Below are 55532 nucleotides of genomic sequence, written 5' to 3'. Positions count from 1 at the left end.
TGCAGACCGACCATGTCGACATTTATTTCATGCATCGCGACAATCCGGACGTGCCGGTCGGCGAGTTCGTCGATGCCATGGACCGCGAGGTCAAGGCCGGCCGCATCCGCGGCCTGTTCGGCGGCTCCAACTGGACGATGGAGCGTATGGACGCGGCGATCGCCTATGCCGAACGCACCGGCAAGCAGAAGCCGGGCGCGCTTTCCAACAATTTTTCGCTGGCCGAGATGCTGGAGCCGATCTGGGCCGGCTGCATCACCTCTTCCACCGACGATTGGAAAGCTTGGCTGACGGCGCGGCAGATGCCCAACTTCGCCTGGTCGAGCCAGGGCCGTGGCTTCTTCACCGACCGCGCCGGCCGCGACCGCACCGACAATGAAGAGCTGGTGCGGGTCTGGTATTCGGAAAAGAACTTCGGCCGCCGCGACCGCGCCATCGAACTTGCAAGCAGGCTCGGCAAAAGCCCGATCCATGTCGCGCTCGCCTATGTCCTGGCGCAGCCCTTCCCGTCCGTTCCCCTGATCGGCCCGCGCACGCTGGACGAGCTGGAGGACAGCCTCAAGGCGCTGGATATTGCGCTGTCGCCGGACGATCTGGAGTGGCTGGACAACGGGCCGGAGAGACGGAGGGCGTAGCGCCAATCTCCCCCCTCGAGGGGGAGATGGCCGCAAAGCGGCCAGAGGGGGTCGGTCCGACTGGGCTCGGCCTGCTGCGGCAGATGGAGTTGGCGCTCCACGCGAGGCGACCTCCTCTGGCCTGCCGGCCATCTCCCTCACTTGGGGGGAGATTGGCAGTTTCGCTGCCCTCACCGATCAACCCGCGTCGACAAGATGATCGACGACGACGTCCGCTCTACTCCCTCCATTGTCCCGATCTGATCGAGCAGCGCGTCGAGATCGCGGATCGACGGCGCGTCGACGATGACGATCATGTCGAAATTGCCGCTCACCGAATGCACCGTCCGGACCGGCGGCATCGCCTCCAGGCTACGCACCACCTTGTCGGCGAGTTTCGGCGTGACGGTGAGCAGCACATGCGCCTTGACCAGACCCTGCTCATAGTCGGGCGACAGCCTGACGCCGTAGCCGGCGATGATGCCGCGCTGCTCCAGCCGCTCGATCCGGCTCTGCACCGTGGTGCGCGACACGCCGAGCTTTCTCGCCAGCTCGGCGGTGGAGGCGCGCGCGTTGGCGCGCAGCAGCGTCAGCAGGGCCTGTTCAGCTTCACTGATCATTTCGACGAAACCCTTCGGCAAATTGCGCTATGTTCATCTTCACTTTGCCAGATTCCGAGCTTCCTTTCGACAGGCAAGCTGCGATGATTCCTTCGACCTGACAGGGGTATCGTCATGAAAAACATTGTTGTCGTCGGCGCCGGCAAGATCGGCTCGACCATCGCTGAAATGCTTACTACCACGGGAGACTACCGCGTCACGGTGGTCGACCGCTCGGCGGCCCAGCTCGCCGCAGCCGAATTGCCGGCCGGCGTCGAGAGCAAGGAGCTCGACATCGCCGTGCCCGGCGCGCTTGAGGCAGCGCTTGCCGGCAAATTCGCCGTGCTGAGCGCCGCGCCCTTCCACCTCACCACCCGCATCGCCGAGGCTGCGGCGAAGGCGGGCGTGCATTATCTCGACCTCACCGAGGACGTCGCCAGCACCCGTCGGGTCAAGGAGCTGGCGCGCGAGGGCAAGAGCGCCTTCATCCCGCAATGCGGCCTGGCGCCGGGCTTCATCTCGATCGTCGCCAACGATCTGGCCAGCCGCTTCGACACGCTGGAAAGCGTGCGCATGCGCGTCGGCGCGCTGCCGCAATATCCGTCGAATGCGTTGAACTACAATCTCACCTGGAGCACCGACGGCGTCATCAACGAATATTGCGAGCCATGCGAGGCGATCGTCGAGGGCGAGCTGGTCGAGGTGCCGCCGCTGGAGGAGCGCGAGGAATTCTCGCTCGACGGCGTCACCTATGAGGCTTTCAATACCTCCGGCGGTCTCGGCACTCTGGCCGAGACGCTGAAGGGTAAGGTGCGGACCCTGAACTACCGCACCATCCGCTATCCCGGCCATGCCGCGATCATGAAGGCGCTGCTCAACGACCTCGGGCTGCGCCACCGCCGCGACGTGCTGAAGGACATTTTCGAGAGCGCCCTGCCGGCGACGCTGCAGGATGTCGTCATCGTCTTCGTCACCGTCTCGGGCCGCCGCAACGGTCGCCTGCTGCAGGAGACCTACGCCAACAAGATCTATTCGCACCGCGTCGGCAACCTCGTTCGCAGCGCCATCCAGATCACCACCGCCTCCGGCATCTGCGCCGTGCTCGACATGCTGGCCGACGGCACGCTGCCGGCGAAAGGTTTCGTCCGGCAGGAAGACATCGCGCTCGACGCATTTCTGGCCAACCGCTTCGGCCGAGCCTACGCCCAGCACGAGACGGCGAGCCGCCTGGCGGGCTGAGCTGTGTGATCTCCCCCCTTGAGGGGGAGATGTCGCCGAAGGCGACAGAGGGGGGTCCTCTCAGCCAGTGCAGCGCATGTGAAAGCCAAAGAGGAAGTCAGCGCTTCACGCGCGGCGACCCCCTCTGGCCTGCCGGCCATCTCCCCCTCAAGGGGGGAGATCACGCTCCCTCTAAACATGCAGCGCGTGCCCGAGCGCCTTCAGCGCCGCTTCCTGGAAGCCCTCGCCCTGGGTCGGATGCGCATGAATGGTGCCTGCTATATCCTCCAGCCGCGCGCCCATTTCGAGCGCCAGGCCAAAGGCCGCGGCCAGTTCCGAAACGCCCTGCCCGACCGCCTGGATGCCCAGCACCAGATGGTTGTCCGCGCGGGCGACGATGCGCACGAACCCGTCCTCGCCTTGCCTGGTCATGGCGCGGCCGTTGGCGGCGAACGGAAAATGTCCGATCTTGATCTCGCCGGCGAGCGCCTTCGCCTCGTCCGGCGACAGGCCGGCGGTGACCAGCTCGGGATCGGTGAAGCAGATCGCCGGGATCGCGCGCTTGTCCCAGCCTCGCTTGTGGCCGGCGACGATCTCGGCCACCATCTCGCCCTGCGCCATCGCCCGGTGCGCCAGCATCGGCTCTCCGGTGACATCGCCGATAGCGTAGATGCCCCGCATCGAGGTGCGGCACTGGTCGTCGATGCGGATGAATCTTCCGACCATGTCGAGGTCGATCTGCTCCAGCCCCCAGCCCTCGGTGAGCGGCTTGCGCCCCACCGTCACCAGGACCCTGTCGGCGGCGAGCTTGGCGTTCTTGCCATCTGCCATCTCGACCAGCAGCGCATCGCCCTTGGTCGACAGCCCCTTGGCCTTGGCACCCAGCATCACCTCGATGCCGAGCTCGCCGAGCCGCTTCAGCACCGGCCGCGTCAGCTCGGCATCATATTGCGCAAGCACGCGCGGCAGGGCTTCGACCACGGCGACCTTGGCGCCCATCTTGGCGAAGGCCATGCCGAGCTCGAGCCCGATATAGCCGCCGCCGACGACGGCGAGCTTGTCCGGCACCTCGCTCAGCGCCAGCGCTTCGGTCGACGAGATGACCGGGCCGCCGAAGGGCAGGAACGGCAGTTCGGCCGGCACCGAGCCGCTGGCGATCACCACCGCCTCGGCGCGGATCACCTGGCTTCCCGTCTCGGTCTCGACCTCGACGGTCTTGCCGTCGCGGAACGTCGCCCAGCCCTGCACGGTCTTGACCTTGGCCTTCTTCAGCAGCCCAGCGACGCCGCTGTTCAGCCGGCTAACGATGCCGTCCTTCCATGCGACCGTCTTGGTCAGGTCGAGCGTCGGCGGGGCGACCGCGATGCCGAGCGGCCCCTTGCCGCCGGCGATGTGCGCGATCTTCTCGAACTCTTCCGCCGCGTGAATGAGCGCCTTGGACGGGATGCAGCCGACATTGAGGCAGGTGCCGCCCGGCTTGCCGAACTCGACGATCACCGTGTCGACGCCGAGTTGCCCGGCGCGGATGGCGCAGACATAGCCGCCCGGACCGGCGCCGATGACGAGCAGCTTGCAGGAGATCTCTTTCATGGGCTTCTCGTTGCTGAGCACGGGGATTTTGGCAGAGGGTTAGGGCCTGGCGAACGCAGACCGTGGCGATTGGCCGATATCCGTGGAATCTCGTCATCCTGGGGCGGAGCAAGGAGCGTAGCGACGCGCGTAGACCCCAGGATCCATGCCGTGACGTGAAGGCGTTGCAACGGTCCAGAATTCTGGTCCGCCGCGCCCTTCGGGCGAGGTCGCGGCATGGATCCTCGGGTCAAGCCCGAGGATGACGAGGGGGCAACGTCGTCCGTATCCATACGACTATTCCACGAAGATCAGCGCCGGCGTCTCAAGCAACGCCTTGATCCGCTGCACGAAAACCGCGGCGTCCCAGCCGTCGATGACGCGATGGTCGAAGCTGGACGACAGATTCATAATCTTGCGCGGAAGGAACTGCGCGCCGTCCCATACCGGCCGCACCATGATCTTGTTGACGCCGACGATCGCCACTTCCGGATAATTGATGACCGGCGTGGTCGCCACGCCGCCCATCGCCCCGAGCGAGGTGATGGTGATGGTCGAGCCGGAAAGCTCATCGCGCGTCGCCGTGCCGGACTTGGCCGCGTCGGCAAGCCGGTTGATCTCGGCGGCGCTTTCCCAGAGGTCGCGCGCCTCGGCATGCTTGACCACCGGCACGACGAGCCCGGTCGGCGTCTGGGCGGCGATGCCGACATGGATGCCCGCGTGTTGGTGAATAACGCCGGCCTCGTCGTCGAACAGCGCGTTGAGGTTCGGCTGATCGGCGATCGCCTTGACCATTGCCCGCATCAGGAACGGCAGCAGCGTCAGCTTCGGCCGGTCTTGCCGCTTCTCTTTGTTGAGCGCCGCGCGCAGTTCTTCCAGCGCCGTGACGTCGATCTCCTCGACATAGGTGATATGGGGAATGTGCGACTTTGCGAGCGCCATCTTCTCGGCGATCTTGCGCCGCAGCCCGACGACCTTGATGTCCTCGATGCCCTCCTTGCGGGCAAGGCCGGTGGCGCGGGCAAGCCGCGGGCCGCGCGCCAGGAAGGCCTCGATGTCCTCATGGCTGATGCGCCCGGCCGGACCGCTGCCTGCAACCTGGCGCAGATCGATGCCGGCTTCCTTGGCGCGCAGTCGGACGGCAGGAGAAGCCAGCGGCTTTTCGCCTTCCGCGCGCGGCGCGCCGATGACGGACGCCGGGCGCCCAGCCTTCGGTGCCGCGACGGAAGGCTGTGCCGGTTTCGGCGCCGCTTTCGAGGCGTCCGACAGCGGTTGGGACTTTGCCTCCACGGGCTCGGCCGGCGCTTCTGCCTTCGGCGCGGCCTTGGCACCGCTGCCTGCTTTCACGTTGCCTTCGCCGGCGATTTTGAGCCGCACGATCGGCGAGCCGATCGCCACCGTGTCGCCGATCTCGGCGCCGAGCCAGAGGATCTCGCCATCGACCGGCGAGGGGATCTCGACGGTCGCCTTGTCGGTCATGACGGCCGCCAGCACCGCATCCTCGCGCACCAGGTCGCCGATCTTGACATGCCATTCGACAAGCTCGGCCTCGGCGACGCCTTCGCCGACATCGGGAAGCTTGATGACATATTCGCCCATCGTCCGGCCCCCCTCAGGCTTCCATGGTCTCGACGAGCGCGCGCCCGACCCGCGCGGGGCCGGGGAAATACTCCCACTCCTGCGCATGCGGATAGGGCGTGTCCCAGCCGGCGACCCGCGCCACTGGCGCCTCCAGATGGTAGAAGCAGTTCTCCTGCACCAGCGCCGCGAGCTCGGCGCCGAAGCCGGAGGTCAGCGTCGCCTCATGCACGACGACGCAGCGCCCGGTCTTCTTCACCGAGGTGACGATCGTGTCGAGGTCGAGCGGCAGGAGCGTCCTGAGGTCGATGATTTCGGCATCGATGCCGGTTTCCGCGGCCGCGGCCTGCGCGACATAGACCATGGTGCCGTAGGCGAGCACGGTGACCGCCGAGCCTTGCCGGCGGATCGCCGCCTTGCCGAGCGGTACGGTGTAATGGCCATCCGCCACCTCGCCGAGCTCGTGCTTCGACCAAGGCGTCACCGGGTTGTCGTGATGGCCGTCGAAGGGGCCGTTGTAGAGCCGCTTCGGTTCCAGGAAGATGACCGGGTCCGGATCCTCGATCGCGGCGATCAATAGCCCCTTGGCGTCATGCGGATTGGACGGCACCACTGTCTTGAGGCCGGAGACATGCGTGAACAGCGCTTCCGGGCTCTGGCTGTGCGTCTGGCCGCCGAAGATGCCACCGCCGGTCGGCATCCTGACGACGATCGGGCAGGTGAAATCGTTGTTGGAGCGATAGCGCAGCCGCGCCGCCTCCGAGACGATCTGGTCGTAAGCCGGATAGACATAGTCGGCGAACTGCACCTCGACGCAGGGCCTCAGCCCATAGGCGGCCATGCCGATCGCCGAGCCGACAATGCCGGATTCGCTGATCGGCGCATCGAAGCAGCGGTTCTTGCCGTATTTGGCCTGCAGGCCCTGCGTGCAGCGGAACACGCCGCCGAAAAAGCCGACATCCTCGCCATAGACGATGACGCGCTCGTCGCGCGCCATCGAGACATCCATGGCGTCGCGGATCGCCTCGATCATGGTGCGTCTGGGCATCGATCAGACCCCCGCCTGCTGGCGTTGACGCCTGAGATGCGGCGGTGTTTCGGCATAGACGCCCTCGAACATGTCGCGCGTCGACGGCTTGCCGCCGGCATGCAGCGTGCCGTGGCTTTCGGCTTCCTTCTGCGCCGCGATCACGGTTTCGAGGATCTCGGCTTCCGCCTGGATGTGGCGCTGTTCCGTCCAGACTTGCTTGTGGATGAGATGGTTCTTCAGCCGGATGATCGGGTCGCCGAGCGGCCAGGCGTCCGATTCCGCCTTCGGCCGGTAGGCCGACGGATCGTCCGAGCTCGAATGCGCGCCGACGCGATAGGTGACATATTCGACCAGGGTCGGCCCGAGATTGCGACGCGCCCGCTCGATCGCCCATTTGGCTACCGCATGGACGGCGAGATAGTCGTTGCCGTCGACCCGCAGCGACGGGATGCCGAAGCCTAGACCGCGCGCGGCGAAAGTGCCCGAGCCGCCGCGGGCAATGCCCTGGAAGGTGGAGATGGCCCACTGGTTGTTGACGACATTGAGCACGACCGGGGCCTTGTAGGTCGAGGCGAAGACCAGCGCCGCATGGAAATCGGACTCCGCGGTCGAGCCGTCGCCGATCCAGGCCGCGGCGATGCAGGAATCGTTGGAGATCGCCGAGGCCATCGCCCAGCCGACCGCCTGGATGTACTGCGTCGCCAGATTGCCGGAGATCGAGAAGAAGCCGTGCTCCTTCGAGGAGTACATGATCGGCAGCTGCCGGCCCTTCAGCGGATCGGCCTCGTTGGAATAGATCTGGTTCATCATCGCAACCATCGGATAGCCGTCGGCGATGAGCAGGCCAGCCTGCCGATAGGTCGGGAAATTCATGTCGCCAGGCTTGAGTGCCTTGCGGAAGGCGCAGCTCACCGCCTCTTCGCCCAGATGCTGCATGTAGAAAGAGGTCTTGCCCTGGCGCTGCGCCATCTGCATGCGCGCATCGAAGGTCCTGAGCGCCATCATATGGCGCAGGCCTTCGAGCAGTTCCTCGTCGGTGAGCAGCCCGGCCCATGGCCCGACCGCTTCGCCGGCGCGGTTAAGCACGCGGATGATGGAGAAGGCCATGTCGCGGATGGTGCGCGGATCGACATCGACCTCCGGCCGCGGCACCGAACCGGCCTTGGGAATTGTCACATTCGAGAAGTCGGGCGTGCCGCCGGGCCGAACCTCGGGCTCGGGAACATGAAAGCGCAACATTCCAGCATCGGCCATGACCTTCGTCCTCCAATGTTGCCGGTGCGATACTTGCACATCCGCGCCGCCATTTCATCGGGCGAGATGGCGGCCGTCCTCCCGGTCATCAGCCTCGTCGAGCCGATGCGGCACATGGCCGATAAGATGCAGATATGGCGCCGAAATTTCTTGTCGATGTTTGCAAGCGTCGCGCAATTTGGCGGAAGTTTGCGGAGCGTTTGCCGCCACAAAAGACAATCAAGGCATGCGCGCCGGCCAACGCAGCTAATCTCTACCGTCGTGGGGGAGATGCTCGGCAGGGCAGAGGGGCGTGACAGACTCTGCTTCAGGATCGTCATTCCAGGGCGGAGCAAGGAGCGGAGCGACGCGCGCAGACCCTGGAATCTATGCCGCGACGTCAACGCGTTGCGGCGGTTAGAGAATATTCTGCACCCTGGCGCTCCCCGGCAAAAGTCACGGCATGGATCCTCGGGTCAAGCCCGAGGATGACGAAGAGAGGCCGGCCGCTTCTCCGTTCACTCCGTCTCCGCCTCATGCTAACTCACCCCGCATGGCACAGAAGAAGGGATACGAGGTCGATTCGTGGCTGGCGCGGCCGGACCCGTCCATGGCCATCGTCCTGCTTTACGGCCCCGATCGCGGCCTGGTCGCCGAGCGGGCCAAGACCTTCGCGTTGAAGACCGGGCTGCCGCTCGACGACCCTTTCTCAGTGGTCAAGCTGGATGGCGCGGAAGTCGACCGCGACGAAGGCCGTCTGCTCGACGAGGCGCGCACCGTGCCGATGTTTTCCGACCGGCGGCTGCTTTGGGTCCGCAACGCCAGCGACCAGAAGGCGCTGGCCGACGACATCAAGGCGCTGACGGCGGAGCCGGCGCCGGATGCTCTCATCCTCATCGAGGCGGGCGACCTGAAGAAGGGCACTGGCCTGCGGGCCATCGTCGAGGCAGCCGGCAACGCCATCGCCTTGCCCTGCTACGCCGACGAGGCCCGGGATCTCGACTCGGTGATCGACGACGAGCTGCGCAAGGCCGGCATGTCGATGACGCTCGACGCCCGCCAGGCGCTGCGCCGCAATCTCGGCGGCGACCGTCTGGCCTCGCGCGGCGAGATCGACAAGCTGGTGCTCTACGCCCATGGCAAGAAGGAGATCGACCTCGACGACGTCAACGCCTTGTCCGGCGATGTCTCCGGCGCCTCCTTCGACGGTGCGGTCGACGCCATGCTCGACGGCAAGGTCGGAGATTTCGACATTGCCTTCACCCGGCATTGTGCGTCCGGCGGCCATCCTTTCCTGGTGCTGTCCTCGGCGATGCGGCAATTGCAGGCGATCCAGGTCATGCGCGGCCAGATGGAATCCGGCGGCCGCAACGCCGCCTCGGTCGTAGCGGGAGCGCGTCCACCGGTCTTCTTCTCGCGCCGCAAGCTGGTGGAAAAGACGCTCGAGCGCTGGAACAGCGAAGCCCTCGGCCGCGCGCTGAACCGGCTGCAGGCAGCTGTGCTGCAAACGCGCAAGCGGCCCGACCTGTCGGAGGCGCTAGCCCGTCAGGCGCTGCTCGGCATCGCGGTGGAAAGCGCGAGATTGGCGCAGAGGTAGGCGATCAGCCCTCCCCCTGTAAGGCGATTGGCCGGCGCCTCGGCTTTCGCCTATCGCGGGCGCCGCAAAAAAGAAGAGGCCAACGCAGCGGCCGGCCCTTGTTGTGCCTATCACCAATATATCAGCCTAGATCTAATCCTAAGCCAGAACTTTATTAGTCGGCTAATTTCATGTAATTCAGCTACTTATCGGTCGTCCTTCAGCCGCCGGCACAACTCATCGAGCTGATCCAGCGACCGGTAGTCGACCCGCAGCGTGCCGCCCTTGGCCTTATGCTCGATCGAGACAATCATGCCGATCGTGTCGGTCATCAGCTTTTCCAAGGCCAGCGTGTCGGGATCCTTTCCCGGCGCGCTCGGCGCGGACCTTACTTTGGCGGGTGTCGGTCCCGCGGGCATTTGCGCCAGCGCCTCGGCCTGGCGCACCGAAAGCCCCTCCTCGACGATCCGCTTGGCGAGCCCCGCCGGATCTCCGGCCGTGACCAGCGTGCGGGCATGGCCGGCCGACAACGCGCCGTCGACCAGCATGTCGCGGATGACGTCAGGCAGCTTCAGGAGCCTCAGCGTGTTGGCGACATGACTGCGGCTCTTGCCGATCACCTGGCCGAGATCGGCCTGCGTGTAGCCATGCTCGTCGATCAGCTGCTGATAGCCCTGCGCTTCTTCGACCGGATTGAGATCGGCGCGCTGCACGTTCTCGATGATTGCCAGCTCCAGCGCGGTGCGGTCGTTGACGTCGCGCACGATGAGCGGGATTTCGGTCAGCCCCGCGCGCTGCGCGGCGCGCCAGCGCCGCTCGCCGGCGATGATCTCATAGCGGCCGGGCTGCGACGGCGAAGGCCGCGCCACCACCGGCTGCACCACGCCATGCTCTCGGATGGACTGGGCGAGGTCGGTGAGTTCGGCGTCGCCGAAATGCCGGCGCGGGTTCTTCGGGTTCGGGCTGACGAACTCGATCGGCACCTTGCCATCCGCCGCGACCGCGCTCGGCTTTTCGGCCGCTGCCGGACGATCGATCTCGCCGATCAGCGCCGCGAGGCCGCGGCCCAGTCTTTTTCTCGATTGGTCTTCGCTCATCATTCCGTCCAGATCGTTTCGGAGTCGAATCGGCTACTAATTAGTGAAATTCGGCCTGCGCTATTCAGGCGGCGCGCAGCTTGCGCTCGCGGCGGATCACTTCCGAGGCAAGCTGCAGATAGGCCTGGCTGCCGGAACATTTGAGATCGTAAAGGATTGCCGGCTTGCCGTAGGACGGCGCTTCGGAAACGCGCACGTTGCGCGGGATGATCGTCTCGTAGACCTTGTCGCCCATATGCGCGCGCACATCCTGCACCACCTGGTTGGCGAGGTTGTTGCGGCCATCGAACATGGTGAGCACGATGCCCTGGATGGTGAGGTCCGGATTGATCGTGCCGCGCACCTGCTCGACCGTTTCGAGCAATTGGCTAAGGCCTTCCAGCGCGAAGAACTCGCATTGCAGCGGCACCAGAACGGAATCGGCCGCCGCCATTGAATTCAAAGTCAAAAGATTGAGCGACGGCGGGCAGTCGATCAGCACATAGCCGAACGGCGCCGCGCGCGCGGCTGCCGCACGCAGCGCATTGCGCAGGCGCAGCACCCGGTCTGGCGCCGAGGCGATCTCCATTTCGATGCCGAGCAGATCGAGGGTTGAGGGCACGATGGACAAACCCGGCACCGCGGTCGGCACCGCGGCCGCCTCCAGCTCGAGCTCGCCGGTCAGCACGTCATAGGACGAGACGGTGCGATCCTTGCGTTCGATGCCGAGCCCGGTGCTGGCATTGCCCTGCGGATCGAGGTCGACGATCAGCACGCGCTCGCCGATCGCGGCCAGCGCCGTCGCCAGATTGATCGCCGTGGTCGTCTTGCCGACGCCACCCTTCTGGTTGGCAACGGTGATGATACGCAGTCCAGTTTTCATGGGTCGATGCCAGTGATTCATTGCGGGGTCGCCGGGTGCAGATCGGTGATTTCCAGAATGACGCCATGAGCGTCTGTCATGCTTGGATGTTCTACCAGATCGAAGCTCCAGCGGTGAGCGCTTTCTTCCACTTCGGCCCGGTAATCCCGGCCTTTGTGAAAAAGCGAACGCGCGCCCTTGGTCAGCCAGGGTGCGGCAAGATCGAGCAGGTCCGGAAGCGCCGCCAATGCCCGCGCCGTAACAACTTCCGGTGCAGAAACAAGTGGATAGCTGTCATCGATGCGTCGCGCCAGCACGCGCGCCGGTAGGCCGAATTGGCCGACGACCGATTGCAGGAACGAGGCCTTCTTGCGGTTGCTTTCAACCAGATCGATCGTGGCGCCCGGCCGCTCTGCAAGCAGAAAACCGAGTACCAATCCGGGAAAGCCGCCGCCCGAGCCGAGGTCGACCCAGCGCATTGCGGTCGGCGCGATTCGCGCAAGCTGGGCGCTGTCCAGGATGTGGCGGCGCCAGACGTCGTCTAGCGTCGATGGCGCCGCCAGATTGATGCTGCGGTTCCATTTTTGAAAATGCCGCTCGAAGGCCTGCAGCCGCTCGAATGTTTCACGTGAAACCGGACCCGCTGCCTTCTGCAGGTCCGCCCAGGCATCGCCACTCACGCGACCGACCTTCGTGCAGCCAGCTCGGCATTGCGAACATGCGCGACAATGATCGCCAGAGCCGCTGGCGTCATCCCTTCCATGCGCTGCGCGTCGGCAATCGAGCGCGGCCGGCGTGCCTTCATCTTCTGCTTCAGCTCATTGGAAAGGCCTGGCACGTCCGCGAAGTCGATGGTCTCCGGAATGAGCCGCGATTCCTCGTGCCTGATCTGCGCCACGTCAGCCTGTTGGCGCTCGAGATAGACGGAATATTTCGCCTCGGTCTCAAGCCGCTCTGCCGTGTTGGGGTCGAGTTCGCCAAACCGTGGCTCGATCCGCGTCAACCAGACCATATCGACGCCGGGATAGGCGAGAAGGTCGTAGGCGGAACGCCGAACGCCGTCCCGGTTGATCTCCAGTCCATGCCGCGCGGCTTCATTCGGCGTGAAGGCGATCGACTTTGCCAGCGCGCGGGCAGCGTCGAGCTTCACACTGATCGCGTCGAAACGTTGCATCCGCTCGGAGGAGACGATCCCCAAGCGGTCGGCCAGCGGCGTCAGCCGCTCGTCTGCATTGTCGGCGCGCAGCGAAAGCCGGAACTCCGCCCGCGAAGTGAACATGCGATAGGGCTCGGCAATGCCGCGGCTGGTGAGGTCGTCGATCATCACGCCGATATAGGCTTCGGTGCGGCTGAGCACGAACGGCTCGCCTGACGATGCCCTGCGCGCGGCGTTGATGCCGGCAACGAGGCCTTGCGCGCCGGCTTCCTCGTAGCCCGTGGTGCCGTTGATCTGCCCGGCCAAAAACAGCCCGGCGACGCGCTTCGTCTCCAGCGTCGGCTTGAGCTCGCGCGGGTCGACGTGGTCATATTCAATGGCGTATCCCGGCTGCAGCATCGTCGCCCGTTCCAGGCCGGGGATCGTCTTCAACATGTCGAGTTGCACCTCTTCCGGCAGCGAGGTCGAGATGCCGTTCGGATAGACGGTGTCGTCGTCGAGGCCCTCCGGCTCGAGGAAGATCTGGTGACCCTCGCGGTCGCCGAACTTGACGATCTTGTCCTCGATAGAGGGACAGTAGCGCGGCCCAACGCCTTCGATCGAGCCGGAATACATCGCCGAACGCTTCAAATTGAGGCGAATCAACTCATGTGTCGCCTGCGTAGTGCGTGTGATACCGCAGTTGATCTGCGGGTTCGCGATGCGGTCTGTCATCAGCGAGAACGGCACCGGCTGATCGTCTGCGGCCTGGCGTTCCAGCGAGGCCCAATCGATGGTGCGGCCGTCGAGGCGAGGGGGCGTCCCGGTCTTCAGCCGCCCGAGCTTGAAACCGGCCCGCGCCATCGTCGCCGAGAGCCCATGGCTCGCCTGCTCGTTCATCCGGCCGGCGACGATCTTCTTCTCTCCTATATGGATCAGCCCGCGCAGGAACGTGCCGGTCGTCAGCACCACGGCGCCGCAGGCGAACCGCCTGTCACCGGAGACCAGCACGGCCGCAACCCGACCGTCCTCGATCTCGAAGTCCAGGACTTCGCCCTCCACCACGTCGAGATTGGCCTGCTCGCGGATCGCCGCCTGCATGGCAAGACGATATAGCTTGCGGTCGGCCTGGGTCCGCGGCCCACGCACCGCTGGGCCCTTGCGGCGGTTCAGCAGGCGGAATTGGATTCCGGCAGCGTCCGCAATGCGGCCCATCAACCCGTCCATGGCGTCGATCTCGCGCACGAGATGACCCTTGCCGAGGCCGCCGATGGCCGGATTGCAGGACATGACGCCGATCGTCTCGAAGCGGAGCGTCACCAGCGCCGTCCGGGCGCCGGCGCGCGCAGCCGCGCTCGCCGCTTCGCATCCGGCATGGCCGCCGCCCACCACCACCACGTCATAGTGATTGGTCATTGCAAGAATCCGTTTCAGAGATGCTTTGACACATGTCCCCGCCAGCCTCCGCTGTCAAGGATGCAGTCCGTTGCGGAGGTGATCGCCGGGGATGGGGCTGCGTGCCAGTGGTCTGCCTGTCCGACCTCGTCCCGAAGGAAGGAAGGCGCTTATCCCACGGACGATTTTTCACTTCTCAAGCGCTGCGAATCAGCGCCGTTGCTTTAGTGGCCAGCCGTCCTCGCCTTCTACGAGGCAGGCAATGAGGGGCAGCGCCGTTTGGCTAGCACGCGACGCGTCTGGAGCCCGGACTCGTTTCACGTGAAACACCATCCGCCGCATCCTGCCGTTGTTTCACGTGAATCATCCGGAGCGCACAGCCGCCCCGCGTCCCAAGTGAATCACTTGCCGATGCAGAACTGCGAAAAGATGACGTCGAGCATATCCTCGACATCGACAGCGCCGATAATTCGCCCAAGCCGGTCCGTGGCCACCCGCAACTCTTCCGCGCGCAGCTCCAGGCTTTGCCCCGACAGCGCCGCCAAGAGAAAATCCTTCGCCTCCTCCAGCAGCTCGACATGGCGGAGCCTCGACGGCAAGATATCACCGGCCCCTCCGACTGCGGCAGCGGCGCGACCCGCAATCTCGTCCAGCAGTTCCGAAATTCCGATACCTTCCTTGGAAGAGATGGCCAAATCATAGGCCCCTCTACGCGCTCCCATGAGATCGGTTTTGGTCCCGATCCTCAGGAGCGGAACACCTGTCGGAACCGCGCCGACGGGCTGTGGATCGACCATATCCTCCAGCAGCAAAACCAGGTCCGCGCCACCGGCCTTGGCACGCGCTCGTTCGATGCCGATCGTCTCCACCTTGCCGGCGGCCTCGCGCAGGCCTGCCGTATCGACGACCCGAACTCTCATCCCGTGGAGGTCCAGCACCACCTCCAGCAGGTCGCGCGTGGTGCCCGGCTCGTCGGTGACGATTGCCGCCTCGCGTTGGGCCAGGGCGTTGAACAGACTGGACTTGCCGGCGTTCGGCGCGCCGAGGATGACGACCTCGAAGCCATCGCGAATGATCTCGGCCGCCTTGAACCCCTGAATATGGCGTTCGATCTCGTCGGCCATCGCCGCCACATCGGTCCAGACCGCCTTCGAGACCGAACCCGGCACATCCTCCTCCTCAGCGAAGTCGATTTCCGCCTCGATCATTGCCCGGGCATGGATCAACCGCCGGCGCCACCCCGAATAGAGCTCGCTCTGCGCGCCCTCGGCGTTACGCACGGCAAAGCGTCGCTGCGCCTCCGTCTCGGCATTGACGAGGTCCGCCAGCGCCTCGGTCTCGACCAGATCGAGCTTGCCGTTGAGAAAGGCGCGCCGCGTGAATTCGCCAGGCTGGGCATGTCTGACGCCGGCAAAGCCGGTGAGCGTTTCCAGCATTTTTGCCGCAACGGCGCGGCTGCCGTGTACATGGAACTCGCCAACGTCCTCGCCGGTGAAGCTGCTAGGTCCGGGAAAGAACACGACAAGCCCGTGATCGATGACCGAACCGTCCGGTCCCATCAGCTTGCGCAAAGTGGCAAAGCGATCCTTAATACCGCCGCCGGCAATCGTTTCGAGTACGAATCGAGTCTTCGGGCCGGAGATGCGGATCACGGCGATGCCGGCGGGCAGGCGACCGCTCGACAGCGCTACGATAGATTCCTTCGAGGTTGCCATTTGCCCGACCTGCCGAACCACCCTAGGTATCTTCTTTCAGGCGCCGTTCCGGACGTCAGCCGTAGCTTTCCCGGAATTGCCTGCTCATCAACCAAGCCGAGCCGCTCATTGTGACCTTGCCCGCGCGAAACCTGCTTGCCGAAGAGGCCAGCCCCTATCTGCAGCAGCACAGCGACAATCCCGTGCATTGGCGGGGCTGGTCTCCGGCCGCCCTTGCCGAGGCGAAGGAACTCGGACGGCCGATCCTGCTGTCCATCGGCTATGCCGCCTGCCACTGGTGCCATGTCATGGCCCATGAAAGCTTCGAGAACGATGCCGTCGCCGCCGTCATGAACCGCCTCTTCGTCAATATCAAGGTCGATCGCGAGGAGCGCCCGGATATCGACCAGATCTACATGGCGGCACTCCATGCCATGGGCGAGCAGGGCGGCTGGCCGCTGACCATGTTCCTCACGCCCGATGGCAAGCCTTTCTGGGGCGGCACCTATTTTCCGCGCGAGGCGCGCTATGGACGGCCGGGCTTTGTCCAGGTGCTGGAGGCGGTCGACAAGGCCTGGCGCGAGAAGCAGGAGAGCCTTGGCCAAAGCGCCGACGCGCTGACCACCCATGTCGAGCAGCGGCTGGCCGGCGCGAAGGGAAAGGCGGTGCTCGACCGCGGCACGCTTGCCGATCTTGCCGGCCGCATCGAGGGCATGATCGACCGCGATCTCGGCGGCTTGCGCGGCGCGCCGAAATTCCCCAACGCGCCCTTCATGCACAGTCTGTGGCTGTCCTGGCTGCGCGACGGCCAGACCGCCCATCGCGACGCCGTGCTCATCAGCCTGGAAAAAATGCTCGCCGGCGGCATCTACGACCATGTCGGCGGCGGTCTCAGCCGTTACTCGACCGATGCCGAATGGCTGGTCCCGCATTTCGAGAAGATGCTTTACGACAACGCCCAACTCATCCGCATGTGCAATTGGGCCTTCGCGGCAACAGGCAATGAGTTGTTTCGGAAGCGAATCGAGGAAACCGTGGGCTGGCTGCTGCGGGAAATGCGCGTCGAGGGCAGCGCTTTTGCGGCCAGCCTCGATGCCGACAGCGAAGGCGAGGAGGGGTTGTTCTACACCTGGAGCGGGGAAGAGGTTGAAGCCGCACTCGGTGCTGATTCCGCTCGCTTCTTCCAATATTTCGAGCTCGCCGCTCCGCATGGCTGGGAAGGCAAGCCCATCATCCGCCAGAGCGAGGCACAGCAGCGCCAGGGGATCAGCGATGACGCTCAGCTCGCAGCGCTGAAGGCGAAATTGCTAGCTGCCAGAGAAAATCGCGTCAGGCCCGGCCGCGACGCCAAGGCGCTTACCGATTGGAACGGATTGATGATTGCGGCCCTCGCGGAAGCGGGCCGCTCCGTCGGGCGAGCCGACTGGGTGGACGCCGCCGTCAAGGCCTTCGCCCACATCGTCGAAGCCAGCAAGGACCGCCGCCTGCCGCATTCGATGCTCGGCGACAAGAAGCTTTTCCCGGCGCTGTCGAGCGACTATGCCGCCATGACCAACGCGGCGATCGCGCTGTTCGAGGCAACCGGCAGTTCTGCCTATATGGACCATGCCCGGCAGTTCATCGATCGGCTCGACCGCTGGCATCAGGATCCTGAAAAGACCGGCTATTATCTGACGGCGTCCGACAGCGTCGATGTGCCGATCCGTATCCGCGGCGATGTCGATGAGGCAATCCCCTCCGCCACCGGCCAGATCGTCGAGGCGCTGGTCCGGCTCTCGTCCCTTACCGGCGATCACCATCTTTGGGCAAAGGCATGGACGACAGCCGAACACGCCATGGGTCGCGCCGCGCAGCAAGCCTACGGCCAGGCCGGCATCATCAACGCCTGCGCGCTGGCGCTCGAACCGCTGAAGCTCGTCATCATAGACAAGCTTGATTCCTCAAGCCTTGTTCCGGTGGCGAATCGAAGTTCCGATCCACGCCGGGTCGATGTCGTACTGCCCATCGGTACGGAAGCGAATCAACCGCTTTTGCCGGGCGGCGTGCTGCCGCCGACGGACAAGCCGGGAGCCTGGTTCTGCAGCGGACAGACATGCCTGCCGGCGGTTACGGATGCGGGCGAGTTGGAGAAGCTGTTGCGGCGGGAATAAACAGCTTCGTCTCCTCGGTTTGACCCAGGATCTATGTCGCGGCGCTTCCGATGAATGCGGCGGTGCGGAATTCTGCACCGCCGCAAAGCTCAAAAAACAACGGCATGGACTTAGGGTTCTGCGCAGCGTCGCCTCGCTCCTTGCTCCGCCTTGTATGCCGAAGAAAGGACCGGTCCCTCGGCGCCCGATCAGGTATTCATCGAATCGAAGAAATCCGCGTTGGTCTTGGTCTGCTTGAGCTTGTCGATGAGGAATTCGATCGCATCGGTCGTTCCCATCGGCGCAAGGATCCGGCGCAGCACGAAGATCTTCTGCAGATCCGAACGCGGCACCAGAAGGTCCTCCTTGCGGGTCCCGGACTTGAGGATGTCGATCGCCGGGTAGATGCGTTTGTCGGCCACCTTGCGGTCGAGCTGGATTTCACAGTTACCGGTGCCCTTGAACTCTTCGAAAATGACTTCGTCCATGCGGCTGCCGGTGTCGATCAGCGCGGTGGCGATGATGGTCAGCGACCCGCCTTCCTCAATGTTGCGCGCGGCGCCGAAGAAGCGCTTCGGACGCTGCAGCGCGTTGGCGTCAACACCGCCGGTCAACACCTTGCCGGATGACGGCACCACGGTGTTGTAGGCGCGGCCGAGGCGGGTGATGGAATCGAGCAGGATGACGACATCGCGCCCATGCTCGACCAGGCGCTTGGCCTTCTCGATCACCATTTCGGCGACCTGCACATGGCGCGCCGCCGGTTCGTCGAAGGTCGAGGAAATGACTTCGCCCTTGACCGAGCGCTGCATGTCGGTGACTTCCTCCGGACGCTCGTCGATCAGAAGAACGATCAGGTAGCATTCCGGATGGTTGGCGGTGATCGAGTGCGCGATGTTCTGCAACAGCACCGTCTTACCGGTGCGCGGCTGAGCGTTGATCAGCGCGCGCTGGCCCTTGCCGATCGGCGCCACCAGGTCGATCACACGCGGCGAGATGTCCTTGGTCGGGGGATTGTCCACCTCCATCTTCAGCCGCGAGGTCGGGTAGAGCGGCGTCAGGTTGTCGAAGTGTATCTTGTGCCGGATCTTCTCCGGATCATCGAAATTGATGGTGTTGACCTTGAGCAGCGCGAAATAACGCTCGCCCTCTTTCGGGCTGCGGATCGGCCCTTCGACCGTATCGCCGGTCTTCAGCGAAAAGCGCCTGATCTGCGACGGTGAAATATAGATATCGTCGGGACCCGGCAGGTAATTGGCGTTGGCCGAGCGCAGGAAGCCGAAACCGTCCTGCAGTACCTCGACCACGCCTTCGCCGATGATCTCGACGTCCTGGATGGCGAGCTTTTTCAGGATCGCGAACATCAGCTCCTGCTTACGCATGACGCTGGCGTTCTCCACCTCGAGCGATTCGGCGTAAGCGATCAGCTCCGGCGGCTTCTTATTCTTGAACTCTGCGAGTTTCATTTCTTGCATTAGATGGACTCTGGGTAGGCTTTGGGGAGAAAAAATCGGCTGGATGCGACAAATGCCGGGCGCGGCCGAAAGCGAGAAAGGGGCGGCGCATGACGGGAAGGAAGACCCGTCTTTTATCGTCGGTCGCCTGAAAGAGCAAGCCGCCTTTTGCCGGGTGTGGGGAAGCCTCAGAACGGCTTCACGATGACCAGGATGACGATGACGATCATCAGCAATGTGGGGAGTTCATTGACGATCCGCCAGTGCCTCGCCGGCTTTTCGTTCTTGTCCTCGGCAAATTTTCTCACCGCGCCGGCGAGATAGCCGTGCAGACCCGAAAGCAGCAGCACGGCGAGGATCTTGGCGTGCAGCCAGCCGCCCTGGAAACCGAAACCCCTCCAGGCGAGCCAAAGCCCGAACACCCAGGTCACGGTCATCGCCGGGTTGATGATGGCGCGCAGCAGCCGGCGCTCCATCACCTTGAAGGTCTCGGACTGCACGGAGCCTTTCTCGGCATCGACATGATAGACGAAGAGCCGAGGCAGATAGAGCATCCCCGCCATCCAGGCGATGACGGCAATCACATGGATTGCCTTCGCCCAGGGATAGAAGCTATCAGGCGCCACAAGGAAGAGCAGGGCGGTCAGGACGACTAGCAGGACGATGCCGATCAACATGCGCTTCATCGCCTGGCCGGCGCTGTTCTCGTTGGTCGTCTCGGTCATCGATGGCTCCGCACCATTTTCACCATGGCCTCGACATGCGCCACCGGCGTTTCCGGCGTGATGCCGTGGCCGAGATTGAAGATCAGCGGCCCGTTGCCCAGCGTGCTAAGGATGGCATCGACGCCGTCGGCCAGCGCCCTGCCGCCGGCAACCAGGCGAAGCGGATCGAGATTGCCCTGCACCGCGCCTTCGCGTTGCAATTCCTGCGCCATCGACAGCGGCACGGTCCAGTCGATCCCGAGACCGGTGATCCCGGTCTTCTTCCTGTAATCGCGATAGCGCTCGCCGGCGCCCTTGGGGAACCCGATCACCGGAACATCCGGACGCGCGGCCTTCACTTGCCGGACAATCTCCGCAACGGGCTCGATGCAAAACGCCTCAAAGGACGCTTCATCGAGAACACCCGACCAGGAGTCGAAAATCTGCACCACATCGGCGCCGGCCTCGATCTGGCGGATGAGATAGGCGGCCGAATGATCGGCCAGTATCTTCAGGAGCCGCGCAAGGGCCTCCGGCTCGCGATAGGCAAAAAGCCTGGCCGGTCCCTGATCCGGCGTGCCGTGGCCGGCAATCATATAGGTCGCCACCGTCCACGGCGCGCCGCAGAAGCCGATCAAGGTCGTTTCCACCGGAAGCTTCGCACGCAGACGGCGGACCGTTTCGTAGACCGGTTCGAGATTCACGTGAAACGTTTGGCCGTCCAGGGCCTCGATTTCGGCCGCCGCAATCGGCTTGAGGATCGGCCCGTGTCCCTCTTCGAAGCGGACATCTCGTCCCAGCGCATCGGGCACAACCAGGATATCGGAAAACAGGATAGAAGCATCGAAGCCGAAGCGCTCGATCGGCTGCAGCGTCACCTCGACGGCAAGATCCGGATCATAGCAGAGATCGAGGAAAGAACCGGCCCGCTTCCGGGTCTCGCGATACTCCGGCAGATAACGCCCTGCCTGACGCATCATCCAGAGCGGCGGCGGTGAAACCGTCTCGCCCTTGAGGACGTCCAGCATGATCCGTTTCCCAGCCATCCAGTGCTCGCCCTCTCCAGGTCTCTTAAATCAAATATCTATTTTAAAAGAGTCTTCTGATTCTAAGAGTCTGTTGGTTGTGGTGGTTGCGACCTGTCCCGCCTGCCGCTCGAAAAGGCCAGTCAGCATATTGTCGCGCAGCCGCTTTCTCAATTTGGAGCGATCTGGGGACGAACCGGATTCAGGCTTTCGAGTCAGCGCCTTGGCTCTTCTGCTGCGGACCTCGAGCTGTGGATGATATCGGCCAAGAAAAGTTGATCCCCGGTTTTGTCCCCAGCGCGCCGACAAAGCCTACAGCGGGGCGAATTGTGGACAAGGTGGCATCTGATACAGTCGCCTTCGACGTCACGACCTTTCTGTCCAACCTTGTCCACATCTGCCCACAGTCTGGAACCAACTCTTGTGAACAAACCCCAGAGCTTCTTCCATCTGCATCTGATTTCCGACGCCACCGGCGAGACGCTGCTGGCGGCAGGCCGCGCCGCCTCCGCCCAATATAAGGACGCACGCGCCATCGAGCATATTTATCCGCTGATCCGCACGGAAAAGCAGGTCGCCAAGGTGTTCGAGGATATCGAAGAGGAGCCCGGCATCATTCTCTACACCGTGGTCGACCAGAAGCTCGCGCGCAGCATCGACGAGCGCTGCGCCGCCATGGGCCTGCCTTGCGTTTCGGTGCTGGAGCCCGTGCTCAGCGTCTTCCAGTCCTATCTCGGCACGCCGGCCGGTCGGCGCGTCGGCGCCCAGCATGTGCTCGACGCCGAATATTTCCGCCGCATCGATGCGCTGAACTTCACCATGGAGCATGACGACGGCCAGTTGCCGGCCAACATGGACGATGCCGATGTCGTGCTGATCGGCATCTCGCGCACCTCCAAGACGCCGACGAGCATCTATCTCGCCAATCGCGGAATCAAGACCGCCAACATTCCGATCGTGCTCGGCGTGCCGCTGCCGGAAAGCCTGATCAACGCCAGGACGCCGCTGATCGTCGGCCTCGTCGCCACGGCCGAGCGCATCTCGCATGTTCGCCAGAACCGCATCCTCGGCAACAGCAACAACTACGTGCCGACCGACTATGTCGACCGCGCCGCCATCGCCGAGGAGCTCGCCTACGCGCGTCAGCTCTGCACCAGGCATGGCTGGCCGATGATTGACGTCAGCCGGCGCTCGATCGAGGAAACCGCGGCGGCGATCGTTGCCCTGCGGGGCAAGACGCGCTAGGGCAGGCGATATAAGTGAGCATTCCGTCCTGAGAGAAGGTGGCTCGGCGCATAGCGCCGAGACGGGTGACGGGCGCTGGACGGATCGCAACCGTTGGTGAACCAGTATGGCCGGCAAAATCGTCCTCGCTTCGGGCAGCCCGTTCCGCAAGGCAATGCTTATCAATGCCGGGCTCGACATCGAGGCGGTGCCGGCAGACGTCGACGAGCGCGCGCTCGAGGCGCCCTTGCAGGACAGCGGCGTGTCTCCCGAGGATGTCGCTTCGATCCTTGCCGAAGCCAAGGCGACCGAGGTCAGCGAGCGCCGGCCGGGCGCGCTGGTGCTCGGTTGCGACCAGACGCTGTCGCTTGGCGACGAAATCTTCCACAAGCCGGCCGATATGGAAGGGGCGCGGAGGCATCTCCTGGCCTTGTCGGGCAAGACCCATCAGCTGAACAGCGCCGCCGTGCTCTGCCGCGATGGCGAAGTGCTGTGGCGCCATGTCGGCATCGCCAGCCTCACCATGCGCAAGCTCGATCCCGCCTTCATCGGCCGCCACCTGGCGCGCGTCGGCGCCAAGGCGCTGGCGAGTGTCGGCGCCTACCAGATCGAGGGCGAGGGCATCCAGCTCTTCGAAAGGATCGAGGGCGACTATTTCACCATCGTCGGCCTGCCGCTGTTGCCGGTGCTGAAGGAGCTGCGCGCATTGGGAGCGATCGATGGTTGAGAAGCGGGCCTTCGTCACCGGCCACCCGATCGCGCATTCCCGCTCGCCCAAGATCCACCGCTACTGGCTGGAGCAATACGGCATCGACGGCAGCTACCAAGCGATCGACGTTCGGCCGGAGGATTTCGCAGCATTCCTGAAATCACTCGGCGAGAATGGCTATCGCGGCGGCAATGTCACCATCCCGCACAAGGAAGCAGCCTTCGCCTTGGTCGAACGCCGCGACGAGGCCGCCGAAGCCATCGGCGCGGTCAACACGCTGTGGCTGGAAGACGGCGTGCTGTGGGGCGGCAATACCGACGCTCTCGGCTTTGCCGGCAATCTCGATGAACATGCCCCCGGCTGGGCGGCGAATGGTCCGGCCGTGGTGTTGGGCGCGGGCGGTGCCTCCCGCGCCGTCATCTACGCCCTGAAGGACCGAGGTCTCAACGACATCCGCATCGTCAACCGTACGCTGGCAAGGGCTGAGGAACTCGCCGACCGGTTCGGCGCCGGGGTTTCGGCGCATGGCGCCGGCGCGGTCGGCGAATTGCTTTCCGACGCCGGCCTGCTCATCAACACCACCGCGCTCGGCATGCATGGCAACGAGACCCTCGCCGCCGATCCGGCCGGTCTGCCCGGCCACGCCATCGTCACCGACATCGTCTATGTGCCGCTGGACACGCCGCTGCTTGCTGCCGCCAGGGCGCGCGGTCTGAAGACGGTCGATGGCCTCGGCATGCTGCTGCACCAGGCCGTGCCCGGCTTCGAGCGCTGGTTCGGCAAGCGACCTGAGGTGACGCCGCAATTGCGGCGCATGATCGTCGCCGACATCGAAGCGCATTGACATGATCGTGCTCGGCCTCACCGGATCGATCGGCATGGGCAAGTCGACCACGGCAAAGATGTTCGCCGAGGCCGGCGTTCCGGTGCATGATTCCGACGAGACCGTGCATCGCCTCTATGCCGGCAAGGCAGCACCCCTGGTCGAACGAGCCTTCCCCGGCACGACAAAAGCAGGCGTGGTCGATCGCGCAAGGCTGGCCGAGACAGTGCTGGGTGATCCCGCCGCGCTGAAAAAGCTGGAGGCGATCATCCATCCGCTGGTGCGGGCCGACGCCGACGCCTTTTTGGTCCGGCATCGCGCTGCAGGGGCGCCGATTGCGGTGCTCGACATCCCGTTGCTGTTCGAGACCGGCGGCCGCAACCGGGTCGACAAGGTCGTGGTCGTCACCGCGCCGGCCGAGATCCAGCGCGCCCGCGTGCTCGCCAGACCCGGCATGAGCGACGATAAATTCGCTTCCATCCTCGCCAAGCAGGTGCCTGACGCCGAGAAACGCCGTCATGCAGATTTCATCGTCGACACCGGCCAGGGTTTTGATGCCGGACGTGCGGCGGTGGCAGCCATCGTCAGCGAATTGAGCGGGGATAAGTCCGGCAAAAACGCTTCCTGACGGCCGCTGTCAGCAGTCCCCATTGCCATTTTGTTCCGGTTGGTGATTCTGCTCTTTAGAGCGGATTGATTCGAATGCGTGAGATCATCTTCGATACCGAAACCACCGGCCTCGATTTGCGCGACGACCGCATCATCGAGCTCGGCGGCGTCGAGCTGGTCAACCGTTTCCCGACCGGCCGCACCTTCCACAAGTTCATCAATCCGCAAGGCCGCGCCATTCACGCCGAGGCGCAGGCCGTGCACGGCATCAGCGCGGCGGATCTGGCCGGCAAGCCGACCTTCGCCGAAATCGCCGAGGAATGGCTGGCCTTCACCGACGGCGCCAAGCTGATCGCCCACAACGCCACTTTCGACCTTGGCTTCCTCAACCTCGAATACAGCCGGCTCGGTCATCCGGCCATCGATCCCGGCCGCATCGTCGACACGCTGGCGATCGCGCGCCGCAAGCATCCGATGGGTCCGAACTCGCTGGACGCGCTTTGCCGCCGCTACGGCATCGACAACACCCGCCGCACCAAGCACGGCGCCCTTCTCGACTCCGAATTGCTGGCCGAGGTCTATATCGAGCTCATCGGCGGCAAACAGGCGGCGCTGGTCCTGGAAACCGTGGCCGTGCAGATGAACGGTAGCGGCGAAGTCGCCGATATCGACATCTCGATCGGCGCAAGGCCGATCGCGCTGCCGCCGCGCCTCACCGAGGCGGATCGGGCGGCGCATGCCGGGCTTGTCGGCACGCTCGGCGAAAAGGCGCTATGGCTGAAGGTGGCGTCTGCGGGTTGAGCCGGGGCGCTCCCGGCGGCAACCGACGCGATTAGCCGAACCGCCCATCCGTTCGCCAAACTCGGGCTTGACCCGAGTATCCATGCCGTGACCCTTGCGCAGAGTGCAACGGTGCAGAATTCCTTCACCGCAGCGACGCCTTAGCGTCACGGCATGCATTCTAACGTCGCTCCGCTCCTTGCTCCGCCCCAGAATGACGACCTAACGAATGCCGTCGCTAATTTCAGACGTCTCCAACAAAAAACCCGGCGCGAAGCCGGGCTCTCGATACGATGGGTGGCGAGCCTCCTCAGCTCACCTGGACCTTGCTGGCGGCCTGGTCCTCGGCGATGCGCTGCTGGAACATCTGCGCGAAATCGATCGGGTCGAGCATCAGCGGCGGGAAGCCGCCGTTGCGGGTGGCGTCCGCGATGATCTGGCGCGCGAAGGGAAAGAGCAGCCGCGGGCATTCGATGAACAGGATCGGCAGCATGTGCTCCTGCGGGAAGCCGCTGATGGCGAAGACGCCGCCATAGACCAGTTCGACGTTGAACAGCACTTCCTGGTCGAAGGAGGCCTTGGCGTTCAATGTCAGATTGACGTCGAACTGCTTGTCCGAAAGCGGGTTGGCGTTGACGTTGACATTGATGGCGATGCCCGGGGCCTTGTCGCGGCCGCGCAGCGAATTCGGCGCGCCGGGGCTTTCGAAGGACAGGTCCTTCACATATTGCGCAAGTACGTTGAGCGAGGGCTGTTCCTGTTTGCCGTTGCCATTGGCGGCGGCTGCCGCGGCATCATCATTGCTGGCCATTAGCCTTTGTCCTTTTGCCTGGGCAGCGTTGCTGACCGGATTGAAATCGGGGGTTCGCTATCATGCTCGGCAGGACAAGACAAGTTTTGCGCGCCGCCTGAAATTGCGCAGCCGTTTCGGGGCGACGGCGCGCATGAGACAGCTATTCGAGCGGACCCTGAAGAGAGCTAGTCGTCTTTCAGCCGCCGCCAAGGGGAATTGTGATCCGGCCCGCGCTTGTAGTCGTCCTGGCGCGAAAAGTCGCTGTCATCGAGATCGATGACCCTGTCGCGGCGGCGGGCCGAAAAGCCGCTGCTGAAGCTGGTCGCCATCACGATGCGGTTCTTGAGCAGGCGCCAGGCGAGATCGCGCACCGGCGGCAGGAGCAGCAGGATGGCGACAATGTCGGTGATGAAGCCCGGAATGATGAGCAGGAGTGCCGCCAGCACGATCATCGCGCCATGCGCGAGTTGGCGGCTTGGATCGCGCCCGGCATCCATTTCCGTCCGCACCCGCGCCATCACGCCGAATCCCTGGTGCCGAAGCAGGAGGCTGCCGGCAATGGTGGAGAGGATGACGAGCCCGATCGTCGCCAAAGCGCCGACTTCGCGGCCGACGATGACGAAGCCGGCGATCTCCAGAAGCGGCAGCAGGAGCAGGAACAGGGGAATGAACGAAATGCGCAAATTGAGACCGGTCGCTTTCTTCTTTTGCGGGCCTCGCGGGAAATCGCCGCTGGCACTGGGACCTTTAGATAGGTATGGCTGGCTTTGATTTGAATGATTACGCCCGCCGTTCTATATGCTTTGGGTAATGAACGCTATGCGACCGCCGCCATTCTAGGGGCTCTGGTGGTCCGGCCTGGACAGGGATCGAATTGGCGGAAGATATGGGTTTCTTCGACTTCGGCACGATTTTCTTTTTGATTGCGGCGGTTGTGATCTTCTTCCAGCTTCGCAACGTGCTGGGCCGTCGCACCGGAAACGAACGCCCGCCCTTCGATCCTTATTCGGCAAGCCGCACGCGCGAGCAGGATGCGGCGCAGAAGTCCGAGAATGTGGTGTCGCTGCCGCGCAAGCGCATGCCGGGGGAACCGGCGGCGGAGACCTATGCCGCGATCGACGCTTTCGCCAAGCCGGACAGCGATCTCAACAAGGGCCTGCGCGCGATCAAGGACAACGATCCGTCCTTCGATCCCAAGACCTTTATCGATGGCGCCAAGATGGCCTACGAGATGATCGTCATGGCCTTTGCCGACGGCGACCGCAAAACGCTGAAGAACCTGTTGTCGCGCGAGGTCTATGACAGCTTCGTCGCCGCGATCGGCGAGCGCGAGGCGAAAGCGGAAAAGATCCAGTCTTCCTTCGTCGGCATCGACAAGGTCGATGTCGTCGCCGCCGAGATGAAGGGCACCGAGGCGCATATCACGCTGCGCATCGTCAGCGAGCTGATCTCGGCGACCCGCGACAAGGTCGGCGCCGTCATCGACGGCGATCCGGAAAAAGTCGCCGAGGTCAAGGACGTCTGGACCTTCTTCCGCGATACCCGGTCGCGCGATCCGAACTGGAAGCTGGTCGCCACGGAAGAAGAAGATTGACCTAGAGCATGATGCCGAAAAGTGTGGAGCGGTTTTCGGACGCCATCATGCTCCATCTCTTCAATTTGGAGCCGGATTCAGATTTCAGGTCGATCCGGCCTGAAATCATCCGGCTCTAGTGGCGGCTGTCATGTCGCTGTCTTCGGCATTCAAGGAAAAATCCTTCGGCGACCTGCCCGGCTGGGACGAGGATGATCACCTCGCCGCCTTCGCGGCGTTCAAACGTTCGGCTTGCCACGTCCTGACCAAGCCCTATCGAACAGGCTCGCTCGGCGTCGCGTTCGCCGCTTTCGCCTGGGCCTATGCTGAGGCGCGCTCCGTTTCGCCGGCGAATCGGTCGGAGGCGCGGTCCTTCTTCGAGCGCCATTTCGCTCCCGCTTTGGTGGCGGCCGAAAGCGGCGGCGCCGGCCTCGTCACCGGCTTCTACGAGCCCGAGGTCCAGGCCTCGCCGGTGAGGACGGAGCGGTTCACGGTGCCGCTGCTCTCCCGTCCCGCCGATCTGGTCGACATCGACGATAAAAATCGGCCCCTCGGGATGGATCCCTATCTCGCCTTCGCGCGCGCGACGACGACAGGTCCGGTCGAATATTTCGATCGCGGCGCCATCGAGCGCGGCGCGCTGTCCGGGCGGAACCTCGAGATTGCCTGGCTCGCCGACAAGGTCGATGCCTTCTTCATCCATGTGCAGGGAGCGGCGCGGCTGAAGATGGCCGATGGTCGGCTCTCCCGCGTCACCTATGCCGCAAAATCCGGCCAGCGCTTCACCGGGCCGGGCAGGATCTTGAGCGAGGCCGGCGAAATCCCGCTGGAAAAAGTGACGATGCAGTCGATCCGCGCCTGGTTCAAGGCGCATCCTGAGCGGGTCGACGAGATCCTCTGGCAGAACCGCTCCTACATCTTCTTTCGTGAGGCGCCGGTCGACGACCCGGAGCTCGGTCCCATTGCCGCCGCCAAGGTGCCGCTGACGCCCGGCCGCTCGGTCGCCGTCGACCGGCTGCTGCACACCTTCGGCACGCCCTTCCATATCGTTGCGCCGACGCTCACCGCCTTCGGCGGAAAACCGTTCCGGCGGCTGATGATCGCACAGGACACCGGCTCGGCCATCACCGGAGCGGCGCGAGGCGATCTCTTCGCCGGCTCGGGCGATGCCGCGGGCGAGATCGCCGGCGTCGTGCGCAACGCCGCCGACTTTTATGCGCTGGTTCCGCGCGGGCTGGTCGACAGGGGGTACGCGTGAACCGCCGCCACGACACGCTGAGCGACGACGATCGCATCCTCTGGAACCTGGTGGCGCGCACGACGCGGCCCCTCAAAGGCAAGGCCGCGGTCGAGATTCCCGATATTGTCGAGCCGACGCCGGCGCCGGCGCCCACGCCCGCCAATGGCGTTCCCGCCGCTGCCGCGAAGCCGAAGCCGCAGCACGTCGCGCATTCGCTTGACGACCAGACCCACGAGAAACTGAAAAAAGGCCGGCTGCCGATCGAGGGCAGAGTCGATCTGCACGGCATGACGCAGGACGAGGCCTATTCGCTGCTCCTCACCTTCCTGCACCGCGCCCATGCCGGCGGTATCCGCTATGTGCTGGTCATCACCGGCAAGGGCTCGTCGTCCGGCGGCGACGGCATCCTGCGCCGCTCGGTGCCGCACTGGCTGTCGACCCCGGCTTTCCGGCACCTGGTCTCGAGCCACGATCACGCCGCCCGCAACCATGGCGGCTCGGGCGCGCTCTATGTGCGGCTCAGGCGGACGCGCGCATGAGGACGCCAGCCATGAGGACGCAACAGTGACCCCGTTCGGCGAAAGGCTGAGGGCGCTGCGCGCCGAGCGCGGCGTCAGCCAGAAGGCGATGGCGCAGGCCATCGGCGTCAGCGCCGCCTATCTGTCGGCGCTCGAGCATGGCCGCCGCGGCGCGCCGACCTGGACGCTGATCCAGAAGATCATCGGCTATTTCAACATCATCTGGGACGACGCCGAGGACCTTGCCCGCCTCGCCGAAACCTCGCATCCACGGGTCAGGATCGATACGTCGGGCCTGTCGCCGGCCGCGACCGAACTGGCCAATCTTCTGGCCGAGAGCATCGAGAAGCTGGACGAGGCGGAGCTGCGCCGCCTCAGCGCGTCGATTCGTGCGGCGCTGAGAAGGTAGGTCCCGAGATCTACTGCACCGAGCCGACCAGCAGCTGCTGGCCATCGCGGATCGACACCCAGCGGCCGGTGTTGTCGATCGCCTGGCGCTTGAGATAACGGTAGCCGGTCTCGTCCCAGGCTTGGACCTTGTCGGTCAAATTGTCGAGGATGTAGTCACCCTTGTCGGTGCGCACCGTCAGCACGGAATGGCCTTCGCCGTCGGGCTTGCGCACTACGGTGATCAAGAGATCCGCAAGCGAGATGCCCATGCGGTAGAGCTGGCGCCGCTTCTCCAGCACATAGTCCTCGCAGTCGCCAAAGCCGTTGTCCGGATAGGTCCAGACCTCGTCCTTGCCGTAATTGTCGAGATCGCTCATCGGCTTGACGGCGGCGTTGACCCTGGCGGTCACGTTGATCAGCTTGCGCCACAGAGCATCGGTCAGCTTGGCCGGCGCGAGATTGGCCGGGCGAATGTTGCATTCGCTCGGATGCGTCTTGCAGAAATCATAATGTCCGATCGGCTGCGAGGTCAGGCCGCCGGTGGCCATGGCGCCGGCAGCCCATGCCGGAACCGCCCAGTGGGCCGAGATCGCCAGCCCTGCGACTGCACACAAACGCAGCATCCGCGCCATCGGTGAGGAAGTCATTGTCCCCCGGGGTCCGCCCTTGTTTATTAACGAAACGTTAAGGGGGATTTACAGTCCGTGTCAATTGAAGACAACGGCTAGTTTGGTGGCATGGTTACCCGCCAGGCCCGCATAGCGGCAGTTTGGCAACAGCGGCCTGGGACGACTCAAGAACCCGCCCGTCGCCGGTCAGCCCTGAACATTGGTTGCACGGAAAGGTCACGCGCTTTGAGCGGCGCCGAGCCGCGTCAGCTTCCCGCTCAGCTCTTGGCGGAACGGACCAGCTTCGGCTTCGCCGCCAGGCGGGTCTGGCGGCCGTAGCTGGAGATGAAGTCCAGAATGCGCGGCACGATCTCCGACCGGAACCGCGAGCCGTTGAAGACGCCGTAATGGCCGACGGCCGGCTGCATGTAGTGGGCCTGCCGGTCGGCCGGAATGTTCACGCAAAGCTCATGCGCGGCCTGGGTCTGGCCGAGCCCGGAAATGTCGTCGTTCTCGCCCTCGACGGTGAACAGCGCGACGTTGCGGATCGCCTGGGGATCGACGGCCTCGCCGCGATGCGTCATCTCGCCCTTCGGCAAGGCGTGGCGGACGAACACCGTATCGACCGTCTGCAGGTAGAACTCCGCCGTCAGGTCCATCACCGCCAGATATTCGTCATAGAAGTCACGGTGCTTCTCGGCGCTGTCGCCGTCGTTTTTCACAAGGTGCATGAAGAAGTCCTTGTGGGCGATGATGTGGCGATCGAGATTCATGCTCATGAAGCCCGAAAGCTGCAGGAAGCCGGGATAGACATCGCGGCCGAATCCGGGCACCGGCCAGGGCGCCTGCATGATGACGTTCTCGCGAAACCAGTCGGTGCCCTTTTGCCCGGCGAGCAGATTGACCGCGGTCGGATTGCGGCGGGTATCGATCGGCCCGCCCATCAGCGTCATGGTCGACGGCACGAAGGGGTCGCCGCGCTTTTCCATCAGCGCCACCGCCGCCAGCACCGGCACCGAGGGCTGGCAGACTGCCATCACATGGGTATCGGGACCCAGCGCGTGGAACATCTCGATGACATAGTCGATATAGTCGTCGAGATCGAAGCTGCCCTGCGACAGCGGGACCATGCGGGCGTCGACCCAGTCGGTGATGTGCACGTCGGCGTGCGGAAGCATCGCCTCGACCGTGCCGCGCAGCAGCGTCGCATAATGGCCGGACATCGGCGCCACGATCAGTAGCTTCGGATCGGGCTTGCGGCCCGCGGGAAGCTGGCGCTCGAAGCGGACGAGGTTGCAGAACGGCTTCGACCACACGGTTCGTTCGGCGACGTCGACGCTCTTCCAGTCGACCACCGCCTTGGTCAGGCCGAATTCAGGCTTGCCGTAGCGGCGCGTCGTGCGCTCGAAGAGTTCCGCGGCTGCCGCGACCGAGCGGCCGAGCGCCGTATGCGAAACCGGATTGAGCGGGTTGGAATAGAAGAACCGCACCGCATCTGCGTAAAGGCGGGCGGGCTGCAGCGCCGCATGGTTCAGTTCGTAGAGCTGGTAGAACATCAAGAACCCCGCTGCTGCCTGACGACCAAAGGGCCGACGAGCAGCGCCGAGCCTTGAATGTCTCGCAGTGAGGTTAACAAGATATTGTTGCGATGCAATACGTCAATTGGAGTGACGAATGCTGCTTTGGTCCAAACTGTTGAAAACTCGCCACGTATGGCGGAGCCGGCTCACTGTGCGCTGCCGCAATGTGTAGGAAATATGTCCGGCTCCCTCTTGCCGGACACCGACATGTTAAACGCGCGCCATGCAGACTGCGGTGTGGCCCGAGCCGATGAAGCCGAGCTGGGTGGCGGCGCCGCGGGAGAGGTCGAGCACGCGGCCCCGGACGAACGGGCCGCGATCGTTGATGCGCACGACGACGCTGCGGCCGTTGTTCTTGTTGGTGACCCTGAGCTTGGTGCCGAACGGCAAGCTGCGGTGCGCTGCAGTCAGCGCGGCGGGGTTCATGCGCTCGCCGGAGGCGGTTCTGGAATGCAGCGCGTACCAGGAAGCGCGGCCGCATTGTGCGGCGGCTGAAGAGGCGGAAGAGGCGCCAGCCATCAGGCCAGCCGCGATCGTTGCCGCGACAAGCGCGGTGCGGTTGGTTTTATTCATCTTTTAGGGGTGGGCTCCGTTATAGACAACCCGCCGTAAGTGCCGAATGAGGCATGAAATGCGGCAAGCGTCTGGCGGTTCCATGGCAAAGGCACACGTTTGGAGTCGCCGCGAAACAGTTTGTCATGACATCTCCCGCGAGCGCCAGCGTATTCTTCATGGAGACCGACCCGGTTTTGCAGGAAGTCCCGAGTAGGAGGGGCCCTCGGGGCGCAAGTAAAAGAGGAAGCGATTGCTTCGCTTCCTTCTGCTCCTTTACTGCGCGCGCGTTCCGGTGAAGGATCGACTTCGCGCGGGGATCTCGCCGATGCGACTGATCAGGAATTTACTGGCGCTGATCGGCCTCCGTTGGGCAAACCGCCCGCGCGTTTGATCCGACCGGCAAGACGGCGCCGCGCGTCCGGTTGGACGGTCGAAGCGACGCGCACAGACTCCGCCGTCGGACCGCTGACGCCGGGCACCTCTTCGAGATCGACGCCATCCCTACATCCGCGCGCAACGCGCGAAGCTCAGCAAGCAGTTGCTGGGGTGAAATTTCTGCTGAGGTCGGCGCTCTACGGCGCCCCCTCTGGCCTGCCGGCCATCTCCCCCACAGGTGGGGAGATCAGATGTCGCGTCGGCTTTCGCCAATCGCCAACATTTGCAAGCAAGGGCGCCAAGGGTCGAGCTCCAATCTCCCCCCTTGTGGGGGAGATGTCCGGCAGGACAGAGGGGGGCGCTGTCCCGCCGGCTTTCAACATTTAGAGGCGGTGTGCTGCGCCGCCCGTGAAATTCCATTCCGCCACTCGTCGCCGGAATGGCACGATCTATCTTCTTTCCGGATGGAAAGGGCTGGAAAAGACAACAGCGTGTGATCTGCGAACCCGGCATGGAGTTCGGCAGCCATCATGCGCAGACTGGTGACGGCCGATCCCGTCGGAACTGCTTCCCATGGAGGGTCCGAGATGAGCGTGCACAGGAAAGCGGCGCCGGACGGCGCGGAAAGCGCTTTGTCGCGGTTGCGTCCGCCTTACGCCTCCGTGCTCGACCTGATCGGCCAGACACCGGTGGTCGAGCTCACCAAATTCGATACCGGCAAGTGCCGGCTGTTCATCAAGCTCGAGAGCCAGAACCCCGGTGGCTCGATCAAGGACCGCATCGCGCTGTCGATGATCGCGGCCGCCGAGAAGGATGGCAGGCTGAAGCGCGGCGGCACCATCGTCGAGGCCACCGCCGGCAACACCGGCCTCGGCCTCGCCCAGGTCGGCATTCCCAAGGGCTACCGCATCATCCTCGTCGTGCCCGACAAGATGTCGCGCGAGAAGATCCAGCATCTGCGCGCTCTGGGCGCCGAGGTGCGCATGACCCGCTCCGATGTCGGCAAGGGCCATCCCGAATATTACCAGGACATGGCCGAGAAGATCGCCGCCGAAATTCCCGGCGCCTTCTATGCCAACCAGTTCGCCAATCCCGCCAATCCGCTGGCGCACGAAAGCACCACCGGCCCGGAAATCTTTTCGCAACTCGAAGGCGATGTCGACGCGGTGGTGGTCGGCGTCGGTTCCGGCGGCACGCTCACCGGTGTCGGCCGCTTTTTCGCGAAGCATTCGCCGAAGACCGAGATGGTGCTTGCCGATCCGGTCGGCTCGGTGCTGGCGCCGTTGATCAAGACCGGCAAGATGACAGAGGCCGGCAGCTGGACCGTCGAAGGCATCGGCGAGGATTTCGTGCCGCCCAATGCCGATCTGTCGCTGGTCAAGAAAGCCTATTCCATCCCCGACAAGCAGAGCATGCTGGCGGTGCGCGACCTGCTGTCCAAGGAAGGCATCCTGGCCGGCTCGTCCTCCGGCACGCTTCTGTCGGCGGCACTGCGCTACTGCCGCGATCAGACGACGGGCAAACGTGTGGTCACCCTGGTCTGCGACAGCGGCAACAAATATCTGTCGAAGGTCTTCGACGACATCTGGCTCGCCGAGCAGGGCTTGGCCGACCAGGAGCAGCACGGCGACCTGCGCGACCTCGTCATGCGCTCGCCGCGCACTGGTGACATCGTGACCGTTGGTCCCGAGGAAACCCTGCTCAACGCCTACGGCCGCATGCGCCGCTCCGATGTCTCGCAGCTCCCGGTGCTGGAGGACGGCAAGCTCGTCGGCATCGTCGACGAAAGCGATATCCTGGCCAAGGTCGACGGCCCCTATGACGGCCGCTGGGATCGCTTCAACGCCCCGGTGCGCACGGCCATGACCTCGAACCTGCACACGCTGCAGGCCAGCCAGACGCTCGACGCGCTGCTCCCCGTCTTCGACCGCAACGAGGTCGCCATCGTCTTCGAGGGCGACGAATTCATCGGCCTGATAACCCGTATCGACCTGATCAACCATCTGAGGCGCCGCGCAAAATGACTTCGACCGGCAAGAACCGCCTGGCCTTTTCCACCCGCGCCATCCATGGCGGCCAGAGCCACGATCCGCTGACCGGCGCCGTGATGGTGCCGATCTACGCCACCTCCACCTACGGCCAGCAGTCGCCCGGCGTGCACAAGGGTTTTGAGTATGCCCGCAGTCAGAACCCGACGCGCTTCGCCTTCGAACGGGCCGTCGCCGATCTCGAAAGCGGCACCGCGGCCTTCGCCTTCGCCTCAGGCCTGGCCGCGATCGCCACGGTGTTGGAGCTGTTCGACGCCGGTGCCCATGTGGTGGCCACCGACGACATCTATGGCGGCTCGTTCCGGCTGATGGAGCGGGTGCGCAAGCGTTCCGCCGGCCTGCAGGTCAGCTTCGCCGATTTCACCGATCTCGCCGCCGTCGAGAGAGCGATCCGCCCGGAGACAAAACTGCTCTGGGTCGAGACGCCGACCAACCCGTTGCTGCGCGTCGTCGACCTCGAAGGCGTCGCGGCTTTGGCCAAGCGCAAAGGCCTGCTGACTGTCGCCGACAACACTTTTGCCAGCCCCTACATCCAGCGGCCGCTGGAGCTCGGCATCGACATCGTCGTCCACTCGACGACGAAATACTTGAACGGACATTCCGACATGGTCGGCGGCGTGGCGGTCGTCGGCGACGACAAGGATTTGGCCGATCGGCTGAAATTCCTGCAGAACGCCATCGGCGCCATTTCCGGCCCGTTCGACAGTTTTCTGGCGCTGCGCGGCATCAAGACGCTGGCGCTTCGGATGGAGCGCCATTCCGCCAACGGCCTGAAGATCGCGCAGTGGCTGGAAGCCCGCAAGGACGTGCGCCGGGTCATCTACCCCGGGCTGGCGAGCCACCCGCAGCACGAGATCGCCAAGCGCCAGATGCACGCCTTCGGCGGCATGATCTCGGTCGACCTCGACCGCGACCTCGCCGGCACCAAACGCTTCCTCGAACGCACGCAGCTTTTCACGCTCGCCGAAAGCCTCGGCGGCGTCGAAAGCCTGATCGAGCATCCGGCGCTGATGACGCACGGCTCGATCCCCGCGGAGAAGCGCGGGGCGATCGGGATATCGGATTCGCTGGTGCGGCTGTCGGCCGGTATCGAGGATGGCGATGATCTGATCGCGGATCTGGAGCAGGCGTTGCGGGGGTGAGTGCCTTCGAGGATCAATCGTTGTGATCCTTCGCGCCCCCCTCTGTCCTGCCGGACATCTCCCCCACGAGGGGGGAGATTGGCTGTTTCATCGCCTCACCCTTGCTGCAACGCCGGTAATTTGCGAAAGCCGCCGTGACATCTGATCTGCCCCCTTGAGGGGGAGATCGCCGACAGGCCAGAGAGGGGCGCTGTCCCGCCGACATCTCGGTGCCTGTGCCATTGCAGACCGCAATCCACCGACTAAACTGCCTGCCAACATGCGATCTCCGGAGGCGTGATGCGCGTGATCGTGTTGGGTGGCGGCGTTGTCGGTGTCACCACCGCCTATCAGCTGCAGAAGGACGGGCACGAGGTCGTCGTCCTCGAGCGCCAGAGCCAAGTCGCCGCCGAGACCAGCTGGGGCAATGCCGGCATGATCGCGCCGGGACATTCCTTCGTCTGGTCGTCGCCCAGGGCGCCATTAATCCTGTTGAAATCGCTGGTGCTGAAGGACCAGGCGCTGCGCTTCAAGCTGTCGGCCGATCCGAGGCTTTACAGCTGGTCGTGGCTGTTCCTGATGGAATGCACGGCCGAGAAGGCCAGGCGCAACACGCTGCTCAAGCATCGGCTTGCCGTCTATTCGCAGAGCGTGCTGCACGAGGTGATTGCCGACGAGCAGATCGACTACGACCGCAACGGTCGCGGCATTCTCTATTTCTATCGCAGCCAGCAGGCGCTCGATAAAGGCGTCGAGCATATGCGGCTGCTTGAATCAGACGGCCAGCTGATCAAGGTGCTCGACCGCGACGCCATCGTCGCGCTCGACCCGTCGCTGGCTTCCGCGCGGGAGATCGCCGGCGGCATCCATTGCCCGACCGATGAGACCGGTGACCCGGCCAAATTCACCCGGGCGCTCGCGGCGAAGGTCGCCGAGCGCGGCGGCGAAATCCGCACCGGCACGACCATCATCGGCATCGAGACCTCGGGCGATGGCGTGGCACAGGTGCTGACCGACAAGGGCAGCGTCAAGGGCGACGCCTATGTGCTGGCGCTCGGCTCCTACAGCCCGCTGATCGCGAAGACGGTCGGTATCAGCCTGCCGATCTACCCGATCAAGGGTTATTCGCTGACTATTCCGATCGGCAACCGGCCTCGGCCGCCGACCATAGCGGCGATCGACGAGCACAATCTGGTCGCCGTGTCGCGCTTCGGTGACCGGCTGCGCGTCACCGCGACGGCGGAATTCGCCGGCTACGACACCAGCCACAGGCCGGCCGATTTCGCCTTCATGAAGGGCGTGACGCAGGAGCTTTATCCCGAGGGCGCCGACTATGACCGCGCCGAGATGTGGGCGGGCTTGAGGCCGATGACGCCGAACAATCTGCCCGAATTCGGGTGCCGCCGCCTCGGCAATCTCTATCTCAACACCGGGCACGGCCATATCGGCTGGACCATGTCGCATGGCTCGGCGCGCATCACCGCCGACCTGATCGCCGGCCGCAAACCGGCCATCTCGATGGACGGTCTTTTGAATTGAGAGCATGATCCCGGGGGATCGGCCAAGAAAGGGAATGCCATGTCTATCAGCGCGGCTGCTACCCGCCCTCAATCTTCGGGACCGGTCGATCCCAAGCCGGTCGATCTGGGCGTGCTGCCGTCCGAACTCGACGGCGGCCTTGCCTCGCGCGCGGCGATCGGGCTTGCGATCCTCGCCACCGACCAGACGCTGGAGCATGAGTTCCGCGCGTTGGTGCGCATTCCGGGCGTCGCCTTCTACGAGGCCCGCCTCTTCAACGACAACGACATCACCCCCGACACGCTGCGCGCCATCGGCCCGCGCATCGCGCCGACCGTCGACCTCATCCTGCCCAGCATCCCGCTCGACGTCGTCGGCTTCGGCTGCACCTCGGCCACCATGACGCTCGGCGAGGAAGCCGTCTTCGCCGAGATCAGGAAGGCGCGGCCGGGCGTCGCCTGCACCACGCCGGTGACGGGCGCGCTTGCCGCCTTCAAGGCGCTCGGCGCCAAGGGCATCGGCCTGCTGACGCCTTATGCCCCCGAGATCAACCAGGGCCTCGTCACCTATTTCACCGGACGCGGCCTCGACATTGCCGCCGTCGCCACTTTCGACCGGCGCGACGACCGCGAGGCGGCCCGCATCTCGCTCGCCTCGATCGAGGCCGCGGCCGAGCGCATGGCGGCGGCGCCCGGCGTGGACGCGATCTTCATCTCCTGCACCAGCCTGCGCGTCGCCGAGGCGGTGGCGGAACTGGAGCAGCGCATCGGCATTCCCGTCACCTCGTCCAACCACGCGATGGCCTGGCACTGCCTGCGGCTCGCCGGCATCGACGACGTCGTGCCTTCCGGCGGCCGGCTGTTCGCGTTGCCGATTGCCTGATCCGATTGACGGTTGGCCGGTTCGAAATCCGCCGGTTAACGTTTGCGGAAAAGGTTGCTTAACGCTTCGCTACTATGTCCCGCTTCGGGAGGCAGGACAGAGTGAGCGCGATGAACGACAGCCCCGAAAAGCGCAATGAATGGCGCGCCATCTTCTACGTGCAGGCGCGTGTGGCGATCCTGTTCGTCCCGATCATCGTCAGCCTGCTGATCATCGGCGCGCTTGCCGGCAACGACCGCGATCACGTCGTCATCGACCGGACCGTCACCAGCTCGGTGAAGTAGGCGACCCGGCAAGAGGCTCGCGGTATTCCGTGCACGCTAGACAAAGCGCGGGATCGGGCCGTTCTGCGCCGTCGTGCGGTCGCCGAGGTCGATGAACACCTCGTCGACATAGCACCAGCCCCAGCCTTCGGGCGGATCGTAGCCTTCGATGACCGGATGCTGAGTGGCGTGGAAATGCTTGGTGGCGTGGCGGTTGGGCGAGTCGTCGCAGCAGCCGACATGGCCGCAGGTGCGGCAGAGTCTGAGATGCACCCACCAGGAGCCGCTCTTCAGGCATTCCTCGCAGCCGAGGGCGCTCGGCACCACATCCTTTATGTCGTCCGTATGCCTGCATTCGTCCATCAGGGTCTCCTTTCGGGCTGAGCAGCACGCCCGCCGTTGCGCGCAAGATAGGCATGCAGCGCCGCCACCACCTGAGCGCCTTCGCCGACGGCGGCCGCGACACGCTTGGTCGAGCCGCAGCGCACATCGCCGATGGCGAACACGCCGCTGCGGCTCGTCTCCATCGGGCCGTGTCCCGGCGCCACATCCGGTCCGGTGCGCACGAAGCCCTTAGCGTCGAGCGCCACGTCGCAGCGCGCCAGCCAGTCGGTGTTCGGGTCGGCGCCGATGAACAGGAAGAGGTGGTGGATGGTCCGCGTCGTCGCCACGCCGGTGACCCGGTTGCGCCAGCACAGCTGGTCGAGGTTGCCGTCATGGCCGTCGAGCGCCTCGACCTCGGTTTCCGTCAGCACCTCGATGTTCGGCTGCGCCACGATCCGCTCGACCAGATAGCGCGACATGGTGGCGTCAAGGCTGTCGCGCCGCGCCAACAGCGTCACCTTGCGCACCTGGCTGGCGAGAAAGACGGCCGCCTGGCCGGCCGAGTTGCCGGCGCCGACCAGCGCCACTTCCTGGTCCCGGCAGAGCCGTGCTTCGATCGGCGAGGCCCAGTAATGCACAGACGTGCCCTCGAACTGCGCGATATTGGCGATGTCGAGGCGACGGTAGCGCGCGCCGCTGGCGATCACCACGGTGCGCGCGCGCAGGGTCTCGCCGTCGCCAACGTCCAGCCGGTAGCCGGCCATGTTGTCGGCGGCGCCGAGCAATTTGGCTTCATCGGGGATCACCATCTCGACCCCGAACTTCTGCGCCTGGTTGTAGGCGCGCGCCATCAGCGCCATGCCCGTAATGCCGGTCGGAAAGCCGAGATAGTTCTCGATGCGCGAGGATGCCCCCGCCTGCCCGCCGAAGGCGCGGCAGTCGAGCACGATGGTCGACAGCCCCTCGGAGGCCGCATAGACCGCGGCCGCCAATCCCGCCGGCCCAGCGCCGACGATGGCAACGTCGTAGATCTTGCCGGCGTCGAGCGGCCGCAGCAGCCCGACGCAGCGGGCGAGATCGCTTTCGCCGGGATTGTGCAGCAGCTTGCCGTTGGGACAGAGCACGATCGGCAGATGGTGCGGATCGACATGAAAACGCTCGATCAGCGTCTTGGCGCAGGGATCGGTGTCGGAATCGAGCGCGCGGTGCGGCAGGCCGCTGCGGGTGAGGAAACCCTGCAGCCGCAGCACATCGCCATTGCTGGGACGGCCGATGACGATCGGCCCGCTGGTGCCGCTCTCGAGCAGGCCGACACGGCGCAGGATCAGCGCGCGCATGACGCGCTCGCCGAGATTCGCCTCCTGCACCATCAGATCGCGCAGCCGCTGCGAGGGGATGACGATGGCTTCGACCGGCTCGGTCGCCTCGGCATTGACGAGCGACGGCCGGCTCGAAAGCTGCGCCAGCTCGCCGATGAAATTGCCCGGACCATAGGTGATGATCGCCTCGCGCGGGCCAAGACCGCTGGCCTGCGTGATGTCGACCTTGCCCGACAGGATGACGACCAGTCCGGGCGAGACCGTGCCGGCCGTCACGATATGCTCGCCGGCGCCGTAGGCTCTTGGCACGCCGAAGCGGCGCATGCGCTCGATGTCCGCATTGGCGAGCACGGGGAACATCTGGTCGCGGCGGGCGGCGATGGTCGGGCTGACGGAGGGGGCCATGACCCGACCGTAGCGTCCGCGGCAGCGGGTTTGAAGCGGTTTGTTCAGGGACTGGCCGGAAGGGCAGGTGGCCGCTACGCTGTCAGCTATCCGAGCGACCTCGCCAGCTTGCGCAGCGCCCCCTGCGGATCATCGGCAATGACGGAGCCATGCGAGACGAGGATGCGCTTGAGCGCCGGCAGGTCAGCCCATCGTCTCAATTGCGCTGCGAGTGCCGCCTTGTCGCCGACCATCGTCAGCTTGACCGGCCAGGGTATACGCGGCTCATCACCGGCAAATCCCATCATGCGCAATGCCCAGCCGGCAAAACCGGATGCGCCGCGGATGTTGCCGACGATATCATTGAGAACGAGCGTCGTGCCGTTCGGTCCGACGATTTGCAGCGCCGCTTCGCGATCACGGGTTCCGGGGACGGTGACGAGCTTGACGTCGGGATCGCCAAAGTCGCCGCGTGCCGCATCGACATGCACCACCTTCTCGACGCTGTTGCGCGCGCCCGCCGGTGCAATCACCTGCAGGGTGGGATAGCGATCTTTCCATGGCTTTGCATCGAGCCGGTGATGGTCGTTAGGGACGATCAGGAAGGCCGGTTGGCCGAAGGCCTCGATCGCGCGCATCTGTTCGTCATCGAGCGCGATGGCGCTGAAGATGACGAGCCGTCCGTCGCGCAATCGCACCACGGTCATGCGCCGTTTCAGGTTGCCGACCGGCATCGGTATGTCGCCGGTCACCGTCAGAATATCGTCGTCGACAGGAGAGAGCCTGCCATGCGGCAGAACCTTCCACTCCTTGAACGGCGCGGGCATCACGGAACCTCGGCTTAACAGACAAGATAGGAACGGTTTAACCCGAGACGAGTTGCAGGCACAAAAAAGCCCGGAAAATCCGGGCTTTTTGCTCATCGCGTCAGATCGTCTGAAACGGGAATTTGGTGCCCAGAAGAGGACTCGAACCTCCACTCCTTGCGGAACACGGACCTGAACCGTGCGCGTCTACCAATTCCGCCATCTGGGCTGGTGGGCGCTCATGTAAGCGGGCAAACGAAGCGTGTCAACGCGGTTTTTTCGAGGAGCTCAAGACTGACCAGAGGGCAGCTGGGGTTGATTTCAGGCACGGACGGCAATTGTCGGCGTCGGCCCCGCCCCTCATCGCTCTGCCGGGCACTTCTCCCCGTATAGGACGGGGAGAAGGGGCTGGCCGCGGCGTTGGCGTCCTCTTGAGACGCTGGCGATTGGCGAAATCGGCGGCCGGAGCTTCCCTCTCCCCGTCACTATACGGGGAGAGGATGCCGGCAGGCAGGTGAGGGGCGGCGCCGACGCTGGTCAGTTAACGGCGAGACGGAATTCCAGCCTGAAGCGGTTGTCCCGAGACGGCCACCCGTTCCGAGCGGGGCCGGAACAATGGAATCCCTCACCCCTCCAGCACTTCCTTCTTTGCCACGGTGGAATCGGCGTTGAGCTTGTAGATCACCGGCACGCCGGTGCCGAGCTCCAGCTTGACGATCTCTTCGCCCGACTTGCCGTCCAGCGCCATGATCAGCGCCCGCAGCGAATTGCCGTGCGCGGCGACCAGCACCGTCTCGCCGCGCAGCACATGCGGCTGCACGTCGTGCAGGTAATAGGGCCAGACACGCGCGCCGGTGTCCTTCAGGCTTTCGCCGCCGGGAGGCGATACGTCGTAGGAGCGGCGCCAGATATGCACCTGCTCCTCGCCCCACTTCTTGCGCGCGTCATCCTTGTTGAGGCCGGAGAGATCGCCATAGTCGCGTTCGTTGAGCGCCTGGTCGCGGACGGTCTCGAGCTTGCTTTGGCCGACCACGTCGAGAATGTGCTGGCAGGTCTTCTGCGCCCGCTTCAGCGCCGAGGTGTAAGCGATGTCGAATTTCAGCCCGCGCGCCTTGAGCTTCTCGCCGGCGGCAAGCGCCTCCGCATTGCCCTGGTCGGTGAGGTCGACATCGCGCCAGCCGGTGAACAGGTTCTTCAGGTTCCATTCGCTCTGGCCGTGGCGCACGAGCACGAGAGTTCCCGACATGTTTGCTCCTGATACGTGGTTGGATTTGAGCAATTCCAGGAAAAGTGTGTAGCGGTTTTCAACCCGGAATTGCGGAAGAAAAGCAGAAAAAACCGCCTCAGCCCAGGCCGAGCACGTCCCGCATGGAATAGAGGCCCGGCTTCTTGCCTCGGCCCCAGAGCGCCGCCTTGACCGCGCCGCGGGCAAAGATCGCCCGGTCCTCGGCCTGGTGGGCGAGCGTGATGCGCTCGCCGGTGCCGGCCAGGATCACGCTGTGCTCGCCGACCACCGACCCGCCGCGCAAGCTGGCGAAGCCGATCGTGCCGGCCTTGCGGACGCCGGTATGGCCGTCGCGCACACGCACGCTGTTGTCATTGAGCGCGATCTCTCGTCCTTTGGCCGCCGCTCCGCCGAGCAGCAGCGCCGTGCCGGACGGCGCGTCGACCTTGTGCCTGTGGTGCATCTCCAGGATCTCGATGTCGAAATCCTGCGCATCGAGCGCGCGCGCCGCCTGCTCCACCAGCACCGCCAAAAGATTGACGCCGAGGCTCATATTGCCGGATTTGATGATGGTCGCGTGGCGCGCCGCCGCGGCGATCTTCGCATCGTCATCGGCCGAACAGCCGGTCGTGCCGATGACATGGACGATGCGCGCCTGCGCGGCATAGCCGGCGAATTCGACGCTTGCGCCCGGGGCCGTGAAATCGAGCACGCCGTCGGCCTTGGCGAAGGCCGGCAGCGGGTCGTCGGCGATCGGCACATTGATGCTGCCGATGCCGGCGAGCTCTCCGGCATCCTTGCCGAGATGCGGTGAACCCGGCCGCTCGACGGCACCGGCAACGCACGCGCCGGGAATGGAGTGGATGGCGCGGATCAGCGTCTGACCCATCCGGCCGGCGGCGCCCACCACCACCAGGCCCATATCGCCCGTTTCGCTCATGCGCTTCTCCCGACGGTCTTCTTCGCGCGCGTGCGCGGCAGAGGAGTTTGGGTTGTCTTGGCGTCATCGACAAGCCCTAGCCCCTTCTTGCCCTGCACCCGGTGGAAGCGGGCATAGACGCTGTGCGGGTCGGCCATCAGCGAGGCGTGTGTGCCTTCCTCAACCAGCCGTCCCTCTTCCAGCACGATGATGCGGTCGGCATTGACCACGGTCGACAGCCGATGCGCAATGACGATGGTGGTGCGGCCTTCCATGACATGGGTGAGCGCTTCCTGGACGCGCGCTTCGGCCTCGTTGTCGAGCGCCGACGTAGCCTCGTCGAGCAGCAGGATCGGCGCCTGGCGCACGATGGCACGGGCGATCGAGACGCGCTGGCGCTGACCGCCGGAAAGCGTCGAGCCGCCTTCGCCGACCGGCGTGTCGTAGCCTTGCGGCTGCTGGCGGATGAACTCGTCGGCGGCGGCCTGTTTCGCCGCCTGCTCGATCTCCGCGTCGGTGGCCGAGAGCCGGCCGTAGCGAATGTTGTCGCGGATCGTGCCTTCGAAGAGATACGGCGCCTGCGAGACATAGGCGATCGATTGGCGCAGCGACCGCTTCGTCACCTTCGAGATGTCCTGGCCGTCCACCTCGATGCTGCCCTCGTCGACGTCATAGAAGCGCTGCAAGAGCGCCACCAGCGTCGACTTGCCGGCGCCCGAAGCGCCGACGATCGCCGTCACCTTGCCGGCGGCGGCGGTAAAGCTCAGATCCCTCAGCACCGGCATGTCGGCGCTATAGCCGAACGTCACATTGTTGAAGGTCACTTCGCCGGAAATGATCTTCGCTTCGGCGGCGTCGGGCGCGTCGCTTTGTTTCGGCTCGAGGTCGAGCAATTCATAGATCATGCGCGCGTTGACCAGCGCGCGTTCCATCGCCACCTGCATGCGCGCCAGCCGCCGCGCCGGATCATAGGCCAAGATCAGCGCGGTGATGAAGGAAAAGACCGCGCCCGGCGGCTGACCGAGATACAATGCCCGATAGCCGGAATAAGCGATGACGGCGGTCACGGCGAGGCCGGCCAGCATGTCCGAAATCGGCGACAGCCGCTCGGAGACGCGGGCAATCTTGTTGCTGCGCTGCTCGGCCGTATCGGCCATGCTGCCGATGCGGCGCTTAAGCTCGTCCTCCAGGGTGAAGGCCTTGACGATGGCGATGCCTTGGGTGGCCTCCTGCACCGACCCGCTCAGCCGAGAATTGATCAGCACGGATTCCCGATTGATCTTGCGCACCCGGCGCGTGATGTAGACGACGGCCCAGATCAGCGGCGGCCCGATCAGCAGCGAGCTCAGCGACAACACCGGATCCTGGTAGACCATGAGGCCGACCAGGCCGACCAGCGTCACCGCGTCGCGAGTGATCGAAATCAATGTCAGCGACAGCAGATCGCGGATGCCGCCGATATTCTCGTCCAGCTGCGCCGCCAATCGGCCCGAGCGCGTGTCGTTGAAGAAATTGACGCCGAGCTTCATCAGTTGGTCGAAGCTGCGCTTCTGGTAGCGGGCGACCAGATTGTTGCCGATCGTGGCCAGCATCACCGCCTGGCCGTAGCCGGCGAAGCCGCGCACGAGGAAGGCGCCCATGAAGCCGGCGCAAATCCACCAGACGGCGTCGCTGCTCCGCTCGTAGAATATCTGATTGACCATCGGCGCCATGACCCAGGCCGAGAAGGCGGTCGCGCCGGAAACCAATAACGAGCAGACGATGACGATCGCGTAGGACCAGCGATGGTCATAGCCGTTCTCGGCGATGATACGGCGCAGTACCGCCGTGACCTCGCCGGGCCGGGCCTTTAGCTTGTTTGGATTTTGAAATGTCAAATCGGCAGCGCTTCGTGGGTTCTCGTCAAAGGTCAGGGAGCATTTCGGCACCCTCTTAGCGCCCCGGCTACGGCTTGCCTATGGCGAAACTTCGTCGCGGTGGCCGATTGCCATCCCGAACCCGGGCGCGCTCATGCCCGCCAGTGCCGTCCGGCGGTCTGAACGCCGAACAGCGACGGGGTTCTGGCATAGGCGGCCAGCCCGAGGAGCGCGGCCAGCGGGTGGGTGATGACATAGACCGGCATCGTGCGCATCAGCGCGCTGTGCGGCGCCTTGTCCTCGAACGCGGCGCGGAAATTGCCGGCTTTCAGCGCCGGCACGATTTTTTGCGCGATGCCGCCGGTCAGGAACACGCCGCCGCGGCTCATGAACACCAGCGCGAGATCACCCGCGGTGCGGCCGAGGCAGGTGGCGAACAGTTCCAGCGCTTCCTGTGCCACCGGATCGGATTTAGCGAGCGCGGCCGCCGTAACCTCCGCCGGCGTCGTGAAAGGCGTCGGCTTTGCGTCGGCCCTGGCCACCGCGCGATAGACATTGACCAGTCCGCGGCCGCACAGGATCTGCTCGCCGGAGATGCGACCCTCGAGCTTTTCGATATTCCGAAACACTTCGAAGTCGCGCGGCGTGCGCGGGCCGATATCCATATGCCCGCCCTCGCCCGGCACCGGTATCCAGCGGCGCAGCGCGTAGATCAGCCCCGCGACGCCGAGCCCCGTCCCCGGGCCGAGCACGACCCGGCCGGCATTCGGCTCCGGCGTCCCGCCGCCGATCTTTTCCATATGCTCTTCGCCCAGCGCCACCACCGCCAGCGCCTGCGCCTCGAAATCGTTGAGCACGACGATCTCGCTCAAGCCCAGATTGGCAAACATCTGGTGCGGCTTAACCACCCACGGGCAGTTGGTCAGCCGGATCTCGTCGCCGTCGACCGGCCCGGCCACCGCCAGCACCGCCGAATGCGGCTGGATCGACGAGCGGTCGAGCACCGCCGCCTGGATCGCCTCGTCGATGGTCTTGAAATTGGCCGTCTGGACGATTTGCGGCTCGGTCGCTTCCGAATTGGCGTCGAGCACGATCGAGAAACGCGCATTGGTGCCGCCGATATCACCGATCAGGACCGGAAACCGCAGCGCTGTATCGTCTTCGCCAACCATGCTTTTTGTCCCGTTCGTTCCCGCTCCGTCGCTGACTAGCGCATGGTCCTGCAAAGGGAAAGCGGCTTCGGTGCCTATCTCGAGCGTCGGCGCCGCCCCTCACCTGCCTGTCGGCATCCTCTCCCCGTCAGTGACGGGGAGAGGGGCACTGTCGCCAATGGTTTCGCCAATCGCCAGCTTCGCAAGAAGAAAGCCCGCATTGCGGCAGCCAGGCGGATGTGGGGCGCCGCCGGCCTCGACCATCTGGACGCCGTGGCGTGGCCTCAGTTCCCCGGCCTTGGCCGGGGCACTGGAATGCCGATTTTGGGCGTCGGCGCAAAGGAGCTCGCCGCCGCCGGCAGCGTCGCCGCATCGCTGGAGATCGTCTCCGCCGGCTCGGTCGCTTTCGATTTGGCCGCCGCCACAGCTGCCGCGCCGTCGCCCTGATAGGTGACCGCTTCCAGAGAAGGCGCGTCCGGCGCTGCAAGCACCGCCTGGCACTCCTTCGGCAAATTGGCCATGGTCATCAGATCGCGCGCTTTCGGCGCATCCGGGTTCTTGTTGGGCCGCCACGGCTCCTCGGTGAACCACCAGGCAAGCGGTTTGCCGCAGCCGTCATCGGCCGGCGTCGCCTCCTGCGCCTTGCAGCCAGGCGAGCCCGCCTGACAGCCGATACGCATGTGGAAATGATAGTCATGGCCCCAGAACGGCCGGATCTTGCGCAGCCAGGAGCGATCGCCGGTGACCGTGTCGCAAAGTTTCTTCTTGATGCCCGGATTGACCAGGATGCGCTCGACTTCAGGGTAGCTCGCCGCACGCTTCAAAAGCCGCGTATGGGACGGCGTCCACAGCGCGTCCTTCACCAGATGCGTCTTCTCGTCGACCATCAGCGTCGCGCTCATGCTCTCGCGCTGCGCCATGGTCAGCGGCCGCCGCGGCATCGGCGTCAGCCAGATGTCGGCATCGAGGCCGATCTGGTGCGAGGCATGGCCGGTCGTCATCGGGCCGCCGCGCGGCTGCGAGACATCGCCGACCAGCAGCCCCGGCCAGCCATCCGCCTGGGCGTCTCGCGCGAGCTTCTCGATCAGCGCAATCATCGCCGGATGGCCCCAGCGGCGGTTTCGCGAGGGGCGCATCACCTCCCAGCTCGGCCCGTCCACCGGCAAGGCGACGCCGCCGGTGAAGCAGCCTCTTGAGTAAAAGCCGAACGATTGCGCGTGCGCCACCGCCGGCAGCTTCTTGGCGCCGAACAGGTCTTTTGCGCGCGGTTCGGCCGAGATCGCGGCCGCCGCCAGCCCGGCTAAGGTCACCAGGGCAAGCGCGGCGGTCAGGAACGGCTTCCTGTCGGGCAGCGGTCGCAACGTCATCAGGTCGGGTCCCCTCTCCAGTGGCGCGACGCAATCTCAGGCGGCATGCTAAAACATGTCTCCCGAAAGTGGGACCCGGTTTCGGGATAAAGACATGCATAAAATCAAAACTGGAGCGCATGGAGCGAAGCTGAAAGATTCGCGACGCAGTTCAGGCGCGAATCATATCACGCCATGCACGTCGCTTCGCTCACGAGCGTTTCATCGGACTGCGCGGCTGTCCGTCTCGCCAGTTGCCGTCGGCCCACATCCGCTCCAGCGCCACCCGGTAATTCGGCAAACGAAAGCTGTAGCCTGCCGCTTTGATCGCCGCGTTGGCGACGCGCTTGTTTTCGCCGTAGAAGGACCGCGCCATGGGCGAAAGTTGCGCGGTTTCGAAGGGGATTTCCGGCGGCGCCTCCACGCCCATCACCCCGGCGGCGTAGGCGACGACATCCTGCGGCGGCGCCGGCTCGTCGTCGGTGACATTGAAGATGCCGCCGCGATTGCTATCGGCCAGGTGCCACAGGGCGCCGGCGATGTCGTCGCAATGGATGCGGTTGAAGACCTGGCCGGGCTTGACCAGCCGCCTCGCGGTGCCGTCCTCGAGATTGGCCAGCGCGTTGCGGCCCGGGCCGTAAATACCGGAAAGCCGCAGGATCGCTACCGGCTTTCCGATTTCCCGCCCAAGAGCCAGCCATTCCTGTTCGGCCGCCACCCGCATTACCGAGCGCTTCGAAACCGGCCTGCACTCGGCGCTCTCGTCGACCCAGGCGCCGCCATGGTCGCCGTAGACGCCGACGGTGGAAAGATAGCCGATCCATTGGAGCGCCGGCATCTTGGCCCGGATCGCCTCGCCTGCCGCGTTGAGCACCGGATCGCCCGCTTCGTCCGGAGCGACCAAGACGATGAGATGTGTTGTGTGCCGAAGCGCATCGCTGATTTCCGCCGTCAACGAACCGTCGAAGCTTAACGGATTGATGCCTGCCTGCCGCAACACCTCGAATTTTTCCGGCGATCGCGTCGTCCCAAGGATCGGCGCGCCATCTTCATTGGCTCTCGCAAAAGCCTTGCCGGAATAGCCGGCGCCGAAAATGAAGAAGCGTCTCTCGCCCATCAATTAAATCCTCTTCTTCAATGGTCCTTTGCGGGAACCGGCAGCGCTGACAGCCATTCCTCGCGCACCGTTGCATCGCCTTCGGCCTGCAAGGCCGATGCGGCGAGCTCCGCAAAATCGCGCCGCTCCATCAGTCGCGATAGCGCCCATACTGCCGCACCCCGCACCAGCGGCGAGCCGTCGTCGATTAGGCCGCGCGCGACCGGCGTCAGCGAGGCATCGTCCGAATTGCCGGCGGCGATCAGCGCGTTGCGGATGAAACGGTCGCGGCCGATGCGCTTGATCGGCGAGCCCGAGAAAAAGGAGCGGAACGTCGCATCGTCGAGCAACAGCAGCTCCGACAGCCGCGGCTCGCGCAGATTTTCGCGAGCGGCAAGCTTGGCCTCGGCGGCGACGCTGGCGAATTTGTTCCACGGACACACGGCGAGGCAGTCGTCGCAGCCATAGATGCGGTTGCCGATCGCCTCGCGAAATTCGCGCGGGATCGGTCCCTTGTTCTCGATTGTGAGGTAGGAGATGCAACGCCGCGCATCGAGCCGGTAGGGCGCCGGGAAGGCATCGGTTGGGCAGATGTCGAGGCAGGCGCGGCAGGAGCCGCAATGGTCGATCTCGGCTTTGTCCGGCTCAAGCTCGGCCGTGGTGAAGATGGTGCCGAGGAACAGCCATGAGCCATGCTCGCGGCTCACCAGGTTGGTGTGCTTGCCCTGCCAGCCCAGCCCCGCGGCTTCGGCAAGCGGCTTTTCCATCACCGGCGCGGTGTCGACGAAGACCTTCACGTCGCCGCCGGCCCGCGCGACGATCTTGCCCGCGATTTCCTTCAGCCGACCTTTCATCACGTCGTGATAGTCGCGATTGTGCGCGTAGACCGAGATCGCGCCGCGATCGTGTTTGTCGAGGACATCGCGCGGATCCCGGTCCGGACCGTAGTTCATGGCGAGCACTATGATCGAACGCACTTCCGGCCACAGCGTCGAAGGCTCGGCGCGCCGCCCGATCGTCTCGGCGATCCAGTCCATCGAGCCGTGAAATCCCTCGGCGACAAACTCGGCCAGGCGCGCGGGAGCCAGCGGGATCGCGTCCGGCCGGGTGACGGCAACGGCGTCGAAGCCGGCGCGGCGCGCCTCCGCGTCGATCAGCGCGCGCAGCTTCGTCGTGTCAGAAATCGAGGTCCGCATAATGCGATACCGGCGACAGGCCGCGCACGCGATCGGTGAGCAGCGGCCGGAACGACGGCCGTGATTTCACGCGAGTATACCATTCGCGCGCCGCCGCGTGCTCGCGCCAGTCGATCTCGCCGAGATAGTCGAGCACGGAAAGCGTCGCGGCCGCGGCGAGGTCGGCATAGGTCACCTTGTTGCCGGCCAGCCAATGACGCGTGCCCGCCAGCCAGTTGGTGTATTTCATGTGCTGGCGGATGTTGGCGCGCGCGGCGCGGATTGCGCCCGAATCGGGTGAGCCGCCGCCCGCCGTCTCCGGCATCACCGGCTTCAGCACCCGCTCGCGCACCAGATGGCGGGTGACCTCGCTTTCGGCCTTGCTGAGATACCAGTCGGTCAGTCGCCGGATTTCGGCGCGCTGCATCGGGTCCTCGGCAAACAGCCGCCTGTCGCGCTTCAGCACCCCGCGTGTCTCGTCAAGATATTCGGCAATGACCATGGCGCCGACGATTGGCACATCGCCTTCGGCCAGCAGGATCGGCAGCGTGCCGGCCGGATTGAGCGCCAGAAACTCCTTGCGCCGGGTCCAGGGCTTCTCCTCGATCAAGGCCAGCTCCTCGCCATACTCGCCAAAGGCGAGGCGGACGAACCGGCAGGTGGCGAACATCGGGTGGTGAAAAAGCGTCAGCATGGTTCCGCGATGATAGGGCGCACTGGCAAATTGGTGTGAGCGCCGGTAAGTCTTGGCGGCCCGATTCCAGGGACTGTCATGTGTTGCGACCTATAGGGGCACTTCCGCGCCATGACAAGCAAGCCCTTCCCCTTAGCCGTCACTCGAAGCAGAGGTTGCCATGGAAAGCCAGACCATCGTCGAAGCGCTGCTGCTTGGTCTGATCGAGGGCCTGACCGAATTCATCCCGGTCTCGTCGACCGGCCACATCCTGCTCGCCGGCCATTTCCTCGGCTTCCATTCGACCGGCAAGGCCTTCGAGATCCTGATCCAGCTCGGCGCGATTCTTGCGATCTTGAGCGTCTATTTCCGCCGCCTCTGGAAGATGCTGCTCGAACTGCCGCATGACCGGCTGACAAGGCATTTCGCCATCGGCATCCTCATCGCCTTCCTGCCGGCGGCGGTCATCGGCGCGTTGGCGCATGACTTCATCAAGACCTTCCTGTTCGAATCGCCGCGCCTGATCTGCATCATGCTGGTCATCGGCGGCGTGGTGCTGCTCGCCGTCGACCGCATGAACCTGAAGCCCGTCTACCGCGACGTCGAGCGCTTTCCGACCAGGCTTTACCTGCAGATCGGCCTGTTCCAGTGCCTGTCGCTGATACCCGGCACCTCGCGCTCCGGCTCGACCATCGTCGGCGCGCTGCTCTTGGGCGTCGACAAGCGCGCGGCGGCGGAGTTTTCCTTCTTCCTCGCCATGCCGACCATGGTCGGGGCCTTCGCCTTCGATCTGTTCAAGAACCGCAACGTGCTGACCTCGGCCGACCTGCCGATCATTGCCGTCGGCTTCATCGCCGCCTTCGTCACCGCGCTCTTCGTGGTGCGCTTCCTGCTCGATTACGTCTCGCGCAGGGGCTATTCGCTGTTCGGCTGGTGGCGGCTGGTGGTTGGCGGGCTAGGACTGGTGGCGCTGATGATCTGGGGGTGAGCTTACTCTCTCCACAAGTTGGGAGGGTAAGCTACTCAATTCCGCCCGTAAAACGCATTCTCGACATGCACCGGCCAGCGCCAGGGCAGCACCGCCACCATGTCGAAGCGTACCGACAGCCGGCCATAGTCCGGCTGTCGCGACAGCCAGAGGTCGGCGGCACCCTCGATGCGCCGTTCCGAGGCGTGGGCGATCGCTTCCATCGCATCCATCAGCGTCCGCCGCGCCTTGACCTCGACGAACAGTACAAGGTCGCCGCGCCTGGCGATCAGGTCGATCTCGCCGAGCTTTGTGCGATGGCGGCGCGCAAGGATGCGATAGCCCTTCAGCATCAGCGCCAGCGCCGCCAGCCATTCGCCGCGATGGCCGCGCCGATAGGCTTTTCGCCGATAAACGACGGTGCGCTCAGCCACCGCCGTCCGCCTTCAGCTCGATCAGCCGGCGGTAGAGCGCCTGTTTCTGGCCACCGGTCATTTTCGCCGCTTCCGCCGCCGCCTTGGAGGCCGGCATTTCGGCGGCTAAAGACAACAGCAGCCGGTCGATGTCGGCCGGCTGGTCCTCGGCCGCCTCCGGCGGGCCGACGCAGACCACGATTTCGCCCTTGGGCGTCTCGGCCGCCGCGTAGTGATCGGCGAGCTCTCCGAGCGTTCCCGTTCGCATCTCCTCGAACGCCTTGGTGAGCTCGCGGCCAATCGCCGCTTTGCGCGCTCCGCCAAGCGCTTGCGCCATCGCAGCAAGCGTCTCGGCCAGCCGGCGCGGCGATTCATAGAAGATGAGCGTCGCCGGCACCTGCCTGAAGCTTTCGAGCTTGGTGAGCCTCTGGCCCGCCTTGGCCGGCAAGAAGCCGGCGAACAGAAAGGTGTCGGAAGGCAGGCCGGAAGCGGTCAGCGCGGCAAGCGCCGCCGACGGTCCGGGCACCGGAATAACGCGGATGCCGCGCTCCAGCGCCTCGCCGACCAGCCGGTAGCCGGGATCGGAAACCAGTGGCGTGCCGGCATCCGAGATCAGCGCCACGCTTTGTCCGGCAGCGAGCGACTCGATCAGCTTCGGCCCGGCCTCGGCTGCATTGTGCTCGTGATAGGCCGTGGTGCGCCGGCGAATGCCGTAGCGTTCGAGCAGCACGCGCGAGACGCGGGTGTCCTCGCAGGCAACGATGTCGGCGCCGGCCAGCGTCTCCAGCGCACGCAGCGTGACATCGGCGAGATTGCCAATCGGCGTCGCCACCAGATAGAGCGCCGGCTCCAGCGGCCGCGCCGCAATTTCGGTCTGCCCGATTACATAGCTGCGTTTGTCGCCGGTCAATTGAGGCCCTCCCACGCGCCACTGTTTGCCACGGCTGATCTGCGGTTGCAAAACGTGATGGCGATGCAAGGGAATCGCCATGCCTTTGCCACGATGCGGAACCAAACCGCGTAAGGCGGATTTTACCCCTGATTCCCGAGGAGGAGGACAGGATGGACAGCCTGATCATTCAAGACGCTTTCACGCCCTATTATTCGGGCTGCAAGCGCTTTGCCGGATCGGAGAAGGTTGCCGGTTCGGAGGATCGGGAACCCTCCGCCAGGACAAAGGACAAGGAAGCGATGAAGCCGCTTCCAAGCCCCGCGGTTCAAGACGCCTCGACCGAAACCGAAAGCACGACGGAGCACTGACCGGACGATGCCCAATCGCTTCGACATTTTCATCACACGACTCGAAAGCAAGACCGCCCGCGAGGGCATTCCTTCCCATCCGATCGCCGCCCAGCACGGGAACCGCCGCGACAAGACCGACCTGAAGCAGGGCCGTTCCGGCGAGGCGCATGCGGAAAAGGATCGCGGGAAGCAGCGTCAGAAGCACGACGCCTAGAGCAGCTGCGACCCTTCGCGATCTCTCGCCTCATCCCAGGCGGAGCGAGGAGCGAAGCGCCATGCTTGGCGCCTGACGCCATTCAGCCCAGATAGTTAGTGACCTTCGCCTCGAGCAGCCGCACCAGTTCCGGATCCATGAACGCATAGTTGTCCGGGATGTCGAGGCAGATCACCCGTGCCCGCATCAGGCTTGACCGGAACTTCTTCTGCAGCTTGACGCGATGCGCCTTCTCCATGATGAAGATGATCTCGGCCCACGCGACCAGTTCATGCGTCAGCGGGTTGTCCGCGTCGTGATTGGTGCCGGCCGATTCGACCTCGAGGTCGCGGCGCCTGGAAAACACCTGCTCGGCGGTGGGGCTGCGCAGGCGGTTCTGGCTGCAGACGAAGAGAACCTTTTTCACCGCGCGAGGTCTGCCACCACCGCATCGAGCACGATCATGCCGGCGGTCGTGGCGCGGAGGCGGGCGTTGCCGACCGGCGCCACCAGCCCCTCTTCCTGCAGCACCGACAATCGGTCGCTCGCCAGACTACGCCCGGCAAGCGTCTCGTAGCGCTGGAGGTCGATGCCTTCGGCCAGCCGCAGCCCCATCAATAGGAACTCGTCGGCTTCTTCGGCGCGCGTCAGCACCTCGCCGCCGTTGACGCCATGGCCCCTGGCTTCGACCAGGTTGGCCCAGGTCTCAGGCACCTTTTCCGCGACCGTCACGGTACGGCGGCCGTTCTCGACGAAGCGGCCATGCGCGCCGGGTCCGACGCCGACATATTCGCCGTAGCGCCAATAAGTCAGGTTGTGCCGGCTTTCCGCGCCCGGCCGCGCGTGGTTGGAGATTTCGTAGGCCGGAAGCCCGTGCGCCGCGGTCACCTCCTGCGTCAGCGCGTAGAGGTCGGCGGCATGGTCGTTGTCGGGCAGGACGAATTTTCGCGCTGAGTGGAGTGCATGGAACGGCGTGCCCTCCTCGATCGTGAGCTGATAGAGCGACAGGTGGTCGGCGGCGTGCCCGATCGCTTCCTCAAGCTCTAAAGCCCAAGCCTCCGGCGTCTGGCCGGGCCGCGCATAGATCAGGTCGAAGGAGAGCCGCGGAAAGATTTCCCGCGCCAGCCCGATGGCGTGCAGCGCCTCCTCGACATTGTGCAGCCGGCCGAGGAAGCGCAGGTCCTTGTCGTTCAGCGCCTGCACGCCGAGCGAGACACGGTTGACGCCGGCCGCCCGATAACCGCGGAAGCGCTCCGCCTCGACCGAGGACGGGTTGGCCTCCAGCGTCACCTCGATCCCGGCAGGCACCGTCCAGTTCTTCGCTACGGCTTCCAGAACCGCTGACACCGTCTCCGGCTTCATCAGCGACGGCGTGCCGCCGCCGAGGAAGACGCTGGTCACCTCGCGCGGCCCGGTGCGGGAGCGCATCGTCTTGAGCTCCGTCTCGAAGGCCCGCGCAAAACGCTCCTGGTCGACCGGCTGGTGGCGAACGTGGCTGTTGAAGTCGCAGTAAGGGCATTTGGCCGCGCAGAACGGCCAATGGATATAGACGCCGAAGCCGGGGCTGCGGTCGAGCGGCATGGTCTGGCCTGTTCCGATCATTTTGACCTGAGCCGCGCCAGATCCAGCCGCGCCAAATCCAAGCGGGCCTGGGCAAACTTCTGGAAGGCGCGGGCGCGGTGCGACAGGGCTGTTGCCTGGCCGGGCTTCCAGCCATGCTTTTGCTCGGCGCTCATCTCGCCAAAAGTCTTGGCGAAGCCGTTGGGCAGGAACACCGGATCGTAGCCGAAGCCGAGCGTGCCGCGCGGCGGCCAGACCAGCGTGCCTTCGGCCTCGCCGCGGTAATATTCGGCCTCGCCATCGGGAAAGGCGAGGCAGATGACGGCGACGAAACGGCCGGTGCGCTGCGCCGGCTCGGTCGCGCCGACCTCCTGCAGCGCCAC

At 64.8% G+C, this 55532-nt stretch carries 55 protein-coding genes and 1 tRNA gene (2 of these 56 only partly in view); 21 read left to right on the top strand and 35 right to left on the bottom strand.

The genetic code is table 11. From position 1 onward, the window contains the following. Positions 1–635, top strand: the 3' end of a protein-coding gene (locus CK222_RS04590) for an aldo/keto reductase (RefSeq protein ID WP_095799563.1). It extends 1393 nt beyond the left edge of the window; only the last 635 of its 2028 coding nucleotides appear in the window; its start codon lies off the left edge, out of view; it ends in the stop codon at positions 633–635. Positions 636–805: 170 nt separating this feature from the next. Here CK222_RS04590 and CK222_RS04585 read toward each other — a convergent pair whose 3' ends face one another. Next, a complete protein-coding gene (locus CK222_RS04585; protein ID WP_067323535.1) occupies positions 806–1234 on the bottom strand; it encodes an Lrp/AsnC family transcriptional regulator in 429 nt (142 codons plus the stop codon). Between the two features lie 114 nt (positions 1235–1348). Between CK222_RS04585 and CK222_RS04580 the strand changes: the two genes are divergently transcribed. Beyond that, positions 1349–2452, top strand: coding sequence for a saccharopine dehydrogenase family protein (locus CK222_RS04580; RefSeq protein WP_067323533.1), 1104 nt, complete (start codon positions 1349–1351; stop codon positions 2450–2452). Positions 2453–2623: 171 nt separating this feature from the next. Here CK222_RS04580 and lpdA read toward each other — a convergent pair whose 3' ends face one another. The 4 genes from lpdA to CK222_RS04560 all read right to left on the bottom strand — a co-directional run bounded on the left by lpdA (position 2624) and on the right by CK222_RS04560 (position 7862). Continuing rightward, positions 2624–4021: a dihydrolipoyl dehydrogenase gene (gene lpdA, locus CK222_RS04575; RefSeq protein WP_095799945.1), complete on the bottom strand. Its 1398-nt coding sequence runs from the start codon at positions 4019–4021 to the stop codon at positions 2624–2626. 276 nt (positions 4022–4297) lie between these two features. After that, the gene (locus tag CK222_RS04570; RefSeq protein ID WP_095799562.1) at positions 4298–5599 is read right to left on the bottom strand and encodes a dihydrolipoamide acetyltransferase family protein; all 1302 of its coding nucleotides are present in this window, start codon (positions 5597–5599) and stop codon (positions 4298–4300) included. 13 nt (positions 5600–5612) lie between these two features. Then, positions 5613–6626: an alpha-ketoacid dehydrogenase subunit beta gene (locus tag CK222_RS04565; RefSeq protein WP_095799561.1), complete on the bottom strand. Its 1014-nt coding sequence runs from the start codon at positions 6624–6626 to the stop codon at positions 5613–5615. 3 nt (positions 6627–6629) lie between these two features. After that, a complete protein-coding gene (locus CK222_RS04560) occupies positions 6630–7862 on the bottom strand; it encodes a 3-methyl-2-oxobutanoate dehydrogenase (2-methylpropanoyl-transferring) subunit alpha (protein ID WP_095799560.1) in 1233 nt (410 codons plus the stop codon). A gap of 532 nt (positions 7863–8394) precedes the next feature. On the opposite strand from CK222_RS04560, the gene holA reads away from it, so the two are divergent. Continuing rightward, entirely contained in the window at positions 8395–9438 is a 1044-nt protein-coding gene (gene holA, locus CK222_RS04550) for a DNA polymerase III subunit delta (protein ID WP_095799558.1), read from the top strand. Positions 9439–9623: 185 nt separating this feature from the next. Here the strand turns inward: holA and CK222_RS04545 are convergent, their stop codons facing one another. From CK222_RS04545 to mnmE, 5 genes are all read right to left on the bottom strand, one after another. Further along, on the bottom strand, positions 9624–10514 hold the full coding sequence (locus tag CK222_RS04545) for a ParB/RepB/Spo0J family partition protein (RefSeq protein ID WP_095799944.1): 891 nt from the start codon (positions 10512–10514) through the stop codon (positions 9624–9626). 64 nt (positions 10515–10578) lie between these two features. Further along, entirely contained in the window at positions 10579–11376 is a 798-nt protein-coding gene (locus CK222_RS04540) for a ParA family protein (protein ID WP_095799557.1), read from the bottom strand. Between the two features lie 17 nt (positions 11377–11393). Next, positions 11394–12035, bottom strand: a complete 642-nt coding sequence (gene rsmG / locus CK222_RS04535; protein WP_067323522.1) for a 16S rRNA (guanine(527)-N(7))-methyltransferase RsmG — start codon at positions 12033–12035, stop codon at positions 11394–11396. Continuing rightward, the gene (gene mnmG, locus CK222_RS04530) at positions 12032–13906 is read right to left on the bottom strand and encodes a tRNA uridine-5-carboxymethylaminomethyl(34) synthesis enzyme MnmG (RefSeq protein WP_095799556.1); all 1875 of its coding nucleotides are present in this window, start codon (positions 13904–13906) and stop codon (positions 12032–12034) included. The genes rsmG and mnmG overlap by 4 nt, the downstream gene beginning before the upstream one ends. A gap of 380 nt (positions 13907–14286) precedes the next feature. Beyond that, entirely contained in the window at positions 14287–15600 is a 1314-nt protein-coding gene (gene mnmE / locus CK222_RS04525; protein ID WP_095799555.1) for a tRNA uridine-5-carboxymethylaminomethyl(34) synthesis GTPase MnmE, read from the bottom strand. 110 nt (positions 15601–15710) lie between these two features. On the opposite strand from mnmE, the gene CK222_RS04520 reads away from it, so the two are divergent. After that, on the top strand, positions 15711–17729 hold the full coding sequence (locus CK222_RS04520; protein WP_095799554.1) for a thioredoxin domain-containing protein: 2019 nt from the start codon (positions 15711–15713) through the stop codon (positions 17727–17729). A 188-nt stretch (positions 17730–17917) separates the two neighbouring features. Here the strand turns inward: CK222_RS04520 and rho are convergent, their stop codons facing one another. The 3 genes from rho to hemE form a co-directional block, all read right to left on the bottom strand. Then, on the bottom strand, positions 17918–19183 hold the full coding sequence (rho, locus tag CK222_RS04515; protein ID WP_082953824.1) for a transcription termination factor Rho: 1266 nt from the start codon (positions 19181–19183) through the stop codon (positions 17918–17920). Positions 19184–19350: 167 nt separating this feature from the next. Further along, entirely contained in the window at positions 19351–19887 is a 537-nt protein-coding gene (hemJ, locus tag CK222_RS04510) for a protoporphyrinogen oxidase HemJ (RefSeq protein WP_095799553.1), read from the bottom strand. After that, positions 19884–20912, bottom strand: coding sequence for a uroporphyrinogen decarboxylase (gene hemE, locus CK222_RS04505; RefSeq protein ID WP_095799552.1), 1029 nt, complete (start codon positions 20910–20912; stop codon positions 19884–19886). Before hemE ends, hemJ begins: the two co-directional genes overlap by 4 nt. Positions 20913–21314: 402 nt before the next feature. Here hemE and CK222_RS04500 point away from each other — a divergent pair, with 402 nt between their 5' ends. From CK222_RS04500 to dnaQ, 5 genes are all read left to right on the top strand, one after another. Then, positions 21315–22136, top strand: a complete 822-nt coding sequence (locus CK222_RS04500) for a pyruvate, water dikinase regulatory protein (RefSeq protein ID WP_067323508.1) — start codon at positions 21315–21317, stop codon at positions 22134–22136. Positions 22137–22242: 106 nt separating this feature from the next. Beyond that, complete coding sequence (locus tag CK222_RS04495) at positions 22243–22842, top strand: Maf-like protein (protein WP_067323506.1); 600 nt, start codon at positions 22243–22245, stop codon at positions 22840–22842. Beyond that, positions 22835–23668, top strand: a complete 834-nt coding sequence (locus CK222_RS04490; protein WP_095799551.1) for a shikimate dehydrogenase — start codon at positions 22835–22837, stop codon at positions 23666–23668. Before CK222_RS04495 ends, CK222_RS04490 begins: the two co-directional genes overlap by 8 nt. A gap of 1 nt (position 23669) precedes the next feature. Next, on the top strand, positions 23670–24275 hold the full coding sequence (coaE, locus tag CK222_RS04485) for a dephospho-CoA kinase (protein ID WP_095799550.1): 606 nt from the start codon (positions 23670–23672) through the stop codon (positions 24273–24275). 74 nt (positions 24276–24349) lie between these two features. Next, positions 24350–25057 carry a DNA polymerase III subunit epsilon gene (gene dnaQ, locus CK222_RS04480; RefSeq protein WP_067323502.1) on the top strand — a complete coding sequence of 236 codons (708 nt, stop codon included), beginning with the start codon at positions 24350–24352 and terminating at the stop codon, positions 25055–25057. 289 nt (positions 25058–25346) lie between these two features. On the opposite strand, the gene secB is transcribed toward dnaQ, so the two are convergent. Further along, a complete protein-coding gene (secB, locus tag CK222_RS04475) occupies positions 25347–25847 on the bottom strand; it encodes a protein-export chaperone SecB (RefSeq protein ID WP_067323500.1) in 501 nt (166 codons plus the stop codon). 167 nt (positions 25848–26014) lie between these two features. After that, positions 26015–26512: an FxsA family protein gene (locus CK222_RS04470; RefSeq protein ID WP_067323499.1), complete on the bottom strand. Its 498-nt coding sequence runs from the start codon at positions 26510–26512 to the stop codon at positions 26015–26017. Positions 26513–26715: 203 nt separating this feature from the next. On the opposite strand from CK222_RS04470, the gene CK222_RS04465 reads away from it, so the two are divergent. The 4 genes from CK222_RS04465 to CK222_RS04450 all read left to right on the top strand — a co-directional run bounded on the left by CK222_RS04465 (position 26716) and on the right by CK222_RS04450 (position 29569). Further along, the gene (locus CK222_RS04465) at positions 26716–27423 is read left to right on the top strand and encodes a Tim44/TimA family putative adaptor protein (RefSeq protein WP_066991466.1); all 708 of its coding nucleotides are present in this window, start codon (positions 26716–26718) and stop codon (positions 27421–27423) included. A 130-nt stretch (positions 27424–27553) separates the two neighbouring features. Further along, the gene (locus tag CK222_RS04460) at positions 27554–28660 is read left to right on the top strand and encodes a murein transglycosylase A (RefSeq protein ID WP_095799943.1); all 1107 of its coding nucleotides are present in this window, start codon (positions 27554–27556) and stop codon (positions 28658–28660) included. Then, on the top strand, positions 28657–29181 hold the full coding sequence (locus CK222_RS04455) for a Smr/MutS family protein (RefSeq protein WP_095799549.1): 525 nt from the start codon (positions 28657–28659) through the stop codon (positions 29179–29181). Before CK222_RS04460 ends, CK222_RS04455 begins: the two co-directional genes overlap by 4 nt. Before the next feature lie 25 nt (positions 29182–29206). Beyond that, positions 29207–29569: a helix-turn-helix transcriptional regulator gene (locus CK222_RS04450; RefSeq protein WP_066991880.1), complete on the top strand. Its 363-nt coding sequence runs from the start codon at positions 29207–29209 to the stop codon at positions 29567–29569. 10 nt (positions 29570–29579) lie between these two features. On the opposite strand, the gene CK222_RS04445 is transcribed toward CK222_RS04450, so the two are convergent. From CK222_RS04445 to CK222_RS04435, 3 genes are all read right to left on the bottom strand, one after another. Further along, positions 29580–30197: a transglutaminase-like cysteine peptidase gene (locus CK222_RS04445; RefSeq protein ID WP_067323497.1), complete on the bottom strand. Its 618-nt coding sequence runs from the start codon at positions 30195–30197 to the stop codon at positions 29580–29582. A gap of 239 nt (positions 30198–30436) precedes the next feature. After that, positions 30437–31714, bottom strand: coding sequence for a polyhydroxyalkanoate depolymerase (locus CK222_RS04440; RefSeq protein WP_095799548.1), 1278 nt, complete (start codon positions 31712–31714; stop codon positions 30437–30439). 234 nt (positions 31715–31948) lie between these two features. After that, positions 31949–32311, bottom strand: a complete 363-nt coding sequence (locus tag CK222_RS04435) for a septal ring lytic transglycosylase RlpA family protein (RefSeq protein ID WP_066991454.1) — start codon at positions 32309–32311, stop codon at positions 31949–31951. Positions 32312–33255: 944 nt separating this feature from the next. Between CK222_RS04435 and CK222_RS04425 the strand changes: the two genes are divergently transcribed. The 5 genes from CK222_RS04425 to CK222_RS04400 all read left to right on the top strand — a co-directional run bounded on the left by CK222_RS04425 (position 33256) and on the right by CK222_RS04400 (position 38521). After that, entirely contained in the window at positions 33256–34692 is a 1437-nt protein-coding gene (locus CK222_RS04425; protein WP_095799547.1) for a pyridoxal-phosphate dependent enzyme, read from the top strand. After that, positions 34689–35858 (top strand): cystathionine gamma-synthase, encoded by a 1170-nt coding sequence (locus tag CK222_RS04420; protein WP_095799546.1) that lies wholly within the window; start codon positions 34689–34691, stop codon positions 35856–35858. The genes CK222_RS04425 and CK222_RS04420 overlap by 4 nt, the downstream gene beginning before the upstream one ends. Positions 35859–36137: 279 nt before the next feature. Further along, positions 36138–37376 (top strand): D-amino acid dehydrogenase, encoded by a 1239-nt coding sequence (locus tag CK222_RS04410; RefSeq protein WP_095799544.1) that lies wholly within the window; start codon positions 36138–36140, stop codon positions 37374–37376. Positions 37377–37415: 39 nt separating this feature from the next. Then, complete coding sequence (locus CK222_RS04405) at positions 37416–38237, top strand: aspartate/glutamate racemase family protein (protein WP_095799543.1); 822 nt, start codon at positions 37416–37418, stop codon at positions 38235–38237. 101 nt (positions 38238–38338) lie between these two features. Continuing rightward, positions 38339–38521, top strand: coding sequence for a hypothetical protein (locus CK222_RS04400; RefSeq protein ID WP_164746949.1), 183 nt, complete (start codon positions 38339–38341; stop codon positions 38519–38521). A 36-nt stretch (positions 38522–38557) separates the two neighbouring features. On the opposite strand, the gene CK222_RS04395 is transcribed toward CK222_RS04400, so the two are convergent. From CK222_RS04395 to CK222_RS04335, 12 genes are all read right to left on the bottom strand, one after another. After that, complete coding sequence (locus CK222_RS04395; protein WP_067003235.1) at positions 38558–38863, bottom strand: UBP-type zinc finger domain-containing protein; 306 nt, start codon at positions 38861–38863, stop codon at positions 38558–38560. After that, complete coding sequence (locus CK222_RS04390; RefSeq protein ID WP_095799541.1) at positions 38863–40548, bottom strand: cyclic nucleotide-binding domain-containing thioredoxin-disulfide reductase; 1686 nt, start codon at positions 40546–40548, stop codon at positions 38863–38865. The genes CK222_RS04395 and CK222_RS04390 overlap by 1 nt, the downstream gene beginning before the upstream one ends. Positions 40549–40634: 86 nt before the next feature. After that, positions 40635–41354, bottom strand: coding sequence for a hypothetical protein (locus CK222_RS04385; protein WP_095799540.1), 720 nt, complete (start codon positions 41352–41354; stop codon positions 40635–40637). Positions 41355–41477: 123 nt separating this feature from the next. Next, positions 41478–41562: transfer RNA gene (locus tag CK222_RS04380), tRNA-Leu, on the bottom strand. A 396-nt stretch (positions 41563–41958) separates the two neighbouring features. Next, positions 41959–42579: a 2,3-bisphosphoglycerate-dependent phosphoglycerate mutase gene (locus CK222_RS04370; RefSeq protein WP_067003230.1), complete on the bottom strand. Its 621-nt coding sequence runs from the start codon at positions 42577–42579 to the stop codon at positions 41959–41961. Between the two features lie 97 nt (positions 42580–42676). Continuing rightward, positions 42677–43498, bottom strand: coding sequence for a 4-hydroxy-tetrahydrodipicolinate reductase (gene dapB / locus CK222_RS04365; RefSeq protein ID WP_095799539.1), 822 nt, complete (start codon positions 43496–43498; stop codon positions 42677–42679). Then, positions 43495–45354, bottom strand: a complete 1860-nt coding sequence (locus tag CK222_RS04360) for an ABC transporter ATP-binding protein (RefSeq protein WP_095799538.1) — start codon at positions 45352–45354, stop codon at positions 43495–43497. Before CK222_RS04360 ends, dapB begins: the two co-directional genes overlap by 4 nt. Before the next feature lie 131 nt (positions 45355–45485). Beyond that, on the bottom strand, positions 45486–46505 hold the full coding sequence (locus CK222_RS04355) for a glucokinase (protein ID WP_095799537.1): 1020 nt from the start codon (positions 46503–46505) through the stop codon (positions 45486–45488). A gap of 263 nt (positions 46506–46768) precedes the next feature. Beyond that, positions 46769–47851 (bottom strand): penicillin-insensitive murein endopeptidase, encoded by a 1083-nt coding sequence (gene mepA / locus CK222_RS04350; RefSeq protein ID WP_067323472.1) that lies wholly within the window; start codon positions 47849–47851, stop codon positions 46769–46771. 190 nt (positions 47852–48041) lie between these two features. Beyond that, positions 48042–48947 (bottom strand): SDR family oxidoreductase, encoded by a 906-nt coding sequence (locus CK222_RS04345; protein ID WP_095799536.1) that lies wholly within the window; start codon positions 48945–48947, stop codon positions 48042–48044. A 17-nt stretch (positions 48948–48964) separates the two neighbouring features. Then, positions 48965–50122 carry a tRNA epoxyqueuosine(34) reductase QueG gene (gene queG / locus CK222_RS04340; protein ID WP_095799535.1) on the bottom strand — a complete coding sequence of 386 codons (1158 nt, stop codon included), beginning with the start codon at positions 50120–50122 and terminating at the stop codon, positions 48965–48967. Next, positions 50103–50795: a glutathione S-transferase family protein gene (locus tag CK222_RS04335; protein ID WP_067003220.1), complete on the bottom strand. Its 693-nt coding sequence runs from the start codon at positions 50793–50795 to the stop codon at positions 50103–50105. The genes queG and CK222_RS04335 overlap by 20 nt, the downstream gene beginning before the upstream one ends. A 160-nt stretch (positions 50796–50955) precedes the next feature. Here CK222_RS04335 and CK222_RS04330 point away from each other — a divergent pair, with 160 nt between their 5' ends. Then, positions 50956–51762, top strand: a complete 807-nt coding sequence (locus CK222_RS04330; protein WP_095799534.1) for an undecaprenyl-diphosphate phosphatase — start codon at positions 50956–50958, stop codon at positions 51760–51762. Positions 51763–51797: 35 nt separating this feature from the next. Here the strand turns inward: CK222_RS04330 and CK222_RS04325 are convergent, their stop codons facing one another. Both CK222_RS04325 and rsmI read right to left on the bottom strand, forming a co-directional pair. Then, positions 51798–52175, bottom strand: a complete 378-nt coding sequence (locus tag CK222_RS04325) for a YraN family protein (RefSeq protein WP_095799533.1) — start codon at positions 52173–52175, stop codon at positions 51798–51800. Next, positions 52168–53064: a 16S rRNA (cytidine(1402)-2'-O)-methyltransferase gene (gene rsmI, locus CK222_RS04320; RefSeq protein ID WP_095825083.1), complete on the bottom strand. Its 897-nt coding sequence runs from the start codon at positions 53062–53064 to the stop codon at positions 52168–52170. The genes CK222_RS04325 and rsmI overlap by 8 nt, the downstream gene beginning before the upstream one ends. Before the next feature lie 152 nt (positions 53065–53216). On the opposite strand from rsmI, the gene CK222_RS04315 reads away from it, so the two are divergent. Both CK222_RS04315 and CK222_RS04310 read left to right on the top strand, forming a co-directional pair. Then, positions 53217–53414: a hypothetical protein gene (locus CK222_RS04315; RefSeq protein ID WP_067003211.1), complete on the top strand. Its 198-nt coding sequence runs from the start codon at positions 53217–53219 to the stop codon at positions 53412–53414. Between the two features lie 7 nt (positions 53415–53421). Continuing rightward, positions 53422–53610, top strand: coding sequence for a hypothetical protein (locus tag CK222_RS04310; protein WP_067323462.1), 189 nt, complete (start codon positions 53422–53424; stop codon positions 53608–53610). An 82-nt stretch (positions 53611–53692) separates the two neighbouring features. Here the strand turns inward: CK222_RS04310 and CK222_RS04305 are convergent, their stop codons facing one another. The 3 genes in view from CK222_RS04305 to rdgB are tightly spaced (each overlapping or abutting the next) and all read right to left on the bottom strand, a layout consistent with a single transcriptional unit that may run on beyond the window. Next, the gene (locus CK222_RS04305; protein ID WP_095799531.1) at positions 53693–54016 is read right to left on the bottom strand and encodes a low molecular weight protein tyrosine phosphatase family protein; all 324 of its coding nucleotides are present in this window, start codon (positions 54014–54016) and stop codon (positions 53693–53695) included. After that, complete coding sequence (gene hemW, locus CK222_RS04300; RefSeq protein WP_095799530.1) at positions 54013–55191, bottom strand: radical SAM family heme chaperone HemW; 1179 nt, start codon at positions 55189–55191, stop codon at positions 54013–54015. Before hemW ends, CK222_RS04305 begins: the two co-directional genes overlap by 4 nt. Next, a protein-coding gene (rdgB, locus tag CK222_RS04295) for an RdgB/HAM1 family non-canonical purine NTP pyrophosphatase (RefSeq protein ID WP_067323458.1) crosses the window boundary here: on the bottom strand, positions 55188–55532 show its 3' portion. It continues 333 nt past the right edge of the window; the window shows 345 of its 678 coding nt (coding positions 334–678); its start codon lies beyond the right edge, outside the window; its stop codon occupies positions 55188–55190. Before rdgB ends, hemW begins: the two co-directional genes overlap by 4 nt.

The organism is Mesorhizobium sp. WSM3866 (assembly GCF_002294795.1).
In the GTDB taxonomy this organism is placed as follows: domain Bacteria; phylum Pseudomonadota; class Alphaproteobacteria; order Rhizobiales; family Rhizobiaceae; genus Mesorhizobium.
Note: the sequence above shows the minus strand (reverse complement) of the source record. Positions and strands in the feature narration are given on the sequence as shown.

What these genes read in the sequence shown, in the direction of transcription:
- CK222_RS04585 (WP_067323535.1), bottom strand. Translation starts at nt 1,234, where the DNA reads ATGATCAGTGAAGCTGAACAGGCCCTGCTGACGCTGCTGCGCGCCAAC.
- CK222_RS04580 (WP_067323533.1), top strand. Translation starts at nt 1,349, where the DNA reads ATGAAAAACATTGTTGTCGTCGGCGCCGGCAAGATCGGCTCGACCATC.
- lpdA (WP_095799945.1), bottom strand. Translation starts at nt 4,021, where the DNA reads ATGAAAGAGATCTCCTGCAAGCTGCTCGTCATCGGCGCCGGTCCGGGC.
- CK222_RS04570 (WP_095799562.1), bottom strand. Translation starts at nt 5,599, where the DNA reads ATGGGCGAATATGTCATCAAGCTTCCCGATGTCGGCGAAGGCGTCGCC.
- CK222_RS04565 (WP_095799561.1), bottom strand. Translation starts at nt 6,626, where the DNA reads ATGCCCAGACGCACCATGATCGAGGCGATCCGCGACGCCATGGATGTC.
- CK222_RS04560 (WP_095799560.1), bottom strand. Translation starts at nt 7,862, where the DNA reads ATGGCCGATGCTGGAATGTTGCGCTTTCATGTTCCCGAGCCCGAGGTT.
- holA (WP_095799558.1), top strand. Translation starts at nt 8,395, where the DNA reads ATGGCACAGAAGAAGGGATACGAGGTCGATTCGTGGCTGGCGCGGCCG.
- CK222_RS04545 (WP_095799944.1), bottom strand. Translation starts at nt 10,514, where the DNA reads ATGAGCGAAGACCAATCGAGAAAAAGACTGGGCCGCGGCCTCGCGGCG.
- CK222_RS04540 (WP_095799557.1), bottom strand. Translation starts at nt 11,376, where the DNA reads ATGAAAACTGGACTGCGTATCATCACCGTTGCCAACCAGAAGGGTGGC.
- mnmG (WP_095799556.1), bottom strand. Translation starts at nt 13,906, where the DNA reads ATGACCAATCACTATGACGTGGTGGTGGTGGGCGGCGGCCATGCCGGA.
- mnmE (WP_095799555.1), bottom strand. Translation starts at nt 15,600, where the DNA reads ATGGCAACCTCGAAGGAATCTATCGTAGCGCTGTCGAGCGGTCGCCTG.
- rho (WP_082953824.1), bottom strand. Translation starts at nt 19,183, where the DNA reads ATGCAAGAAATGAAACTCGCAGAGTTCAAGAATAAGAAGCCGCCGGAG.
- hemJ (WP_095799553.1), bottom strand. Translation starts at nt 19,887, where the DNA reads ATGACCGAGACGACCAACGAGAACAGCGCCGGCCAGGCGATGAAGCGC.
- hemE (WP_095799552.1), bottom strand. Translation starts at nt 20,912, where the DNA reads ATGGCTGGGAAACGGATCATGCTGGACGTCCTCAAGGGCGAGACGGTT.
- CK222_RS04495 (WP_067323506.1), top strand. Translation starts at nt 22,243, where the DNA reads ATGGCCGGCAAAATCGTCCTCGCTTCGGGCAGCCCGTTCCGCAAGGCA.
- CK222_RS04490 (WP_095799551.1), top strand. Translation starts at nt 22,835, where the DNA reads ATGGTTGAGAAGCGGGCCTTCGTCACCGGCCACCCGATCGCGCATTCC.
- coaE (WP_095799550.1), top strand. Translation starts at nt 23,670, where the DNA reads ATGATCGTGCTCGGCCTCACCGGATCGATCGGCATGGGCAAGTCGACC.
- dnaQ (WP_067323502.1), top strand. Translation starts at nt 24,350, where the DNA reads ATGCGTGAGATCATCTTCGATACCGAAACCACCGGCCTCGATTTGCGC.
- secB (WP_067323500.1), bottom strand. Translation starts at nt 25,847, where the DNA reads ATGGCCAGCAATGATGATGCCGCGGCAGCCGCCGCCAATGGCAACGGC.
- CK222_RS04465 (WP_066991466.1), top strand. Translation starts at nt 26,716, where the DNA reads ATGGGTTTCTTCGACTTCGGCACGATTTTCTTTTTGATTGCGGCGGTT.
- CK222_RS04460 (WP_095799943.1), top strand. Translation starts at nt 27,554, where the DNA reads ATGTCGCTGTCTTCGGCATTCAAGGAAAAATCCTTCGGCGACCTGCCC.
- CK222_RS04445 (WP_067323497.1), bottom strand. Translation starts at nt 30,197, where the DNA reads ATGACTTCCTCACCGATGGCGCGGATGCTGCGTTTGTGTGCAGTCGCA.
- CK222_RS04440 (WP_095799548.1), bottom strand. Translation starts at nt 31,714, where the DNA reads ATGTTCTACCAGCTCTACGAACTGAACCATGCGGCGCTGCAGCCCGCC.
- CK222_RS04435 (WP_066991454.1), bottom strand. Translation starts at nt 32,311, where the DNA reads ATGAATAAAACCAACCGCACCGCGCTTGTCGCGGCAACGATCGCGGCT.
- CK222_RS04425 (WP_095799547.1), top strand. Translation starts at nt 33,256, where the DNA reads ATGAGCGTGCACAGGAAAGCGGCGCCGGACGGCGCGGAAAGCGCTTTG.
- CK222_RS04420 (WP_095799546.1), top strand. Translation starts at nt 34,689, where the DNA reads ATGACTTCGACCGGCAAGAACCGCCTGGCCTTTTCCACCCGCGCCATC.
- CK222_RS04410 (WP_095799544.1), top strand. Translation starts at nt 36,138, where the DNA reads ATGCGCGTGATCGTGTTGGGTGGCGGCGTTGTCGGTGTCACCACCGCC.
- CK222_RS04405 (WP_095799543.1), top strand. Translation starts at nt 37,416, where the DNA reads ATGTCTATCAGCGCGGCTGCTACCCGCCCTCAATCTTCGGGACCGGTC.
- CK222_RS04395 (WP_067003235.1), bottom strand. Translation starts at nt 38,863, where the DNA reads ATGGACGAATGCAGGCATACGGACGACATAAAGGATGTGGTGCCGAGC.
- CK222_RS04390 (WP_095799541.1), bottom strand. Translation starts at nt 40,548, where the DNA reads ATGGCCCCCTCCGTCAGCCCGACCATCGCCGCCCGCCGCGACCAGATG.
- CK222_RS04385 (WP_095799540.1), bottom strand. Translation starts at nt 41,354, where the DNA reads ATGCCCGCGCCGTTCAAGGAGTGGAAGGTTCTGCCGCATGGCAGGCTC.
- CK222_RS04370 (WP_067003230.1), bottom strand. Translation starts at nt 42,579, where the DNA reads ATGTCGGGAACTCTCGTGCTCGTGCGCCACGGCCAGAGCGAATGGAAC.
- dapB (WP_095799539.1), bottom strand. Translation starts at nt 43,498, where the DNA reads ATGAGCGAAACGGGCGATATGGGCCTGGTGGTGGTGGGCGCCGCCGGC.
- CK222_RS04355 (WP_095799537.1), bottom strand. Translation starts at nt 46,505, where the DNA reads ATGGTTGGCGAAGACGATACAGCGCTGCGGTTTCCGGTCCTGATCGGT.
- mepA (WP_067323472.1), bottom strand. Translation starts at nt 47,851, where the DNA reads ATGACGTTGCGACCGCTGCCCGACAGGAAGCCGTTCCTGACCGCCGCG.
- CK222_RS04345 (WP_095799536.1), bottom strand. Translation starts at nt 48,947, where the DNA reads ATGGGCGAGAGACGCTTCTTCATTTTCGGCGCCGGCTATTCCGGCAAG.
- queG (WP_095799535.1), bottom strand. Translation starts at nt 50,122, where the DNA reads ATGCGGACCTCGATTTCTGACACGACGAAGCTGCGCGCGCTGATCGAC.
- CK222_RS04335 (WP_067003220.1), bottom strand. Translation starts at nt 50,795, where the DNA reads ATGCTGACGCTTTTTCACCACCCGATGTTCGCCACCTGCCGGTTCGTC.
- CK222_RS04330 (WP_095799534.1), top strand. Translation starts at nt 50,956, where the DNA reads ATGGAAAGCCAGACCATCGTCGAAGCGCTGCTGCTTGGTCTGATCGAG.
- CK222_RS04315 (WP_067003211.1), top strand. Translation starts at nt 53,217, where the DNA reads ATGGACAGCCTGATCATTCAAGACGCTTTCACGCCCTATTATTCGGGC.
- CK222_RS04310 (WP_067323462.1), top strand. Translation starts at nt 53,422, where the DNA reads ATGCCCAATCGCTTCGACATTTTCATCACACGACTCGAAAGCAAGACC.
- hemW (WP_095799530.1), bottom strand. Translation starts at nt 55,191, where the DNA reads ATGATCGGAACAGGCCAGACCATGCCGCTCGACCGCAGCCCCGGCTTC.